Source organism: Nocardia sp. NPDC003999, from assembly GCF_053604885.1.
Genome location: NZ_JBSGIB010000034.1, coordinates 1 through 48,563 on the forward strand (window position 1 = coordinate 1; position 48,563 = coordinate 48,563).

The 48,563-nt window shown below is 67.0% G+C and carries 52 protein-coding genes; 18 read left to right on the plus strand and 34 right to left on the minus strand.

Going from position 1 to position 48,563, the window contains the following annotated elements; translation table 11 throughout:
* Positions 1-315: 315 nt before the first annotated feature.
* The 17 genes from ACWESM_RS35055 to ACWESM_RS35135 are packed head-to-tail and all read right to left on the minus strand — an operon-like array spanning position 316 to position 10,897.
* Positions 316-498, minus strand: coding sequence for a hypothetical protein (locus ACWESM_RS35055; protein WP_452495437.1), 183 nt, complete (start codon positions 496-498; stop codon positions 316-318).
* Positions 498-1,415 carry a DUF2637 domain-containing protein gene (locus ACWESM_RS35060; protein WP_452495439.1) on the minus strand — a complete coding sequence of 306 codons (918 nt, stop codon included), beginning with the start codon at positions 1,413-1,415 and terminating at the stop codon, positions 498-500. Before ACWESM_RS35060 ends, ACWESM_RS35055 begins: the two co-directional genes overlap by 1 nt.
* A gap of 3 nt (positions 1,416-1,418) precedes the next feature.
* On the minus strand, positions 1,419-1,826 hold the full coding sequence (locus ACWESM_RS35065; RefSeq protein ID WP_452495440.1) for a hypothetical protein: 408 nt from the start codon (positions 1,824-1,826) through the stop codon (positions 1,419-1,421).
* A gap of 29 nt (positions 1,827-1,855) precedes the next feature.
* A complete protein-coding gene (locus ACWESM_RS35070; protein WP_452495442.1) occupies positions 1,856-2,893 on the minus strand; it encodes a toprim domain-containing protein in 1,038 nt (345 codons plus the stop codon).
* A 2-nt stretch (positions 2,894-2,895) separates the two neighbouring features.
* Entirely contained in the window at positions 2,896-3,231 is a 336-nt protein-coding gene (locus ACWESM_RS35075) for a hypothetical protein (RefSeq protein ID WP_452495444.1), read from the minus strand.
* A gap of 3 nt (positions 3,232-3,234) precedes the next feature.
* A complete protein-coding gene (locus ACWESM_RS35080; protein WP_452495445.1) occupies positions 3,235-3,654 on the minus strand; it encodes a hypothetical protein in 420 nt (139 codons plus the stop codon).
* Between the two features lies 1 nt (position 3,655).
* On the minus strand, positions 3,656-5,158 hold the full coding sequence (locus ACWESM_RS35085) for a hypothetical protein (protein ID WP_452495447.1): 1,503 nt from the start codon (positions 5,156-5,158) through the stop codon (positions 3,656-3,658).
* A gap of 38 nt (positions 5,159-5,196) precedes the next feature.
* Positions 5,197-5,562 (minus strand): hypothetical protein, encoded by a 366-nt coding sequence (locus ACWESM_RS35090; protein WP_452495449.1) that lies wholly within the window; start codon positions 5,560-5,562, stop codon positions 5,197-5,199.
* A gap of 23 nt (positions 5,563-5,585) precedes the next feature.
* The gene (locus tag ACWESM_RS35095) at positions 5,586-6,203 is read right to left on the minus strand and encodes a hypothetical protein (RefSeq protein ID WP_452495451.1); all 618 of its coding nucleotides are present in this window, start codon (positions 6,201-6,203) and stop codon (positions 5,586-5,588) included.
* Between the two features lie 39 nt (positions 6,204-6,242).
* The gene (locus ACWESM_RS35100) at positions 6,243-8,240 is read right to left on the minus strand and encodes a hypothetical protein (protein ID WP_452495453.1); all 1,998 of its coding nucleotides are present in this window, start codon (positions 8,238-8,240) and stop codon (positions 6,243-6,245) included.
* Positions 8,237-9,298: a hypothetical protein gene (locus tag ACWESM_RS35105; RefSeq protein WP_452495455.1), complete on the minus strand. Its 1,062-nt coding sequence runs from the start codon at positions 9,296-9,298 to the stop codon at positions 8,237-8,239. The genes ACWESM_RS35100 and ACWESM_RS35105 overlap by 4 nt, the downstream gene beginning before the upstream one ends.
* The gene (locus ACWESM_RS35110) at positions 9,295-9,705 is read right to left on the minus strand and encodes an RRQRL motif-containing zinc-binding protein (RefSeq protein ID WP_452495457.1); all 411 of its coding nucleotides are present in this window, start codon (positions 9,703-9,705) and stop codon (positions 9,295-9,297) included. Before ACWESM_RS35110 ends, ACWESM_RS35105 begins: the two co-directional genes overlap by 4 nt.
* Positions 9,702-10,034, minus strand: a complete 333-nt coding sequence (locus tag ACWESM_RS35115) for a hypothetical protein (protein WP_379255244.1) — start codon at positions 10,032-10,034, stop codon at positions 9,702-9,704. The genes ACWESM_RS35110 and ACWESM_RS35115 overlap by 4 nt, the downstream gene beginning before the upstream one ends.
* Positions 10,031-10,372 (minus strand): hypothetical protein, encoded by a 342-nt coding sequence (locus ACWESM_RS35120; protein WP_379255246.1) that lies wholly within the window; start codon positions 10,370-10,372, stop codon positions 10,031-10,033. The genes ACWESM_RS35115 and ACWESM_RS35120 overlap by 4 nt, the downstream gene beginning before the upstream one ends.
* Complete coding sequence (locus ACWESM_RS35125; RefSeq protein WP_280297074.1) at positions 10,369-10,515, minus strand: hypothetical protein; 147 nt, start codon at positions 10,513-10,515, stop codon at positions 10,369-10,371. Before ACWESM_RS35125 ends, ACWESM_RS35120 begins: the two co-directional genes overlap by 4 nt.
* On the minus strand, positions 10,512-10,670 hold the full coding sequence (locus ACWESM_RS35130) for a hypothetical protein (protein ID WP_452495461.1): 159 nt from the start codon (positions 10,668-10,670) through the stop codon (positions 10,512-10,514). Before ACWESM_RS35130 ends, ACWESM_RS35125 begins: the two co-directional genes overlap by 4 nt.
* Positions 10,667-10,897 (minus strand): helix-turn-helix domain-containing protein, encoded by a 231-nt coding sequence (locus ACWESM_RS35135; RefSeq protein WP_063025242.1) that lies wholly within the window; start codon positions 10,895-10,897, stop codon positions 10,667-10,669. The genes ACWESM_RS35130 and ACWESM_RS35135 overlap by 4 nt, the downstream gene beginning before the upstream one ends.
* Before the next feature lie 159 nt (positions 10,898-11,056).
* Between ACWESM_RS35135 and ACWESM_RS35140 the strand changes: the two genes are divergently transcribed.
* A complete protein-coding gene (locus ACWESM_RS35140; protein ID WP_379255251.1) occupies positions 11,057-11,812 on the plus strand; it encodes an XRE family transcriptional regulator in 756 nt (251 codons plus the stop codon).
* Positions 11,809-12,279 carry an NUDIX hydrolase gene (locus tag ACWESM_RS35145; protein WP_452495463.1) on the plus strand — a complete coding sequence of 157 codons (471 nt, stop codon included), beginning with the start codon at positions 11,809-11,811 and terminating at the stop codon, positions 12,277-12,279. The genes ACWESM_RS35140 and ACWESM_RS35145 overlap by 4 nt, the downstream gene beginning before the upstream one ends.
* Here the strand turns inward: ACWESM_RS35145 and ACWESM_RS35150 are convergent.
* The 5 genes from ACWESM_RS35150 to ACWESM_RS35170 all read right to left on the minus strand — a co-directional run bounded on the left by ACWESM_RS35150 (position 12,272) and on the right by ACWESM_RS35170 (position 17,328).
* Positions 12,272-13,261 (minus strand): HD domain-containing protein, encoded by a 990-nt coding sequence (locus ACWESM_RS35150; RefSeq protein WP_452495465.1) that lies wholly within the window; start codon positions 13,259-13,261, stop codon positions 12,272-12,274. The genes ACWESM_RS35145 and ACWESM_RS35150 overlap by 8 nt on opposite strands.
* The gene (locus ACWESM_RS35155; RefSeq protein ID WP_452495467.1) at positions 13,176-14,102 is read right to left on the minus strand and encodes a hypothetical protein; all 927 of its coding nucleotides are present in this window, start codon (positions 14,100-14,102) and stop codon (positions 13,176-13,178) included. Before ACWESM_RS35155 ends, ACWESM_RS35150 begins: the two co-directional genes overlap by 86 nt.
* A 176-nt stretch (positions 14,103-14,278) precedes the next feature.
* Entirely contained in the window at positions 14,279-15,067 is a 789-nt protein-coding gene (locus ACWESM_RS35160) for a hypothetical protein (protein ID WP_452495469.1), read from the minus strand.
* Positions 15,068-15,684: 617 nt separating this feature from the next.
* A complete protein-coding gene (locus ACWESM_RS35165) occupies positions 15,685-16,899 on the minus strand; it encodes an HNH endonuclease (protein WP_452495471.1) in 1,215 nt (404 codons plus the stop codon).
* 66 nt (positions 16,900-16,965) lie between these two features.
* Complete coding sequence (locus tag ACWESM_RS35170) at positions 16,966-17,328, minus strand: nucleotide pyrophosphohydrolase (RefSeq protein ID WP_452495473.1); 363 nt, start codon at positions 17,326-17,328, stop codon at positions 16,966-16,968.
* A gap of 251 nt (positions 17,329-17,579) precedes the next feature.
* Between ACWESM_RS35170 and ACWESM_RS35175 the strand changes: the two genes are divergently transcribed.
* Positions 17,580-19,526: a DNA/RNA helicase domain-containing protein gene (locus tag ACWESM_RS35175; protein WP_452495501.1), complete on the plus strand. Its 1,947-nt coding sequence runs from the start codon at positions 17,580-17,582 to the stop codon at positions 19,524-19,526.
* 112 nt (positions 19,527-19,638) lie between these two features.
* On the opposite strand, the gene ACWESM_RS35180 is transcribed toward ACWESM_RS35175, so the two are convergent.
* Positions 19,639-20,196, minus strand: a complete 558-nt coding sequence (locus tag ACWESM_RS35180) for a zinc-ribbon domain-containing protein (RefSeq protein ID WP_452495503.1) — start codon at positions 20,194-20,196, stop codon at positions 19,639-19,641.
* A 509-nt stretch (positions 20,197-20,705) separates the two neighbouring features.
* On the opposite strand from ACWESM_RS35180, the gene ACWESM_RS35185 reads away from it, so the two are divergent.
* Positions 20,706-21,455 (plus strand): hypothetical protein, encoded by a 750-nt coding sequence (locus tag ACWESM_RS35185; RefSeq protein WP_452495475.1) that lies wholly within the window; start codon positions 20,706-20,708, stop codon positions 21,453-21,455.
* A gap of 225 nt (positions 21,456-21,680) precedes the next feature.
* Here the strand turns inward: ACWESM_RS35185 and ACWESM_RS35190 are convergent, their stop codons facing one another.
* From ACWESM_RS35190 to ACWESM_RS35200, 3 genes are all read right to left on the minus strand, one after another.
* Positions 21,681-22,697 (minus strand): hypothetical protein, encoded by a 1,017-nt coding sequence (locus ACWESM_RS35190; protein ID WP_452495477.1) that lies wholly within the window; start codon positions 22,695-22,697, stop codon positions 21,681-21,683.
* A 12-nt stretch (positions 22,698-22,709) separates the two neighbouring features.
* Entirely contained in the window at positions 22,710-23,804 is a 1,095-nt protein-coding gene (ychF, locus tag ACWESM_RS35195; RefSeq protein ID WP_452495478.1) for a redox-regulated ATPase YchF, read from the minus strand.
* Between the two features lie 106 nt (positions 23,805-23,910).
* On the minus strand, positions 23,911-24,834 hold the full coding sequence (locus ACWESM_RS35200) for a zinc-binding alcohol dehydrogenase family protein (RefSeq protein ID WP_397280243.1): 924 nt from the start codon (positions 24,832-24,834) through the stop codon (positions 23,911-23,913).
* Between the two features lie 143 nt (positions 24,835-24,977).
* On the opposite strand from ACWESM_RS35200, the gene ACWESM_RS35205 reads away from it, so the two are divergent.
* From ACWESM_RS35205 to ACWESM_RS35215, 3 genes are read left to right on the plus strand one after another with little or no spacing between them, the layout of a single operon-like run.
* Positions 24,978-25,241, plus strand: a complete 264-nt coding sequence (locus tag ACWESM_RS35205) for an NAD(P)H-binding protein (protein WP_452495480.1) — start codon at positions 24,978-24,980, stop codon at positions 25,239-25,241.
* Positions 25,242-25,245: 4 nt separating this feature from the next.
* Positions 25,246-26,082 carry a helix-turn-helix domain-containing protein gene (locus ACWESM_RS35210; RefSeq protein WP_452495482.1) on the plus strand — a complete coding sequence of 279 codons (837 nt, stop codon included), beginning with the start codon at positions 25,246-25,248 and terminating at the stop codon, positions 26,080-26,082.
* Positions 26,083-26,092: 10 nt separating this feature from the next.
* Complete coding sequence (locus ACWESM_RS35215) at positions 26,093-26,509, plus strand: VOC family protein (protein WP_364435275.1); 417 nt, start codon at positions 26,093-26,095, stop codon at positions 26,507-26,509.
* 86 nt (positions 26,510-26,595) lie between these two features.
* Here ACWESM_RS35215 and ACWESM_RS35220 read toward each other — a convergent pair whose 3' ends face one another.
* Genes ACWESM_RS35220 through ACWESM_RS35230 form a run of 3 tightly spaced genes read right to left on the minus strand, consistent with a single transcriptional unit; the run spans position 26,596 to position 29,737 of the window.
* Positions 26,596-27,441, minus strand: coding sequence for a carbohydrate ABC transporter permease (locus ACWESM_RS35220; RefSeq protein WP_364435332.1), 846 nt, complete (start codon positions 27,439-27,441; stop codon positions 26,596-26,598).
* Positions 27,442-27,500: 59 nt separating this feature from the next.
* Positions 27,501-28,376 carry a carbohydrate ABC transporter permease gene (locus tag ACWESM_RS35225; RefSeq protein WP_397280363.1) on the minus strand — a complete coding sequence of 292 codons (876 nt, stop codon included), beginning with the start codon at positions 28,374-28,376 and terminating at the stop codon, positions 27,501-27,503.
* Between the two features lie 50 nt (positions 28,377-28,426).
* Positions 28,427-29,737, minus strand: a complete 1,311-nt coding sequence (locus tag ACWESM_RS35230; protein ID WP_452495484.1) for an ABC transporter substrate-binding protein — start codon at positions 29,735-29,737, stop codon at positions 28,427-28,429.
* 203 nt (positions 29,738-29,940) lie between these two features.
* Here ACWESM_RS35230 and ACWESM_RS35235 point away from each other — a divergent pair, with 203 nt between their 5' ends.
* The 4 genes from ACWESM_RS35235 to ACWESM_RS35250 all read left to right on the plus strand — a co-directional run bounded on the left by ACWESM_RS35235 (position 29,941) and on the right by ACWESM_RS35250 (position 34,790).
* Positions 29,941-32,199 carry a carbon starvation CstA family protein gene (locus ACWESM_RS35235; RefSeq protein ID WP_452495486.1) on the plus strand — a complete coding sequence of 753 codons (2,259 nt, stop codon included), beginning with the start codon at positions 29,941-29,943 and terminating at the stop codon, positions 32,197-32,199.
* Positions 32,200-32,285: 86 nt separating this feature from the next.
* Positions 32,286-32,456, plus strand: coding sequence for a YbdD/YjiX family protein (locus ACWESM_RS35240; protein ID WP_355078664.1), 171 nt, complete (start codon positions 32,286-32,288; stop codon positions 32,454-32,456).
* A gap of 163 nt (positions 32,457-32,619) precedes the next feature.
* Positions 32,620-34,251 (plus strand): DNA-3-methyladenine glycosylase 2 family protein, encoded by a 1,632-nt coding sequence (locus tag ACWESM_RS35245; protein WP_452495488.1) that lies wholly within the window; start codon positions 32,620-32,622, stop codon positions 34,249-34,251.
* Positions 34,248-34,790, plus strand: a complete 543-nt coding sequence (locus ACWESM_RS35250; RefSeq protein WP_452495490.1) for a methylated-DNA--[protein]-cysteine S-methyltransferase — start codon at positions 34,248-34,250, stop codon at positions 34,788-34,790. Before ACWESM_RS35245 ends, ACWESM_RS35250 begins: the two co-directional genes overlap by 4 nt.
* 531 nt (positions 34,791-35,321) lie before the next feature.
* On the opposite strand, the gene ACWESM_RS35255 is transcribed toward ACWESM_RS35250, so the two are convergent.
* Together ACWESM_RS35255 and ACWESM_RS35260 are read right to left on the minus strand one after the other, a co-directional pair.
* A complete protein-coding gene (locus tag ACWESM_RS35255; RefSeq protein ID WP_452495492.1) occupies positions 35,322-38,522 on the minus strand; it encodes an AAA family ATPase in 3,201 nt (1,066 codons plus the stop codon).
* 34 nt (positions 38,523-38,556) lie between these two features.
* The gene (locus ACWESM_RS35260) at positions 38,557-39,732 is read right to left on the minus strand and encodes an exonuclease SbcCD subunit D (RefSeq protein ID WP_379255267.1); all 1,176 of its coding nucleotides are present in this window, start codon (positions 39,730-39,732) and stop codon (positions 38,557-38,559) included.
* Positions 39,733-40,039: 307 nt separating this feature from the next.
* Between ACWESM_RS35260 and ACWESM_RS35265 the strand changes: the two genes are divergently transcribed.
* Together ACWESM_RS35265 and ACWESM_RS35270 are read left to right on the plus strand one after the other, a co-directional pair.
* Positions 40,040-41,185 (plus strand): DNA recombination protein RmuC, encoded by a 1,146-nt coding sequence (locus ACWESM_RS35265; protein ID WP_452495494.1) that lies wholly within the window; start codon positions 40,040-40,042, stop codon positions 41,183-41,185.
* Between the two features lie 58 nt (positions 41,186-41,243).
* Positions 41,244-42,104 carry a DUF6542 domain-containing protein gene (locus tag ACWESM_RS35270; protein ID WP_356966737.1) on the plus strand — a complete coding sequence of 287 codons (861 nt, stop codon included), beginning with the start codon at positions 41,244-41,246 and terminating at the stop codon, positions 42,102-42,104.
* 57 nt (positions 42,105-42,161) lie between these two features.
* Here the strand turns inward: ACWESM_RS35270 and ACWESM_RS35275 are convergent, their stop codons facing one another.
* Complete coding sequence (locus ACWESM_RS35275) at positions 42,162-43,172, minus strand: 4-hydroxy-3-methylbut-2-enyl diphosphate reductase (protein ID WP_364435301.1); 1,011 nt, start codon at positions 43,170-43,172, stop codon at positions 42,162-42,164.
* A 252-nt stretch (positions 43,173-43,424) separates the two neighbouring features.
* On the opposite strand from ACWESM_RS35275, the gene ACWESM_RS35280 reads away from it, so the two are divergent.
* Genes ACWESM_RS35280 through ACWESM_RS35295 form a run of 4 tightly spaced genes read left to right on the plus strand, consistent with a single transcriptional unit; the run spans position 43,425 to position 46,015 of the window.
* On the plus strand, positions 43,425-44,078 hold the full coding sequence (locus ACWESM_RS35280; protein WP_364435304.1) for a lipid droplet-associated protein: 654 nt from the start codon (positions 43,425-43,427) through the stop codon (positions 44,076-44,078).
* Positions 44,075-45,397 (plus strand): exodeoxyribonuclease VII large subunit, encoded by a 1,323-nt coding sequence (xseA, locus tag ACWESM_RS35285; protein ID WP_452495496.1) that lies wholly within the window; start codon positions 44,075-44,077, stop codon positions 45,395-45,397. Before ACWESM_RS35280 ends, xseA begins: the two co-directional genes overlap by 4 nt.
* 1 nt (position 45,398) lies before the next feature.
* Complete coding sequence (locus tag ACWESM_RS35290) at positions 45,399-45,674, plus strand: exodeoxyribonuclease VII small subunit (RefSeq protein ID WP_379255277.1); 276 nt, start codon at positions 45,399-45,401, stop codon at positions 45,672-45,674.
* Complete coding sequence (locus ACWESM_RS35295; RefSeq protein ID WP_452495498.1) at positions 45,671-46,015, plus strand: VOC family protein; 345 nt, start codon at positions 45,671-45,673, stop codon at positions 46,013-46,015. The genes ACWESM_RS35290 and ACWESM_RS35295 overlap by 4 nt, the downstream gene beginning before the upstream one ends.
* A gap of 18 nt (positions 46,016-46,033) precedes the next feature.
* Here the strand turns inward: ACWESM_RS35295 and ACWESM_RS35300 are convergent, their stop codons facing one another.
* Positions 46,034-46,531: a GNAT family N-acetyltransferase gene (locus ACWESM_RS35300; RefSeq protein ID WP_452495500.1), complete on the minus strand. Its 498-nt coding sequence runs from the start codon at positions 46,529-46,531 to the stop codon at positions 46,034-46,036.
* Positions 46,532-46,719: 188 nt separating this feature from the next.
* On the minus strand, positions 46,720-47,286 hold the full coding sequence (locus ACWESM_RS35305; RefSeq protein WP_355078611.1) for a DUF4245 domain-containing protein: 567 nt from the start codon (positions 47,284-47,286) through the stop codon (positions 46,720-46,722).
* Between the two features lie 128 nt (positions 47,287-47,414).
* Between ACWESM_RS35305 and glpX the strand changes: the two genes are divergently transcribed.
* Positions 47,415-48,458 (plus strand): class II fructose-bisphosphatase, encoded by a 1,044-nt coding sequence (gene glpX, locus ACWESM_RS35310; protein WP_355078610.1) that lies wholly within the window; start codon positions 47,415-47,417, stop codon positions 48,456-48,458.
* Positions 48,459-48,563 lie beyond the last annotated feature (105 nt).

A 48,563-nucleotide genomic window follows, 5' to 3' on the forward strand; every position in this document is an offset into this window, starting at 1 on the left:
TCACCCATCACCTGGTGCAGGCGACCTTGGACATGGCCCGCGGCCTGGGGTTGGCCGACGTCCTCACCGACGACTCGGCCCGCCGCAAGCGCATACGACGCCAAACACCCCAGCTCAGCGCATGTTTTGACGTTCTCTGATCCGACTTTGATCGGACGCGGAGTCGTATCAAAATCGGATCAGGTCCGGATCAGGTCCGGATCAGGTCCGAATCAGATCCGGATCGGTTTCCCGCCCTGAGACCACGAGTAGGCCCCGCTGGCGACGCCAGCGGGGCCTACTCGTATGCGGTTGTCAGTGCTGCTTCTCGGCCGGTTACGTGCGGCCGTTGCTGATGCTGATGGCGATTTCGCCGTAGGCGCGGACGCCGAATCCGCTGCGGTTGGGGTAGGTACGTTCACCGAGCCGGAAGTCGAATCCTGCGGCGATGAGCATCGCGGTCACTGCGGCGACGGCATCGGCGTCGCCGGACAGTCGGAGGTTGACCACGCTGGTCACTAGTGGGCTCCTTCCTGGATGTGTTCCTGGGCCGCAGTGAGAGTGCGGGTCACCGAGGACGAGCTGAGGCTGACGTGCTCGGCGATGCGCGCGTGCGACCAGTTCTGTTCGTGACGTAGGCGCAGGATCTCGGTCACCTTCTCCGGGTCACGCCGCCCGGACGGGTCAGCGCTGCACAGCACTTCGGCGACCCGCGCCCACCGGTCGACCTCCGCACCGGGCACCGCTGCGTGCTGCGTAGGGGCTTCGATCGCGGACTGGTCGGCGGTGCGCAGCTCCGGGGACGGCTGATGCGCGGTGAGTTCGGTCGATGTCGACCGGGTCTCGGTGTGAACCTCACGCACCGACACGGTGCGTACCGGCTCGGCCCGCTGCGCTGGTTCCGGCTCGGTGCGCACCGCCGGTTCGGCGCTGGTGTGGTCGGTGCGTGCGAGCACCAGCAGGGCGACGGTGGCCTGTCCGATGGCGCCGTCGATGATGAGGGGGAACAGCCATGCCAGGTGTCCGCTCATCCCGACCTGAATCGACAGCTCGCGCAGGGCGTCGAACGACAGCCGGAACGCGCCGACCGCGATGGCGGCGGTAAGTGCGACAACAGCCCAGTACGCGAGGTGTGCCTTGTTCTGGGCGCGCACGAGCAGCCCGACGCCGTGGGTTGCTGCCAGCAACGCGATCGGCGGGAAACTGGCGACGAACGCCGCGACCGGCTGCTTGCCGTCCGGTGCGTTCATCCATGCGTGAACGAGGTTGCCCGCGATCGACATCGCCGCGACCAACAGCAATTCACCCCAGAAGAACCGGATCGCCGACACCTGCTCGCGGGTCCGTGCACCGGCCTGTGCACTGTCTGGTGCGCTGCGGTGCGCAGCAGGATCGCTGCTGCGCACCACGTCCGCACCGGAGTCGAGTCCGGTCACGGCTCACGCACCCTTGCTCGCGGCGGCCGGGGTGTAGACAGCGGTGAACAGCCGCGCCCGCGAGTACTCCGGGTCGGGTCCGGTGTAGGTGACCGACAGGGTCGCACCGATCTCGAAGTCCTCACTGCCAGCGTTCTCCAGCGCCAGCCCGATGGCCTGCTCCATGCGCCACGACACATACAGGTTGCGCGGTCCGGCGCCGGTGTCGAGCGTGACGACGGTCTGCATCACCGGCTGGCCGTCCTCGTCGAGTTCGACCTCACCAGGCGCCCCGCCGAACTTCAGCTTGGGTTCCTCGACGGCGGCGACGATGCGGCCGTAGACGGTGGTGCCAGGCTTGCTGGTCTTGGTGAACGCCGACGCGGGGCGCGCGGCACGGCGGAAACGCTGTCCGAAAGTGTTGCTGCTCATGATGGATGGGGTCCTTCCTGTTGTGGTGTTCAGCGGCTGCGGGTCCGGTCGGGCCGGCCGCGGCTGCTCGATGTGGGGTGCAGGTCGTGGACGCTGCGCGGGGATCGGGGCCGGTCGAGGTAGCAGACCGGTTCCAGTTCGTCGAGGTCGTGCCCGGCGTCGAGGTGGTCACAGAGGTCCTTGCCGTCGCGGGCCTGCAACACCCGGACCTCGCCGACGCGGTCGGCGAGGGATTCGGCGACCTGGGCGGCGTGGCGGTAGCCGGGCCGGTCACGATCGGCGACCACAATCACCCGGCCAGCGCCACGCAGCCAGCGCGCGTGGTCGTCGGTCCACTTCCCCGCGCCCATCGCGTTGCACGTCGCGAGCTGCCCGGCCTGGCGGGCTCGCTGCACGTCCTTCTCGCCCTCGCACACGTACAACTCACGCCCGGCGTCGAGCGCTTCGCGCACGTCGCCCAGCTGCCACGGCAGCGGAGCGAAACCGGTATTGACCCACTCCGTTCCGGTCCAGCGCCGCTGGTAGAAGCTCTTGGCGTGCCCGTGCTCGTGCGGGGTATGCAGCCGCACCACCGCGCCCTCGACACGGCCGCCCGGCCACCGATAGACGTAGGTGTCCACCGGCTCCGGCTCCCCGATCTGAGCACCCAGATCCCGCTTGGCGGGCAGCGGAAACCGAGCCGCGAGAATGGCTTTCTCGACCGGCGAGGCGACGCTGACCGGGCGGGCGGGCCGCCCGCCGCCCGCGTGCGGCCGACGAGCAGAACCCTGCTGGTTGGTGCGCTCGGGCAGCCGGTCCCACAGGTCACGCACCCGCAACCCGATGCGGTCGAGCACGTCCTGGTCGTCGCAGCGGGCCCAGCAGCGCACCATCGTCTTGCCCTGCCGCGGGTCATACCGCACACCCAGGCTGGGGTTGTGGTGGTGGCCGTCGCCCTCATGGACCGGGCACAGGTAGTTCGTCCACTGCTGCGGCTCCCGCGGCCACCTGGCCGGACCTACCCGGCGAATCAACGCCGCGGTAACGACCTCGTAGGAACGGCCCTGCTGCGGGGCGGATTCGGGCATCGTCACCGCCCCCGCTCGATCTCGGGCCGCTGAGCGGCGGTGAGGATGCGGGCCTGCTCGATACTGCGCCGCTGCACCCCGTTCAACGCATCTGCGCCCGGCAACGACAACATCCGCCGCACGGCACTGGGCGAGCGCGACCACAAGTCGTGGACGTCCTTCAGGTACTTCCACTCCCCCGGATGCGGCCCATTGCGCCACCCGTGGTCGATAGCTTCTTGCTGGGCGTAGAGGCTGTGGATCTCCGACTCGCTGGCGCCGGGCCGGTCCCGCAACCGCGACAACCGGTCGACCTCGGCGAACGCTTCGCGCATCGCTTCCTCGTGCTCGATGTGCATGACTCACCGCCCCCGCTGCACACCGCGCCCACGCACGGGCTGCGGCTGCTGCTGTTCGATGTCGGGGTTGGTGTGGCGGTGGAAGGCGTCGCGGACGGTTTGGCTGTCGCGGATCGCCAGATGCAACGAGTGCTGCAAGCTGCGGTATTGCAGCTCTGTCGCTCCAGCACCGTCGTTGTAGACGATGTTGTCCACCAGCCGGAACATCGGCTCCGGCGAGCGCCGCCAATCCTCGTAGGCGTCCTCGAGGTAGCCCCAGTGCTCAGCGTGCGGGCCGTCGACCCACCGCTGACCGATCTCGCGCCGCTGAGCGATGATGCGGTCGCGGTCGGCCTCGGTCGCGGTCGGCTGCTGCATATCTTCGCCGAGCTGGGTGTAGCGGGCGAACTCGATACGCATCGCTTCCTCGTGCTCGCGTTCCATATCAACGGCTCCTCTCGACACCGTTGCGGCCGTCGCCGTTCCGCTCCGGACGCGGCCACGACTCGGTGTCCGGACCGGCCTGCTCACGACCGGTCCCGGTGAGGTCGCGCAAATAGCTGGCACGCTTGCCCACCGGACCGGTGTCGCCGGACTGCCGCCCCGCCTCCGCGGTCGGCTCCGGCGCCGCACCGTTGCCGTTGCCGTGCTGGCGGTTGCCGTAGCGTTCGCGCTCGGGCGTGGACTGCACGAGCTTGCGCACCGCTTCGTCGCGTTCCTGCTTGAGCTGGTCACGCTCGGCGGTCAACTGCTCGACACCTGGCCGGTCCCGCACTTCGCCGATCTCGGCCGCGAGGCGCAGGTTGCGGTTCTTCAGCGCCTCGATGTGCCCTTCGGCGGTGTCGAGTTTGCGGCGGATCTCGTCGCGGTCGGCGGTGACCGAATCCAGGCCGCGTTGCAGCATCCCCACCCGGCTTTCGAGCCGGTCCCGGTCGGCGGCCATGTCGTTCAACTGGCGCTCCACCTGCTCCAGCCGGTCAACACCGGCGGTGTCGGGTGGGCGTTCGCGGTCGGCGTTCCCACGCTGCCGCGGGGCCTGCTCGCGGTGAACCTGCCCGGACAATGTTCGCTCCCGCAACACCGACTCGCGGTCGGCGAGCTGGTCGGCGACGGTCTCGGGGCGGCCATAGTCGACGTATTGCTTCGCGGCGTTGCTGGTGTCGCGGGTCTCGACCGCCAGGGTGGTGCCGTCCGACCACGACGTGCCGCTGATGTTGCGCTGCAACCAGCTGGTGGCGCTGTGCTCGGTGGCGAACGAGCGGGATTCGGTCAGCTTCCCGCCGTCCGGGTCGGTCCACGTCATTTCCGCGGTGTAGCGGTGGCGGTGGGCTTGGGCGGCGTCGATACGCGCCAGCAGCGACTCCTCTGCGTTGGCGCGGTGCGCGGCGTCCAGGCTTTGCTGCCAGCCCTGCTCACGCTCCGCCTCGGCCCGCTGGCGGGCGTTGACCGTCTCACGAGCGACGTGGGCGCGGTAGCGCAGCGCGTCGATACCGCGGACCTTGTGCGCTTGGGCGAAGAGGTTGCCGACCTTGAAATGCGGGAAGATCGTCGCCGAGTCCAACCCGTCGAGGGCTATGCCCTGCTCGGTGCGGGTCAGGTGCTCGTTGCCGATGAAGCCGCGGGCCAGGCGGTTGCGGTGCTCGGCCAGCGCGTGAGCGTCGCGGGCGCGCCGGTCATGGTCCACGCTGGGGTCGTTCGCGCGGGTGGCGACCGCTTGGACGTGTACGCGGTAGCGGTCGATAGCCTGGCTGGTCCAGGTCAGCTGGTGCTTGCGCATCACCTCGGCCTCGCGGCGCTGTTCGCGTAGCGTCCGGCTGATCTCCTTGCGAATCTTGCGGCGCTCCAAGAAGTTGCGGGCCTGGGCGTGCAGGCGGGTCAGTTCCGGCAGTGATCGCGCGAACTTGCGGGCCTCGGCGATCATCTCGTCCTCAGTGCTACGGTCGGTCATTGCGTTGAATTCCTGTCTCTGGTGCGTGTTTTCGGTGTTCATCGGGTGCGCTCGACGCGGTTGCGTCGGCGGTCGAGTTCGTCGGCGGCGGCGTCGGTGAGCTTGAGGCGGGTCGCGTACCGGCTGCGGGCGCGGGTCAGCAAGAGGTCGGCGGCGTCCAACTTCTCGTCGGCCATCGCCAGCGCGGTTTCCGCGCCGAGCGCGGCGTCGGCGGGGTCGAGCGGGTCGCCGAGGTTGTCGACGGCCAACGCGTCGGGGTGGCGGCGCAGGGCGGCGTACTCGCGGCGGATCTCGCTGATCTCGCGGCGCAGCTGGAACAGCTGGTCGTCGACGTTGTGCAGGCGCTCGTACAGATCAACCGGCGCGGTGCGGATGGGGTCGTCGGGGGTTCGGTTGGTGCTCAACGGTTTTCCTTTCTTATGGTTGGTTACTGGGCCGGGGTGGTGCGGTTGGTCTCGTGCTGGGTGCGGGCACGGTCGAGGCGTTCGACCAGGGCTCGCAGCAGCCCGACGATGGCGGTCGCGACGGCGGCGACGGCGTGGCTGATACCTGCGGTGACGGTGCCGATGGCCTGCGGCAGGGGCGGGCGGTAGGCGGCGTTCCACCACAGGTAGGCCACCCACGCGCCGCCGTAGACGGCCAGCGGACCGACCACCAGCGGCCCCTCACCCCATCCGGCGGTCACGGCTGCGCCAACCACAACGGCGGAAGCTGCCGCGGTGCGCCGCGCGGTCTGCGCCCGTGACCGCGCCGGGACCGGCGCCACTACGGGGGTGGCCTGCTCGGTGGGTTCATCGTCGAGGTCGGGCACGACGGTCAGCGCGGCCCGGCGCACCGGCTTGGTGTCGGCGGTGGGTCGTTCGGTCTGTGCGGGTGCGGTGGTCGGGGTGGTGTCGAGGTCGGCGATACCGGCCAGCCAGTCCTCGACTTCGTCGGCGAACAGCTCGCCCGCAATCGCGGGATCGGTCGGTGTCGCGGCGGGGTCGGGCCGCCGCTGGCCCTCGTTGTCGTCGTTGTCGTCGTCGTGGGGTCGGATGATGCGCATGGGTTTGCCTTTCAATGGGTTTCGGATAAATCGGGGGATTCAGGCGATCGCGTCGGCGGTGACGGTCTCGGCCTGGGGATCGGCGCTGGTGGTGCCGGGCAGGGGGCGCACGGTGGCGGGGTCGACGGGCACGACGTGCCCGAACTGGACGCGTCCGGCCTTGGCGTAGACGAACTGGCCGGTGTCGAACTGGCGGACGCGGTCGGGGTCGACCAGCCACTTCTCACCGACCGACACCTGACCTTCGTCGCCGGTGCGCTGACCCTTGATCAGGTGCCGCGACGGCAGCATGTGCCGGACCGACCCGAAGTGCTTGCACAGCTCTCCGGCGTTCTCGACGTAGCCGAGCAGCACCCCACCCGCACAGGACTTCAAGATCCGGTCGAGCGCCCACTGATCCCCGGCGACACCCTCGGGACTCTGGGCGGCGAACAGCACGCTCACGCCCTGGGAGCGGCCCCGCTCGCACACCTCTTCCAGCCCGATCGAGCCCTGACCGGTGGTGAGCGCGCTCAGCTCGTCGATGATCAAGGTGACGCTGCGACGCTGGTCCTTGGCGGTGCGGGCCGCGCGCTGCATCAGCATCCGCAGGATGGCGGCGACCTGGGCGCGGGCGGCGTCCTTGTCCAGGCCGGGCACGGTCACATACAGCACGTCGAGGTCGTCTAGGTCGACGCCGCCGTCGAACACCATCCGCCCGTCCTCACCCTGGAGGCTGTCGAACAGGTTGGATGCCTTGATCAGCATGTCGGCGAGCTGGTCGACCTTCTCCGACTGGAGGGCTTCGACCATCCGCTTCACATCCGGGGCGTTGCCCCACAGATCCAGCAACGTCTCGGGATTCAAGCGCTGCAAGAACTCCCGGCTCGACCGAGGCGGCCCGGCCGGGGCATCGACCACGAGGGAGACGATGCGGCGGCGCAGCTCGTCGAAATGCTGGCCCTCCGACGTCGACGCCTGTCCGGCGTTGAGCATGTCGCCGAGCACCGCGCGCTGGTCGCGGGCACGCATCGCCCACACATCCAGGCGAGCGTCGTGGGGAACCTCGGCGATACGGTCGGCGGCGATCCCGCGGCGCTGGGCGATCTCACGCAACTCGTGGCCGAGAACCTTGTCGTCGTTGCCGCCCTTGCAGGACACGACCACCAGCAGCGGGCGCGGGTGCTTGCCCCGCATGCCCGGCACGTCCTTCCACCGCTGCCAGGCGTTCCACTCGTATTCGAGCATCCCGACCGCATACCGCTTGATCAGCTCCGTCTTACCCGAACCAGTCGTGCCGAACGCGGCCATCTGGCGACGCGCTTCCTTGTGGGGCACCACCATCCACGCCTGATGCCGCGCGGTCAGCTCCGACCACAAACCCAAAGGGTTCGCCGAACGCCGGTCCGCCAGCGGCCCCAGCACAATCCCGTCCGTTGTCGTGAACGGAGCACCCACCGACCGCGCCGCCCGAGCGGCCCCCGCGAACTGCCGCGCGGCCAGCGCCGCCTGCACCCGCTCAGTACGGCCCAGGTTCTTCAACCCGACCGTGTTGGTCTTGTGCACGAACGACGCCCACCAGTACGTCGCCGCCAACGCGGCCACCGGGGCACCGAGCACAACCATCGTGCGCAGCCCACCCAGGTCACCCTCGGCGCCCCGCGCCGCACCCGACCACAACAGGGAAGCAGGCGTCATCCACGATCCACCGGCCATCGCCGACGCCGCGGGCAGCAGCAGCGACCCGATCGCGAAGTTGCGCAACCGGTGCGGCGCCAACGGCCACCGCGCCGCGACCGCGACGATCATGACCAGCATCGCGACGATCACGACACCGCACACCGTCGCTGTCGAAGCCGCGTCACCGACCGCGGAGAAGTCCAGCGTCGGCAGATCCCAGCCTTCGACGTGGCGGATCGGCGGGGCTTCCGGCACCAGTGGGCCGCTATCGGCGCTCGGCTGCACTGGCGGCATGTCCGGCTGGCCAGTGGTGGGGACTTGCGGGCTGCCGTTGGGGTGGCAGTCCTGGGGAGTGATGATCGGCTGGCAGTTGCTCATGACGCTTCCTGAGTGAGAAGAAGGTTCGGGCGCCGGGTCTTGCGGGCGGCGCGGCCCTGGTTTCGGCGGGTGAGGAACTGGCTCCACTCCTCGTCGAAGTCGCCGATCGCGAACAGCAGCTCGACGGCGGCGAGTTCGCGGGGAAGCCGCTGGTAGGCCGCATTCACGGTGTTGATGACGCGCTGGGAACGGCACAGGTAGAGCAGGCCCATCACCGCCTCGTCCTCGCTGTCGCGAGCGGCGCGGATCGCGCCCGCGAGCGCGGTGTCCATGTGGACGCGATCTTTGGCGCTCAGTTCGATCTCCAGCGCCCACCAGCCGTGCTGACCGCCGACCTCGCCGAGGAACCGCCCGTCATGCACGTGCGGGCGTCCCTTGCGCGGGGTCCGGCTGTCGCTGAACACCACGTGCCCGGACTTCGACTCGGCGGCAGCGACTTCGGCGCGGCGGCGCAGCACGCGCTCGGACACCCACAGTTGCGGGTCGGAACCGACCAGCATCACCCGTGCCTGAGCGACGGCGCGGTAGTGGTTGGCATACATCAGCGGCGGCTTCCAGTCCTTGGGCCGCCATCCCAGATACCGCTCGGCCACCTCGCGCCTCGGGTACACCCACGCCCGGCCGCGCTGCACCGACAGCAGCGGATGCACCATCCGCCGCTTCAACAGAGCGTCGGCGAGGTCGTAGGCGCTGCTGAGGCTGCTGAAGCTCATGAACTCGGCCAGCACATCGACCTGCATCCCGTGCATGTCGATCAGCGCGGCCAGCGCAGCATCCTGCTGAGCCGACAGACCCTTACTGCCCTGCACAGCTAGCACCCGGCCCAACGATCCGTAGGGGATGCCGATCTCGTCGGCGATCTCTTGCTTCGTCAGCCCCTGCGCACGCAGCCGCGTAGCCTCACCCAGGCACGACTCGATCTGAGGCAGCGAAATACCCAGCTGCTCGCCGATCCGCCGGTAGGACATGCCCTGATCACGCAGCCCCCCGACGATCTGGGCACGGTGGCGCCGCTCCAACGCGGTGTAGCGGTCGCCCCCCTTCCTCTTGTGGTTCATCGGGTTCGCTCCCTTCCCTGCCGCGAGCTGCGGCTGTGACCAGCCGCGCGGCGGCGCTCGGCGATGTCGGTGCGGGCCTGCGCGATGAACTCGCGCATCTCCGTCGCATCCACCCCTCGCCGCTCCGCGGCCATCGCCGAGCACGTCCACCGCGCCAGCTGCAATGCCTCCAGCTGCGCCTCGCTCGAAACTCGCTTCGGCACCGCTGATTCCGCGTCGTACAGGTGCGCCTTCAGCGGCCCCCGCGAACCACCCCGCGCCCGCAGCACCTGCGCCTCGTACTCACCACCAGGGCTCATGCCCTCACGCGCGAGCTGGCGCCGTGTCCGCAGATGCTGCGGCGCCAAACCCCACGGCCACGTCGGGATACCGAACCGCTTGCCATCCGGATCGTGAAAACGGCTCATCGCGAACGCTCGATCCCACGCGAACGCTCCCCCCGCAAACGGTCCCGCTCAGCCGCGACCTGGGCGCGGATCTTCACCGCCAACGCCGGACCATGGCGGTAGTCGAGCAACCGGTCCCACACCACAGTTCGCTCGGCGTGAACCTGCGCCTGATGCTCACCGACGTGCCGCGCCCTCGACATCTCGAAGTCGTTGTCGCGGTATCCCTTCGCCTCCGACACGTCGCCAGCGGTGAACACCATGTCGGCCAACACACCGTGGACGAGATCCAAGCGGGCCTTCTCGGCCTCCAGCTCCGCCTGCTCCCGGCGGTGATCCTGCGCGCTCACCGCGCCACCCCCTCAGGCAGCTGCGACCGCGGCACACACGACCCCGCCGGTTCAGGCGGAACCCCGGCATCCACCGGACGGCAGATGTTCGGCGACGGCACGTAGTCCTGCTGATCGATCCACGCAGCGGTGCAGCCACCCATGCCGATGAGCAGCAGCACACCGAACGCGGCCAGCCGCACCATCGGCGGCAACAACCCCAGCGGGGCGAACACCGCGCTCGTGCCGGTGAACTCCGGCCCGGCCATCGAATGCAACGGGTTGTGTCCGCCACGGCGGTCGAAATGCGTGACCGTGTACCCCTGAATAGGTGGGTCCTGCCTCCACTGAGTGCTCATCGCCGCACCCCCCACCGACGCTGCGCCCGCCAGAACCAGACCGCACCGGACACCATCAGGACGAAGCCCACAACCCCCGGCGCCGTCAGCACCGTGTAGCCCACTGCCACCGCAGCGAGGGCCAAGCCGAAGGAGCGCATCACGCTGCCCTCCGATCGGTACTGCGGCCCAAGACGGCCGCGAGACGCGCACGCGCATCGGACGAGATAGGCGGCGCCGTGGCGACAATCTCGGCGACGTACTCCGCCAAGCGCTCGGCCTCGTTCTGCTGCTGGTCCGCAGCCTTCGCGGTGCTCATGCCACGTCCTCAGGTACGGGCGCGAGCACCGGCTGAACCAGCGCCAGCAGTTCGGCGTGGTTGACCCGCAGCAAGTGGCCGTTGATCCGGAAGCCACGGAGGTGTCCTGCGGCGATCCAATTGCGGATCGTCTTCGCATCGACGTCGACCAAGTTGGCCGCTGTCTTGAGGCTGATCAGTCGGCGGGCGTCGGACCCGCTGACATCACCGAACGTCTTGTGCGACATGGTCGATCACTCCTTCGAGAAGTAAGGGAAATGCGTTGCAATTCCTCACTTTTCGGGAAATCGACAGACGTAATCAGTAGCTGGCGACCTCAGGGGTGGACGTCGATAGAACGTCTCCTGTACAGTGAAGACGTCCCTAGTCGTCCCAAGGGGGTTGCGATGCCGAACGACAGGCTCCGAGAAGCACTGCTACGCAATGGCTTGGATTTCGCCGATGTCGCGGAAGCGACCGGCGTCGACGAGAAGACCGTCGAACGATGGATTACGAAGGGCCGCACACCCTATCCCCGCCACCGCCATAAGGTCGCGTCGATGGTGCGCGAAACGGAGAACTACCTATGGCCGGAAGCGCTGCCCGCGGAGCGCCGGATCGAGATGGCGCAGTCAGAACTGCTCCAGGTGTATCCGCACCGGAACTCGATCCCCCTCGACGTGTGGACACGCCTGCTCTCGCAAGCGACAGAACGAGTCGACGTACTCGTTCTGGCGGGCCTGTTCCTCGCGGAAGAACCATCCTTCGCTAGGACGATCAGGCAGAAGACCCGCGACGGTCTGAAAGTACGCATGCTGTTCGGTGATCCCGATGAGGACGAAGCGACCAAGCGAAGCGCCGAAGAACGGCTGGCCGCCGGAACCGTGCCAGCGAGAATCCGCAATGCCTTGGCCCTCATCGAACCGCTGTCGGAGATCGACGGTGTCGAAATCCGCTACCACCGGACCACGCTCTACAACTCGATTTTCCGGTTCGACGACGAGATGATCGTAAACATGCACGTGTACGGGCAGCCGGGCGCATACGCCCCGGCGATGCACCTGAAGCTGTTGCCAGCCGCCGACCTTTTCGAAACGTACACAACCAGTTTCGAACAGGTCTGGACCGAGAGTTACGAAGCCAACTTCGGGAGTCACGCATGAGCCGGACCGACTATTTTCATGATCCGACCGCCCCACCCGCGAACAGCATCAAGGTGGCAGTGAGCGCGCTGGTCCAGGACGACGAAGGGCGGATACTGCTCATTCGTCGCACCGACAACGGCAAGTACTCGATCCCCGGCGGTGGCCTCGAAGCGGGCGAAACAGTGGCACGAGCAGTCGTGCGGGAGGTATATGAGGAGACAGGTATTGACGTCAAGGTCACTGAGCTAATCGGTATATTCTCAGACCCTGATCATGTCATCGCCTACAATGACGGCGAGGTCCGCCAGGAGTTCTCCATTTGCTTCCGCGCTCAACCGATCAGCGGCACGCCAAGGCCGAGCGAGGAATCGACCGAGGTCGAATGGGTTGCCCCGGAGAAGCTTTACGAACGGGATATCCATCCGTCCATCCTGCTCAGAATCCGTACGGGCCTCGAAGGTACAGCAGTTCCGTACTTCACGTGAACGGTAGGCGAGCCTTCAGCCGACTTTCCGTCCGGTCGGCCGCCTCTATGAGATACGGCGCAGCCTCTGTAACCGACCGTGAGACGACGTGATCGTGGCCGTACCGTTCCTGCACTTCGGAAATCCGTTCACGAACCCCAGTCACCTCTCCGGTTGGCGTTGTGGTCATGTCCGCCCACCACAGCGCATCTCGCAATGCAGACTCTTCGTCAGGCCATCCGATGGACACTCCGCGGCGACGAGCTTCAACACACGCGCACGAGTGGTGCGCGACCAGACCGCACAATCGATCGCCGAACCCTCGTTCGCGTAGAAAGTCCGCGCCATCGACTGGGTGGAACCCGATTCGCTTCAAGTCCGGGGCGTAGCCGATGTCGTGGAGCCACGCTGCTGCTACTAGCAACGACGGATCATCCGCCACGACGGCGGCCCGCGCCGCCTGCCTCGCCACCCCTTCCACGTGCGCTAGTCGCTGCGGCAAAGGTGCAAGGTGCCTGCGGGCCAACTGCTCAGCCCATGCAACTGCCTCCGCACTGGTCATGCTACGACCGTAGCGGGCCTGCGCGAGCCGTAAGGAGGGAGCCCTTATCGAGTTGGAACAAGCGGAACAGACGAAGTGCCGCATCGTCGCCTGACCTACACCTAGACACGGGCTGAAGGACCGGCAGCTATGGGCCTTCAGCGTCAGCACTACTCCACCGCCCGACCACACTCGTCGCACACGCCCGGTATACACCTCGCGCAACACCCCGGGAGTCGTGGAGCAGGCCCATACGTTGTGGGCATCTGTTGAGTGAGCGGCCACGGGAATGCGCAGTAAGAAACCGTTGGATAAAACCCTGCTCCGGACAAATCGACATCTCGTAGTCGCTGAATCCAACCGATGATGCTGCAGCTCAGCTGAAATCAAAAAGTTCCATTCGGCCGTCTTCCGCAAACAATGGATACCGCGCAAAATGATTTTGAGTATAACCAATCGCATTGGTTCCGTATGAGTATGGCGTATAAATTCCCTGAAATTCCACCACCAAGGTATGCAGGTCCAAATCCAGGCACTCCGCGAGAGATACGTGATTGGGATCCGGAAAATTGTCCTTGAAAATCTGGTTATACTTGGGCTGAAAATATCTGATGAGACCAGCTTCCGCCAGCGCTACACCCTCTCTGCCATAAAATCTGGGATTGTTCACCCTCTCGTGAACCTTTCGCGCATGCGCTAGATCCTCGCCTCCCCTCACGACGCCATGATCGCTAGGGTGCGAGGTATAAAGAATCGCCACATCGGTGATTGCGCATAGAGACAACCAAACCTCCTTATCCGGCCTCCGTTCTGCGTATATTCGCTGCAAAGTCGAGTGGCTGCGCAAACGATCGAAGGCTTGACGTTCACCTGCCCGCCCAAATGCTTGCCCTACATATAGTACATTATGCTCACACCATTCGTCCGCTACCTCGCTTCCATGTGCGATAGTCTCGTGAGCATTGGCCGAGAGAATGGTAGAATTCGACGAAATATCAATGATTGAATAATCCTCATAGGGGTACTCCGAGTTCCATTGCAACTGGCTGCCATCAATATACTTAAAACGAAACTCACAGGATTCAAAAGAGTCTTCTACCTGCCTGCGTGCTTCGCCCGCAATTAGGCTCCCTTGCGCCATAACAGTTGAAGGCGGAATTAATACTCTAGGCGTTTCGGTTACCACATATAAATGGCATGATGGCTCTCTTGGGATATTCATGCGTTCCAAATCGCGCTGACGGCCTACGATTTGCGGCACAACAACAAGCGATACACCAATCTCGGTTTCGTACTTCCTCACGAACGATTCCAATCTGAGCGAAGCTGCGGTATACATCTGTCATTATTCTGCTGCGAGACTAAGGCTGTAAACTGCTGGCCGTTGTCAGCCAGTTGTCGCGGCCTCGTTGCTGCTCCCGATCGTTTAGGGGGATGACCTCTTCGCGATGCGCGATGATCGCCTCCTCGAAAAGATTTCTAACGCTGAAATCTCTCCAAGTTCACAACACCCGGCGATGGGCTGGGTGGCGAGTAGCAATCTTCACCCCGCGCAACTTGGCTGACGATGTTGATCGGTGCATGACCAGCCTCGGACCAACACAGTGCAGCCATCTTCCAGTTTTTATACCCGCGTCGCTGGTAGGTAAGTGCTCCTGGCCGAAAAACAACCTGCGCGGCTGGGCGCTCGAAGGCGATCAAGTACTCCAGCCCAGCAATCGTCACCCCGCCGCCAAGTATCTCGGGGCCAGCACTAACGAAGCGAACTTGCGTTGACAACATCCGCGTAGAGCCATCCACCGCAGCCGTCGGTACGTAGAATCCCCAGTGCTGCGGCCACTCATGCCCTCGCCACAAGATCTCCGCGAGCTGCGCAGACGTGACGCCAAGACGAAACCGGTACGCGGCTCCGCCCGAAACACGAACCGACTCGGTTGCGACTGCGCCCCACAGCACTTTCAACAACCACAGTTCGAGCATGTGGCCATTGATCATCGTGAATGCGCACGGGAACTCGCCTTCTGGTCCGTACGACATTAGACTGACTGCGTCCAGCCGCATCGCCTCGAAATAACGCCCCGCTACCTCGTCAAGTGGGCTCAAGGCGTGATTGTGTCGCGCGCAAAGCATCCATCCGGTGAGCGAGTTAATACCGACCGCCCGTGACTCGCCAGCAGGAATCCAGGTGGTTCCACCAACCTCGATCGTCCCGCTGGTGGCGCGAATCTGCTCGAGCACGTGGGCGCTGATGAAGTGCTCACGGGTCATCGACTCAGAACAATCGTTCGCTGCGCGGCCATAACACTTGGGGTTGGCGTACCCCGTGCGCTCACCCGTGATGAGCGGCGCGGGACGCAGTGCGACCCACGAGTGATCGGGCGCACGGTGACAGCTTCGCGCCTTCCGCCGAGAACCACATGGACAGTAGTCATCAGGCTCAGGCCCGAAGTACCACGGATTGCGGTTGATCGTTGTGTCCCGAGCTACCGTCTCGAAGGGTCGTAGCTGCGTGAAGCGCGTCATACATTGATTTTGAACCGCATCCCCGACAGATTTCGCGCACTTGGTCGCTCTAGGAAGGGGCAGCGAAGTTCCCACTCCGTATTCTCCGAGACCTACCGGCTAACGCGCTGGAATGCCGCATGGGCGGATCCCTGACCGTTCGGCTTCTCCGTTCGGCTGGGCCTGCGTTGGCTCGCCCGGCCCGGCGCCAACGATACGACATCAGCCGCCGCCGGACCCCAAAGTGAGCTCAGCAGAGTCTCTACCGGCAGCGATACCACCCGCTCGCAGTATCTGGGGCAACCTCACCGCGTCAGCCTAACCTGCGTGGATCCACTGGTTGCACGGGTGCGCGACACCTTCGCATCCCAACGCCGAACAACCTAACCCGCATCCAGCTCTACAGTTCCGGTCCAGGCCTCGTGGCGGTCTCTTGCCGCGGCAAGGAGCCGCTCGCGTAGTTGGTGGCGCGACCGCCCTCGCGTCTTGACCGCATGGCAGTCCGGGCACAGCGCAATCATTTGCACTGGATGATCCCGCCCGCCTGTAGCGATGTCGGAAACATGATCGACCTCGAGGACTGGGTGCCCTCGGTCGGTGTGATCTGGTGCCGGCTTGCCGCATGCGGGGTTCTCGCACAACCCTCCGCTGCGGAGGATGACAGCTCGCCGGGCAGCGGCCAGCCGGATCGGATCATGGGCGATTACTGGGCGACGCTTCCCGCGGGTGCTCGGCTCATGTACCTTGACCAGCTCGATCAAGTCCTGGTATTCACGCTTGGGGTCATCGTCGCCTGGGGCATCGTCAGACAGCGCGGGATCGTCGTGGGCGATCGAGTCACCGTCGAGGCCTACTGCATTCATCACGGCGGCGCAGTCGAACTCACCAAAGAACTTGTCGATGATTGCGGTGACGATCTGCATTCGAGCTAGACCAGACAAGCGCAGGAGTTCGTAGACCGACTCGGGAAGCCCTCCTGCGGGCTGCTGTTCCTCGAACCACCTGCGCAACGTCGCATCACCGTGAGCGGCAGGGATAGAACTCGAGGCATCGAGTGTCCAGAGGCCAGCACGACACAGCGCAGCAATCGGGTAGTCGGGGCGTCCTTCGGGACGCTCACCGGGTCTGTGGTGGGCGGTCAGCAGAGGCACGAGTTCAGCGTGGGTGTGCTTCCACGGCAGTACACGGTTCTCTCCCCGTTGCGCTCTACCGATCGCCCAAAACAGAACCACTGCCTGTTTCAGCATCGGGCCATCCGCCACGGTGGCGGGGCGAAGTTTGTCGATCACGCGGACCAGGTCGTGGACCGTCGATGTAGGAACGCGTTCGGCCACGTCGAATCCCAAACGCTGCAGGACGCCAGCCGCATGGCGCCAGCCGCCGGATAATTCTGTGGCCTTCAACGGTGGCTGCCCGCTGAGGTAGCCGTGAGCGGCACCCGCGAGGGCCTTCGAATCGTATGACCTGCCTTGGTGCACGACGAACAATCGCCGAGACTCGGCGAACCCGTACTTGGCAAGGAACTGCTCACGCCCGACCGCGTCGAACTCGTTGATCGCCGCGATGACCGTGTCCCGCGTCAAGTCCCTGAGCGCCACGTTGACACGATAGGCGACCACACTGACACGAGATAGGGCACCTGGGGAACCCATTGAGTCAGTTGCTCATCTGCCGCCGTCCAACTCCGAGTACTTCACGGCCCGGCCGCGGACGAGGTTGACCGGATATCTCTCAGCATTCTTCCGCAGCTTCGCCTCAACTGCAGCAACAAGATCGACGTCCAGCACGTCGGCGAGGCGCAGCAGGTATATGAACACGTCCGCAGCTTCCTCCTCGACACGCACTCGCAGGGCTGGGTCCGCAGTGATCGTCGCGCTCTCCTCGTCATTGAGCCACTGAAATAGTTCGGACAGCTCACCCACTTCCCCAGTTAGCGCCATTACAAGGTTCTTCGGTGTATGAAAACGTTGCCACTCTCGTTGCGCTGCGAACTGCGCGATCATGGTTTGGAGCCGCTCGATGGCCATCGACTCGTTGTAGCAGACACTCAGAGTCGCGCACGAACCCGCCGAGGAAGCTAGCAGAGGGCCAACGTTCCACAGCACCGATGTGGCCGCAATCGGCAGTCAAACACGCAAGATCGACAGACACCGCCGGTCTAAGTAGGTGACCCTCGAGCAACGCGCTAACATCCATTCATCGCGCATGGCCGGAGAGTGGCCATCGCGCGAATAGTGTTCCGTTGCAACTTGTTTCACGCACACACTTGGGGTTGACTGTGACACTTGGTCCGTATCGATCGACTGCGGAGGCAGTGTCGGCTTTTCCGGTCGAGGAAGCCGCATTGAAGAGGATTCCGGGGGGTCGGCGGCTGTCGGCGCTCATCGCCAAGCACCAGGGTGCGGGGTCGAAGGAGAAGAACTCTTGGGATCGGAGTCTGCCGGAACTTGCGCAGGTGTTGGTCGACGCCGGACTTGCTGAGATCGAGATGCTGATCGAGTACAAGCTGCCCGGATCCGGCGCTCGAGCTGATGTGGTTCTCGCGGGGTTGCATCCAGACACCGGCGAGGACAACTACGTCGTCGTGGAACTGAAGCAGTGGAGCCAAGTAGGGCTTGCGTGGAGTAGCGATCACATCGTGCAGGGTCCGGGGACGTACGGAGTGAGACCGCACCCTATCGACCAGGTGCGCGGGTACTGCCATTACCTGCTGCAGTTCGTTGAGATGTTGCACGAGCGCCCGACGGCAGTGCACGGGGTCGCCTATCTGCACAACGCCGACGAAGCCTCGGTGAGAGAACTCCGAGCGCGGAGCCAGGACGACATGGGGCGCATGTTCACCGGCGAGCAACGCGACGAACTCATAGAGTACTTGCGTCGTCAGTTCGCCCCGAAACCCGGTGTTGCCGCAGGGGATAGATTGCTTGCCAGCGAGATTCGCGAGAAAACCGACCTCATCCAGTTTGCAACTGACGGGTTGCGCACCGGCACTGAGTACTCGCTGATCGACAACCAGATCGTTGCGTACGAAGACGTTATGACCCAGGTCAAGCATGCATCCGAGGAGGATGGCAAGACCGTGATCATCGTGACCGGCGGCCCCGGCAGCGGGAAAAGCATGATAGCGGTATCTCTGCTCTTCGACCTGCATAACGACGATGAGGATGACTATCGAGTGCTATATGCCACTGGCTCGGTCGCCATCACAGAAACGATGCGCCGGTACCCGGGTAAGGGGTCACGAGAGTTTAAGGACCTGTTCGTTTACTACAGGGACTTGTCACTAGCTAAGCCGAACCGCCTCGATGTACTGATCTGCGACGAGGCTCATCGGGTCCGGAAAACATCTACGTTTCGTCGGCAAAAGAAGGAACTCAGAACTGGCCGTCCGCAACTGGACGAATTGATGACGGCTGCTCGAGTGCCAGTGTTCCTCCTTGACGAGCACCAGGTCGTCCGCCCTGACGAGGTCGGAACAGTTGAGGAGATCGTGCGGCATGCAGGTAGGAAAGGATACCGGATCCATCACATCGAACTCGATGGTCAGTTTCGTTGTGGTGGTAGCGCAGCCTACGACGAGTGGGTCCTACAACTGCTCGGCTTGCGGACAACGAAACCGACGCCGTGGACAGGCGGGGACTTCGATGTTCGTGTAGCGAACTCACCGCAGGAAATGGAGGATTTTCTCCGTGCGAAGCACCTCAGCGGTGAGAAGGCACGAATAACTGCTGGGTACTGCTGGCCATGGAGCAAACCGCGGGCCGACGGGACATTGGTGCCCGACGTTAAGATCGGCGACTGGTCGAAGCCGTGGAATAAGAAGGACAGCGCTGTGTCTGGCGTGGCACCCCCGGCCTCGTTCTGGGCAACCGATCGTCGCGGTTTCGAGCAAGTCGGATGCATCTACACCGCCCAGGGGTTCGAGTACGACTGGGCCGGGGTCATCCTTGGCCCGGACATCGTTTATAACGGTGAGTATCTGGTGGTACGGAGAAAGTCGAAGGATGCAGCTCTGAATGGCACGAAAAGCGCTCCCACACCAGACGCAATTTTCGACCGCATGGTACGCAACACCTACAAGGTCCTGCTGACGAGAGGACTGAAGGGGGTCGTTATCTACTCGGTAGATCCAGCCACCCAAGAATTTATTTCAGGTCTGATCGGCTCACGCGGAAAGATCGAAGCCCTCCTGGAGCCTGACCTTGGATTCACTGGCGAGGGTTAAGGAAGACTGCTCCGATAGCTGGATCCTTTGGTGTCCGGCCGAGAGTCACGGTCGCGACCGTCGTCCATCTGGATCTTGACAGCCGGATGCAGTGTGTGCCGTCACCTCCTCGCTACCGCACGGAACGGCACGGCACGCAATCATTCCCACGCATGCGGCTTTCAACCGACGTCTGCCACTCGCCGCCACACTGAACACACCGCCACCACACTTTTAAGCGCGAGGTGATCCGCACGTCGGACGAAGTGATAGCCCCGTTCTTCGTGGGATGCCATTGATCGACTAACTCTGGACATACTGAAGCCAAATCTGCCCGCATCCCATGACGCGCACTACGAGCTGTTCTATTTGAGCGGGTGAAGTGACTACCGAATCGATCGATAACATGTGGCGTTTCGCTATAGCGGCTATTCAGTACAGTCAAGTTCGCTTTGTACTGCAGCATAGACAGACGGTCGATCTCCCCACGGTCATACCGGACATGACAGGTTGGACATAGTGCAATAAGGTTATCGAAGGCATGTTCGCGGATTTCGGCCCACGGCACTATGTGTGCGATCTCGACAGGCCACGTGTGGCAAGTCGGGATCGCACACCGATGACCAGCCTCGACTAACACCCGTCGCTGAAGCGGACGAGGAATACTTGGGCGACCTTCCGGCACAGCCACGAGTGTATCGCGCCACCACCAGCCGTCAGGCCAGGCGATCAAACGCCCTCCTGATGGCCTACTTCTTCCCAGACGCTAATCCGCTGCGGAACTCGACCCTCTTGACATCTAATATCTGCACGTCAAATACCCTGCACAGAGCATGACTCGCATTCCGAACTCGAATAACCTTACACCCCCCGGATCCGGCGGGCCACCGTCAGGGCCTCGCCTCGCAACCCCTGAAGGCATGCCGACCGCGCCACAGCAGAACCACATTCGATCTCGCCGAACAGCCTCACCCCCCATGCGGTCCACAGCGGCCTCAAGGTGCTGGAAACCGGTAGCTCAGCGGACCTTTGTAGTGAACCCTGGGTATGCACCGGAATCGGTTCCGGAGCGTGAGAGCACACGGCCGCGGAACGCTGGCCGCACAAAGGGGCATACCAGTGACTAGTGACAGGGATCCGGTACAGGTTCGGCGGGCACAGCAATACGCGGTGTGCACGTTCGCGTTGACCGGTGATCGGGTGACCGACGGGGCGGAAGGCACGTTCGATCAGGCATTGACCAACGGGCTGGCCGCGATCGTCGCACACACCTGGCCGGGCGAGGAGATGAAGACGGTCAAGGGCAAGCAGGTTGTGCGTTCGGCCAGTGAGCTGCTGAAGCAGGTCATCAGCGAGCGCACCAACGGCACTGGCCGCGTCCCACACGCTCCGGACGCGCCGGTCACCGGCGACGGCACCGTCCAGGGCCCATTCGATTCACGCCCCTACACCGAGGTCGATATCGAGGGTCTGGGCGCCGCCGTGGCCGCCACCCAGGTTATCCGTCATGCCCGCGATACCGGCACCGACACCGACACGGTGTTGAACGAAGAGCATCTGGTGGCGTTGGCGGCGTTGGACTCTCATCCGGCGCTGGGGAGCCTTCATTGGGTGCAGGTCGATCGTGAGTGGGACCGTGCCGAGATCAGCGGCGACGCGGAGATCGAGCGGGCACACCGCTACTACAACGCGCTGGACGAGGGGGAGATCGAGCGCCGCGTGGCCCTGGACTATTCGTCGGAGGCGTTCATCGCCCCGGACGAACCGGTACATGTGGAGCAATGCCCGGTGTGTGGCGCCGACGCGCTCGTCGCTCGTGGCCTCGACAGCATGGCAGCCATGGTAGGTGTCGGGCATTGCTGGGTGTGTTCCTATGAGCGCAGCATGCGAGTCGCCGACCAGATGACGGTCAATGCACTGATCGAACGCACCATGGACCGCGACAACTGACGAGCGATGTGTTCGGCTGGTGGCGTTCGCACGCGGACACGTGTGCATAGTGCACGGTCCGAAACGGCCCCACCCTCGGGCAGGAAAAGCCCCGCCCGGATCACCGGGCGGGCCTCAATCAGCCTGTATGCACAGAGGTTTCGTGCGGGCTATTTGTTCTTCGACGGTGACGCTAATCCGCTTCGGACTTCGACGACGACGCTGTTTGACACGTTCGTATCCGAGTCAGTCGAGCCTCTCGAACGACGGCCGGGGAGCGATAACGGGGGTGCGTTTCTCGTTGATGTGTAGCCACGCGGGGGCTTCGACCGATATCAACTTGCGGTCCACTTCGATCAAATTTTGCTGTGCAGCTTCGTTCAACGCGTCGAGGATGTCAACGACCTTGACTTTGCCGTATTTCTCCAACTGAAGCTGGATCTTCTGCGCCTTCGCGCTCGGCTTGTAGTAGTAGGGCGCACGATCATGCTTGCCAACCGTCAAAACAGCTTCGGCCACCGCCTCGTACGCGTCATTGAACAGACCCATAAACCCGTCCGGATCCGGGAGTGTCACGAGATGTAGGCTCTTCCACCGGCTATAGCCCGGAGCAAGGTCTACCGCCTGAGGCACGATCGCTACTCGAAGTCCATTACCGTCTTCCAGCTGGTGCCAATTGCTCTTGATTGTCGCGGCGGCGAACCGCGACTTTTGGGGGCTGCTTAGGAATAAGTCGGTCTTCCACACCTTCTTTATTCGGTCCTTGAGATCCGGCTCAGCAGCGACACCGCGAGCGGCGATGGGAACCCACGCCCCGAAGGCAAACGGTCGACCAGAGCCGTCGGGCAGCAGCACCGCATCACCCGTCGCGTTGCTTACTACCGCCTCAGTGAAACCCAGATGACGCGCACGCTCGTGCCCAAACATCAATGAGGTCGGAGAGTCAAGATCCGCGAACGCCTTCGGGCTCACCTTCTTGAGCGCTTCAACGACCAACTCCGTAACCCGCGGCTCACCGCCGACGATTGCCTCATGCACCGCCCATTCGAAGCCATCGCCACGCGATCCCTTATCCCGATGCAGACGAGCGAGCTTCGCGAGTTGACGAAACGTCACATCGACCCTGTCGCAGTTCAGATCTTCGAGGTCAGCCTGTGACAGTTCATCGAAGTGAGCCCTCAGGATCGAGCGAGACACGGCATAGAGAGCACGGCCGTACTCATCGACCGGCTCGTTCTGACTCAGGAAGGTGACATCAGCCATTTCGGGAGCCCGTTACTTCTTCGCAGACGCTAATCCGCTACGGAACTCGACCACGTCGCCGTCGGTCATGACGTAGTCCTTGCCTTCCATGCGGACCTTGCCCGCGGCTTTGGCGGCGGCCATGGAGCCGGCATCGATGAGGTCGGCGTAGGCGACGACTTCGGCCTTGATGAAGCCGCGTTCGAAGTCGGTGTGGATGACGCCGGCGGCCTTCGGGGCGGTGTCGCCCTGGTGGATGGTCCAGGCGCGGGCTTCTTTCGGGCCCGCGGTGAGGTAGGTCTGCAGGCCGAGGGTGTGGAAGCCGGCGCGGGCCAAGGCGTGCAGGCCGGGTTCGGTCTGGCCGATGGATTCGAGGAGCTCGATGGCGGATTCCTCGTCGAGTTCGAGGAGCTCGGCCTCGACCTTGGCGTCGAGGAAGACCGAATCGGCCGGGGCGACGGAAGCTTTCAGCTCGGCGACCTTCGCCTCGTCGGTGAGCACCGACTCGTCGGCGTTGAAGACGTAGAGGAAGGGCTTGGTGGTGAGCAGCGAGAGCTCTTTCAGCAGCTCGGTGTCCACCCTGTCGGCCGCGGCGAACAGGGTGGTGCCGTTGTTGAGGATCTCCTGCGCGGCCTTCGCGGCGTCGGCGACCGGCTTGCGGTCCTTCTTGACCTTCGCTTCCTTCTCCAACCGCACGACCGCCTTCTCCAGGGTCTGCAGGTCGGCCAGGATGAGTTCGGTCTCGATCACCTCGATGTCGGCGCCCGGGTCGACGCGGCCGTCGACGTGCACCACGTCGTCATCGGCGAACACCCGTACCACCTGGCAGATGGCGTCGGCCTCGCGGATGTTGGCGAGGAATTTGTTTCCCAGGCCCGCCCCCTCGGACGCGCCCTTCACGATGCCGGCGATGTCGACGAACGACACGGTGGCGGGCACGATCCGCTCGGAGGAGAAGATCTCGGCCAGCTTGTTCAGCCTCGGATCGGGCAGGGGCACCACGCCGACGTTCGGCTCGATGGTCGCGAACGGGTAGTTCGCGGCGAGCACGTCGTTCTTGGTCAACGCATTGAACAGCGTCGACTTGCCGACGTTGGGCAGACCGACAATTCCGAGGGTGAGACTCACGAGGAACAGAGTCTACGCGGCGCGCCGACCCGGCTCTCCCGCGAGTGGCACATGGCGGAGGGGTCTCTCGGACTTCGCCGCAGCCATGTGCCACTCGCGGCCCGTTTCAGGGGATGAGGACGACTTTGCCGAGGTTGGCGTGGGCTTCGATGGCGGCGTGGGCTGCGGCGGCTTGGTCGAGGGGGTATTCGGCGTGGACGGCGGGGCGTAGTTGGCCGGAGGCGAAGTATTGCCAGAGTTCTTGGCGCCAGTGTTCGTAGACGTCGGGCTGGGTTTTCGCGATGCGGGCCATCTGGAAGCCGATGACGGATTTCGCGCCGACGAGCAGGTCGTAGGCCTGAATGGCGCCGCCGCCGGAACTGTAGGCGACCAACCGGCCACCGGGAGCCAGCGCCGCGATCGCGGGTGAGAGCAGATCACCGCCGACGGCGTCCAGCACGTAGTCGGCGGGAGCGCCCCAGGACTCCTGGCCGTACTCGACCACGTCGTCGGCTCCGAGTTCCCGCACGAACTCCGACTTCGCGAGATCCGACACCGCGCCGACCACCCGCGCCGCGCCACGGACCCGCGCCAACTGGACCGCGAGGTGGCCGACGCCGCTCGCGGCGGCGGTGATCAGGGCGGACTCCCCTTCCCTTGGCGATGCGGCGCTGAGCGCACCGAGCGCCACCAGGCCGCTGCGCACCAGCGCGACCGCGTCCACCGCCGACGCACCGTCCGGAATCGGCGACGCCATGGCAGCCGAGAGCAGGGCGTAGTCGGCGTAGCCGTGTCCGAACACGAGACCGGTCACGCGGTAGCCGGGCCCGTATCGGTCGACGCCCTCGCCCACCGCGACCACCTCGCCCGCGATCTCGCCGCCCAACGCGATCGGTTCGCGCTGCTCACGCACCTTCCGCACCACCGGCAGGGTCACCCCGACCGCCTCGACACGGACCAGAAGCTCACCCGGCCCTGGTGTCGGGACTTCGACCGAGACGAGCTCGAGCACCTCGGGACCACCGCTGCGCTCGTACTGCACCCGCCGCATCACACCTCCAGAAATCGTCAGGAGGCGCAACGGTAACCGGATCGCGGGTGGTGATCACAGTCCACTACACGCTGTAGTGGTACATCTCACCGCTGGTCGAGACCGGCGGAGAGCAGCCGGAGCATTGGGTCCGCGGCGATGCCGTGCGGTCCATCATCGAGGCGATGGCTATGGCGGACCTCGCGCGGATGGTCATCGTCAGCAACAGCGCCGGAGTCGCCGCACCCGGCGACGATCGGTTCCCCCGCTTCGTGGTGAAGCCGCTGATCCTGTGCCCGCTGTTGCGGCACAGCCTGGCCGGCATGTCCGCGGCGGAGCACGTCGTCCGTGATTCGGCGCTGGACTGGACGATCGTCCGCGCGCCTCAACTCTCGAGGCACTCCTGTCGGTCCCCCGGCGTAGCGTGACCGCATGGAGCCGACCTCCGAGGTGGTGACGGCGCGTCCGGCACCCACGCTCGCCTCGTTCATCGACCGGTACGTCGGTTATCGCATGTCCGGGTTCGCGGCGGGGATGCATCGTGGGTTGCCGTCGCGGCACATGACTTTCATCGTCGCGATCGGGCCCACGATCGACGTCGTCGAGCAGACGGATCCACGGCAGTCGCCCCAGAACTATCGGTGTGTGCTGAGCGGCCTGCAAGCGAGCACGGCGCTGATCGCGCACGACGGTCGTCAGGAAGGTGTGGCCGTGTCACTCACGCCGCTGGGTTGCCGCACCTTGTTCGGCATGCCCGCGGCGGCGCTGTGGGACACGTCGGTCGAATTCGCCGACGTCGTCGGACCTGTCGGATCGGAGCTGTGGGAGCGATTGCAGTACGCGCCGAGCTGGCCGGAGCGTTTCGGTGTCTGTGATCGGGTGCTCTCGGCGCTGGCCGATCCGGTCCGTGTGGTCGGTCCCGAACTCACCTGGGCGTGGCGTGCGGTGGTCGGTTCCGGCGGCGGAATCGCGGTCGGCTCGCTCGCCGCGGAGGTCGGGTGGACCAGACAGCATCTGACGCGCCGGTTCAAGCGCGAGTTCGGCCTGAGCCCGAAACTCGCGGCCCGGATCACGCGCTTCGAACAGGCGCGCCGGATGCTGGCGCACACGCCCTCCTACGTCACCATCGCCCAGGTGGCCGTCACGTGTGGGTATTACGACCAGGCTCATCTGGATCGGGACTTCGCCGACCTCGCCGGAGCCAGCCCGACCGCGTGGCTGGCCGAGGAGATTCCATCCGTCCAAGCCCCGGACGAGTCCGCCGGATGACGATGAAGGCATGACGAATCCGACAGAAGTCAGCACCCGCACCGCCGTCTGGCCCACGCTCGTTTTCCGCGATGCCCGCGCGATGGCCACCTTCCTGATCGAGGCGTTCGGCTTCCGGGAGGCCGCGCTCTACGCCCGCGAGGACGACCCATCGATCGTCGAGCACGCGGAACTGCGCTGGCCGCTGGGCGGCGGTGTCATGTTCGGCTCGGCAGGTAAGGACGACAGCCCGTTCAGCACCCGCCCGACCGGCACCAACTCGGTCTATCTCGTCTGCGAGGAGCCCGACGCGCTGTTCGCCCGCGCCACCGCCGCGGGCGCCGAAGTGGTCCGTGGCCTGCGCGACGAGGACTACGGCTCACGCGGCTTCACGGTCCGCGACCCGGAAGGCAATCTCTGGAGCTTCGGCACCTACTGGGGCGCTTGATCGGCCTGAGGACGAAGCGCGGGGCGTCACCGAAGAGCACCTGCAACCGGAAAGGCACGCGAATCACGCGAACCGAGCACACCCGCTCAGCGCCCGCCGAAGCCCGACATCGCGATGCCGCGGATGAACGCGCGCTGGGCTATCGCGTAGATGAGCAGCAGTGGGAGCAAGATGACGACCGCGGCGGCCATGAGGATGGGCCACTGGGTGTAGTACTGGCCTTGCAGCCGGACCAGTCCCAGTGTCGCGGTGGCGACGTCGTCGCGCTGGATCATGACCAGCGGCCAGAGGAAGTCGTTCCACACGGTGATCCAGGTGAGCACGGCGAGCACCATCAGGGCCGGACGGGTGTGCGGCAGCAGCACCCGCCAGTACACCTGCCAGGTGGAACAGCCGTCGAGGATGGCGGCCTCCTCGAGTTCCTCGGGCAGCGTGCGGAAGAACTGCCGCATCAGATACGTGCCGAACGCACTGCCGAACAGGCCGGGCACGATCATCGCCCACGGGGTGTCCACCCAGCCGAACGCCCGCATCAGCAGGAACTGCGGAATCACCGTCACGGTCAACGGCACCATCAGCGTCGCGAGGTAGGCCAGGAACAGCATGTCGCGCCCACGAAAACGCAGACGCGCGAAGGCATAACCGGCCAACGAGCAGAAGAAGACCTGCCCCGCCGTGACGCACAGCGCGTAGATGGTGGTGTTGAGCAGCATCCGCCCCATCGGCAGCAGATCGAAGACCTTCTCGTAGTTCGACCACTGCGGCCGCTGCGGAAGGAACGCCGCATCGGCGATCTCGCCGTCCCGTTTCAGCGAGCCCGACACCGCCCACAGGATCGGCAGCAGCGCACACCACGCGATGCCGACCAGCACCGCGTATATCGCGGTTCCGCGCACCACTCGCCGCACGATAGCCCGGTCGACGCGGCCGATCGCGACGAACGCGCGGTCGCGTCGAACCGGCAGCGCGCGCCGCACCGCCTCGTAGGTGTTCACTGTTCCACCTCCGACCGCCGGGCCATCCGCAGTTGCACCAGTGTCAACAGGAACAGGATCGCGAAGATCACCCAGGCGAGCGCGGAGGCGTACCCGACCTCGTAGAAGCCGAACGCATTCTGGAACAGCATGATCCCCAGCAGGTACGTACCCGTCTCCGGCCCCCCGTTGCCGCCGGTCAGCGCGTATGCCTGGTCGAACGCCTGCACGGAATTGATGATCGTGATGATGAAGACGAACGACAGCGGCCCCCGGATCAGCGGCACGGTGATCGCGAAGAATCGCCGCAGCGCCCCGGCTCCGTCGATCTCGGCGGCCTCGTAGAGCGTCTCCGGTACGCCTTGCATGGCGGCGAGCAGGATGACCGTCGCGAACGGCACGCTCTTCCACACGGTGACGATGCTGAGCGAGACCAGCGCCCAGTCGGGGTCGGTCAGCCAGGGCACCGCGTCGATGCCGATCCAGCCGAGCGCGACGTTGAGCAGCCCGTCGTCGGTGAACAGGAACCGCCACACCACGGCCATGGCGACCGCCGAGGCGACCAACGGCAGAAAAGCGATGGTGCGAAATAGGCCTATGCCGGCCGATTTTCGATTCAGCGCGGCGGCGACGGCGAGTCCGATCAGCACCGTGGGCACCAAGGTCAGCAGCGTGAAAACGGCCGTGTTGCGTAATGCGATGAGAAACAACGGGTCCGAGGCGAACAGCCGCCGATAGTTGTCCACACCGACAAATCGCATGGGGCTGAACAGGTCCCACGAATGAAAACTCAGATAGAGCGAAAAACCCAACGGGAACAACAAGAAAACCGCGACGGCCGCCACGTTGGGCGCGACGAATGCCCAACCGGCCCGCTCGCGCCGCCGCGCCAATCGGGAGGCGACCCCCGCTTTGCCCGATGTTTGCGATCGCCGCGCTGCCATCATGGCGTCTCCAGCAGCGCGTCGACGTCGGAGGCGAAACGGCCGTCCAACGAGGCGGCGGTGGCGGCGCCGCGCAGCACTCGGTTGGAGCCGCGTTCGAGCAGGGCGGACACCTTCCCCCAAGCGGGGGTGATCGGCAGCGGGCGGGAATTGGCCGGACCGGCGGTGAACACCTCGAGATTGCGGATCTCCCGGTGCGCGGCGGCGAACCCCGGTGAGTTCATCGCCGACTGGAGCACGGGGACGAACAGCCCGGACGCGGCGATGATCTCCTGACCCACCGGTCCGGTAGCGAATTTGACGAATTCCCAGGCCTGTTCGACACGCGGGCTGCCCGCGGCGATGGCCAGGCCCGTGCTGCCGACGTCGGTGATCGCGCCGGGACCGCCGTGCGGGCCCACCGGCAGCACCGTGATGTCGATCGGGAGATCGTCGTGCCCGGCGAATTCGGAATACAGCCAATGCCCGCCCAGCGCCATCGCGGCCCGGCCCCGCCGGAACAGGTCTGGGGCCGAGACGGAAAGCGTGTCGGCGGCTTTCGGCGCCACGCGGTGGCGTACGGCGAGGTCGGCGTAGAACTGGAATCCTTCGGCGAACCGCGGATCGCCGAGGTTGGTCCTGGTCGGACGCACCGAGGGCGAGAACCATTCGGCGCCGTTGTTCATGCCGAAGCAGGCCGCCGAGAAGTACGGCACCCAGGCGTCGGCGAACCCCCACCGGGTGCGAGAAGAGTCATGCCTGGTCAACGCCTCGGCAGCGGCCAGGAACTCGTCGAAAGGCCAGGCGTCGCGCCAGCGCGCGGGCGGAGTGATCCCGGTTCCGTCGAACAGCTCCCGGTTGTAGTACAGGAAGACGCCGGACCACTGTTCGGGCAGGGCGTACTGCCCGCCCGCGTAGGTGAAGGTGTCGTACAGCGCCGGATAGCAGTCGGCGCGCAGCTGGGCGGCGTACCGCGGATCGCGGTCGAGCAGGGTGTTCAGATCCAGCAGTACCCCGCGCTCGGCCAGCCCCGCGTAGGTCAGCTCCCACGCCATCAGCACGTCCGGGCATTTCCCGCCCGCGCAGTAGGTGAGCATCTGCTGGAGCGGGTCCGGACCCGACATGATGGTGCGAATCCTGATGTCGGGATGCAGCTTCCGGAACTCGTCGATGATCGTCAGCCGGACCCTGGCCTCTTCCGGCCTGGCCTGGAAGAAGAAGGTCAACGCGTCGTCGTCGGAGCCGCAGCCGCCGCTCGCCAGTAGTGGCGCGGCCAGCGCCGACCCGAGCAGCGTCCGGCGACGGACCCTGGCGACGGGATTCGCACGCAACACAGCCCTCCTCCAGGGCGAATGTGGAGCTTCTCGAACGGCATGGCAGCATACGTTCGGCAATCACATGGTGACGGCCGACACATGAACAATATTTCACGGTGCGCGTCCGACGTCCGGAATCGGCACGACGGCGATCATCGATCGGTTACGTTGTCACGTGTTTGAGCAAGATCCTGCGCGTTTTACAGGAGAGTAGGCAGATGGCGACAATCGAATATCTGCGGACCGATCCCGATCTGCCGCCCGTCGGCGTGGTCGACAAGTCCCCGATCACACCGGCCAAGAAATTGATCTTCGCGGGGATCGCCGCACTCGGCGCCATAGCGTGGGCGGTGCTCGCCATCTCACGCGGCGAATCGGTGAACGCGGTGTGGATCGTGATCGCGGCGGTGTGCACTTACATCATCGCGTACCGGTTCTACGCCAGGTTCATCGAACGCAAGATCGTCAATCCACGCGACGACCTGGCCACACCCGCCGAAATCCTGGAGAACGGCAAGGACTACATGCCGATGGACCGGCGGGTGCTCTACGGGCACCACTTCGCCGCCATCGCGGGCGCGGGGCCGCTGGTCGGTCCGGTGCTGGCCGCGCAGATGGGCTACCTGCCGGGGACCATCTGGATCGTGGTCGGCGTGGTGCTGGCCGGCGCGGTGCAGGACTACCTGGTGCTGTGGGTCTCGATGAAGCGGCGCGGGCGCAGCCTGGGGCAGATGGCGCGCGACGAGCTGGGCGTGATCGGCGGCTGGTCGGCCATCGTGGGCGTGCTGGTGATCATGATGATCCTGCTGGCGGTGCTCGCGCTGGTGGTGGTCAACGCGCTCGCGCACAGCCCGTGGGGCGTGTTCTCGATCGGCATGACCATTCCGATCGCACTGTTCATGGGTGTGTACCTGCGGTTCCTCCGGCCGGGCAAGGTCGGCGAGGTCTCCGTGATCGGGTTCGCCATGTTGCTGCTGGCCATCGTCGGCGGCGGTTGGGTGTCGGAAACCGACTGGGGCGCGGACTGGTTCACGCTCTCTCCGGTGACCATCTCCTGGCTGCTGATCGCCTACGGTTTCGTCGCCTCGGTGCTCCCGGTGTGGCTGCTGCTCGCCCCGCGCGACTACCTGTCGACGTTCATGAAGGTGGGCACCATCGTGTTGCTCGCGGTCGGCATCCTGGTCACGTTGCCGGTGCTGCACGCGCCCGCCGTCTCGTCGTTCGCGTCCAGCGGTACCGGACCGGCGTTCGCGGGTTCGCTGTTCCCGTTCCTGTTCATCACCATCGCCTGCGGCGCGCTGAGCGGCTTCCACGCGCTCGTTTCCTCCGGCACCACGCCGAAACTGCTGGAGAAGGAATCGCACGCGCGGATGATCGGCTACGGCGGCATGCTGATGGAGTCGTTCGTCGCGGTCATGGCGATCATCACCGCCTCGATCATCGATCAGCACTTGTACTTCGCGATGAACGCGCCGCTCGGTCTCACCGGTGGCACCGCGGAGAAGGCCGCGGCCTACACCAATAGCCTCGGGCTCAGCGGTCCGGCGATCACTCCGGCCGAGCTGAGCCAGGCCGCGAGCGATGTCGGCGAATCATCGATCATCTCCCGCACGGGCGGCGCGCCGACGCTGGCGGTCGGCATCTCCGAGGTGTTCCACCAATTCCTGGGCGGCGCGAGCATGAAGTCGTTCTGGTACCACTTCGCGATCATGTTCGAGGCGCTGTTCATCCTGACCACGATCGACGCGGGCACCCGGGTGGCCCGGTTCATGCTCTCCGACGCGCTGGGCAACTTCGGCGGTGCGGCGAAGAAGTTCCGTGATCCGTCCTGGCGGGTGGGCGCGTGGCTGTGCTCGGCCGTCGTGGTCGGCGCGTGGGGCTCGATCCTGCTGATGGGTGTGACCGATCCGCTCGGCGGCATCAACACGCTGTTCCCGCTGTTCGGCATCGCCAATCAGTTGCTGGCCGCCATCGCGTTGACCGTCGTGCTGGTGATCGTGGTGAAGAAGGGCCTCACGAAATGGGCCTGGATTCCGGCGATTCCACTGGTCTGGGACCTCTTGGTGACGATGACGGCGTCGTGGCAGAAGATCTTCTCCGCCGATCCGAAGCTCGGTTACTGGAAGCAGCACAGCATCTGCCGAGCGGCGCAGGACGCCGGGAAGCTGTGCCTGACGGCGAAGACCCAGGACGACATGAACGCGATCGTGCGCAACACCTTCATCCAGGGCACTTTGTCGATCATCTTCGCTGTGCTGGTACTGATCGTGGCGGTGGTGGGCGCGCTGGTGGCCTTCCGCGCCTGGCGCTCCGGGGAGACGACGACCACCGAGACGCCCGAACAGCCGTCGAAGATCTTCGCGCCCAGCGGATTCCTCGCCACCGCGGCGGAGAAGGAAGTCCAGAAGGAGTGGGACGAGTTGATCGCGACCGGGAAGGCGCGCGCCTCCGGCGCGGCACACGTACACGCGCAATGAGCGACTCCGCGAAGCAGGGCGCCGATCGGTCCGCGCGACCGGTCGGCGCCCGGCTGCGCGCCGCGGCCCGCGCCTGCGGCGACGGCATCCGAGCGGGCGTCTGGTGGTTCGACTCGATCCTGGGTGGGCAGGACTACCAGCGTTACGTGGAGCACCTGCGGCGCAGCCATCCCGGCTGCGCCATCCCGACCGAGCGGGAGTACTGGCGGCAGCGGCATGCCGAGGCCGATCGCAATCCGGCCAACCGGTGCTGCTGACCGAAAAGATTTTCGGCGCGCGTCACCACATGCCGATTCGGTAGTTGCCACAACTGTTGACCCGGCAACGGCTGTGCGATCTCATGGTCGTCGTGCGAGGTCGCGGCTACCCCCAGCGATGGTGGCCGATTCCCGCTAGCACGGGTTCGCCGCAGCTGCCATTGTGGTGTGCGTGACGATCACGGCATTGGATTTCGAACGTTGCTACCGGGCGGTGTCGACCCGGGATTCGCGATTCGACGGGCAATTCTTCACCGCGGTGCGAACCACCGGAATCTATTGCCGTCCTTCGTGTCCCGCGATCACGCCGAAGCGGGCCAACGTGTCGTTCCTGCCGACCGCCGCCGCGGCGCAGCAGGCGGGTTACCGTGCCTGCCGCCGCTGCCTGCCGGACGCGGCGCCCGGCTCGCCGCTGTGGAACACCAGGGCGGATCTGGCCGCGCGGGCGATGCGGCTGATCGGAGACGGCGTGGTCGAGCGGGCCGGGGTGCCGGGGCTGGCCGCCACGCTCGGCTATTCCCAGCGGCAGCTCACCCGGGTACTGACCACCGAACTGGGCGCGGGGCCGCTGGCGCTGGCCAGGGCGCACCGGGCGCACACGGCGCGGCTGCTGATCCAGACCACCGCGATGCCCATGTCCGACATCGCGTTCGCGGCGGGTTTCGCCTCGATCCGCCAGTTCAACGACACGGTGCGCGAGGTGTTCGCGGTCAGCCCCACCACCATGCGGCTCGAAGCGCAGCGCGCGAGAACCGGAACCCCCGCGCGTCCCGCGCCGTCCGGCAGCGGCTCGCTCACGCTGCGGCTGCCCTACCGGGAACCGCTCGACCGGGCCTGGCTGGAATGGTTCCTGTCCGCGCACGTGGTGCCGGGCATGGAATTGTGGGAGGACCGCGCCTACACCAGGAACCTGCGCACGCCACACGGGCACGCCACCGCGCGGCTGAGCTTCCAGCGCGACCATGTGCGCGCGGATTTGTCCCTGCACGACATGCGCGATCTCGCGCCGACGGTGACCAGGCTGCGGCACCTGCTCGACCTGGACGCCGACCCGGTCGGCATCGATGAAGCACTCGGTGTCGGGCCCACGGCGCACGGCGGCTCCCCGAAACGGCCGCCTGAGCAGGCCGCCGAATATCTGCCGGACGCGGGGGCGGGGTCACCGCCGGAGAGCGAAGCGCTGACCGAGATCGACCCGGTCGACGTCGGTCGCCCGTCGTTCACCCCCGGTATCCGTGTGCCCGGGTGCGTCGACGGCGCAGAACTATTGCTGCGCACCATGATCGGGCAGCAGATCTCGGTGGCCGCCGCCGCCACGCACACCGCCCGACTGGTCGAGGCACTCGGGGAACGGGTGGACGGGCCGATCCCGCTGCTGTTCCCGACGCCGGAGGTGATCGCCGAACGCGGCGCCGATATTTTGACCGGACCGGCGCGGCGCATCCGATCCATCACCGCGGCCGCCGAGGCGCTCGCCTCCGGGGAGCTGGCGCTGCACCAAGGGCGCACCGCCGCCGACCTGCGCCGCGACCTGCTCGCGCTGGACGGTGTCGGGCCGTGGACGGCCGATTACGTGACCATGCGCCTGCTCGCCGATCCGGACGTCCTGCTCGGCACCGACTTGGTCGTCCGCCGCGGCGCGAGCCTGCTCGGCATCGATCTGACGGATACCGCACGCTGGGTGCCGTGGCGATCGTACTTGTCCATGCACCTGTGGAAAACGGCACTGACCAGCCGCGCCACACCTTCCGTCGTCCCCACGCTCGCCACTACGAAAGGCAGTGTCGAATCATGAACGCCAGCTTCGCCGTCCGCACCGACGTCGGTAGCACCCGCACCGTCACAGCGGATTTCGCCGTCACGGAGACACCGCTCGGCCCGTTCACCACGCTCGTCGACCCCGACGGCGCGGTGCTGGCCTCCGGTTGGACCTCCGACGCGGAAAACCTGCGCGGCCTGATCCATCCCGCCTTGCGGCCCGGCCGACTGCGGCAGCGGGATTCGCTGGGCGAGGTGACCGGTGCCGTCACCGCGTATCACGAAGGCGATCTCACCGCGATCGACCCGATTCCCGTTCGCCAGCAGTCCGGGGAATTCCTCGTGCACGCCTGGGAAGTGCTCCGCGCCGTCCCGGCGGGGAGCCCACTCACCTACACCGAATTCGCCGCCCGCGCCGGCCGCCCTGACGCCACGCGCGCCGCGGCCAACGCCTGCGCCCGCAACGCCGCCGCCCTCTTCGTGCCCTGTCATCGGATCCTCCGCATCGGCGGCGCACTCGGCGGCTTCCGCTGGGGATTGCCGGTGAAACGGTGGCTGCTCGACCACGAGGGCTGAGGTCTCGCGACTCGCCGCGCAGGGCATCGGCCACGAGCAGGAGGACCTACAGCAACGGCGTGCGTCACGTCGGCGTGCTGGCCCGAGACGGCAACAGCCTGTCGTTCGGCGAGGCCGTAACGTGCTGATCGCCGACCGTCAGTCCTCGACGCTCAGTCAAGGGTGCGCCCGGGCAGCTCAGCGTGCCCCCGCGCGGCCTGCACGGTGCCGCTCATCCGGGTAGGTCGCGCGGACGCCTACGGTCGCCGTGGCCCATTCGCGCGGCTGATTTCCAGCCGGAAGCGTGCACGTCGTTTGGGCGGTTGCGAGGCGAACACGCCCACGCTCCGCTGCCTACGGGCCGCCTCTCGCGGGTAAGGACGTGGTGCGCTGCGTCCGGACAGGCCGCTCGGCAGTGCAGCCGATATGTTCACGTCCGGTACGCAGCGGCCGGTAAACCGTCGGCAGCGTGTCGCCACGGCCGGGTGCACCCACCGCCTGCAGGGCTCAACCGCCGAGCAGCCGGAACCGCCGAGCAGCCGGAGTCCGCGCTCAGGCGATCGTCGCCTGGAGGTGGGAGCCGTCGCGGCCGCGTACGACGTGCAGGCGGCTGGGGATACGCTGGCGCATCTCGTCCACGTGGCTGACCACGCCGACCACGCGTCCGCCCGCGCGGAGTTCGTCCAGCACGCCCATCACGGCGTCCAGGGTGTCGGCGTCCAGGCCGCCGAATCCCTCATCGATGAACAGAGTGTCCAGCACGAGGCCACCGGATTCGGCGGCGACGGTGTCGGCCAGGCCGAGCGCCAGCGAGAGCGAGGCCATGAAGGTTTCGCCACCGGACAGCGTCTTGGCCGGGCGGATGGCTCCGGTGTAGTCGTCACGGATGTCCAGGCCGAGGCCGCCTCGGCGACCACGCGGTCCTGCCTTGTCCGAGTGGACGAATTCGTAACGGCCGCCGGACATTCTGCGTAGCCGCAGCGAGCCCGCCTGCGCGACTTCCTCCAAGCGTGCGGCCAGGACGTAGGAGTGCAGGGACATGCGGCGGTTGTTCGCACCGCGCCCGGCGACCAGGTCGGCGAGACCGTCGAGTTCCTCGAACGCTCGTTGTGCCGGGGCGATCCGATCCACAGCGGCCCAGAGTTGGCCGCCGAGCTCCTCGAGCTGACTCGCTCGCCTGCTCGCCTCGGCATGGGCGGCCACAGCGGCGTTGAGCGCGGTCTGCGCGGCCGTCACCAGCGCGTCGAGTTCGGCGGGATCGCCGGGCTCCTGCTCCGACGCCGCTCGGATCTCCGGTTCCGCCAGAACCGCTTCCGCCGCGGCACGGGCACGGTCGGCGGCCACGAGTTCCGCTTCGATCTCGGCCTGCCGCCGAGAGTCACGCGATGCGGCGTTGACGACTTTCGCGTAGGCGGTCAAGCGCGCGACATCGTCTCCCAACGTGTCGCGAGTTCGAGTGCCGACAAGCGCCGGTTCCTCGGCGCCGACGGAGTCCGAAGCGGCCATCTCGGCGGATTCCGGGAGCTGAGCCGGACCGCCGGACAGAGCCGAGCCTTCAGTAGTGACCGACGCGGAGCCCGGAGCCGACGACGAACCGCCATACTCGCCTTCCGGCACGAAACCCGCGACGCCGGCGAGATTTTCCACCCGATCGGCGATCCGGGACACCTGCGCACGCGCCGCCACCGCTTCGGCGCGGGTTTCGCGCAGGGCGGTCGCCTCGGCGACGAGAGCGGCGAGCCGGGCACGGCGGCGGTCGATGGTCAGGTCGGCGCCCGCCGCGCTCCGCAGCCGGTCGGTGAGCTCGCCGAGGCGCCTTTCGGCGGAGGCGACGGTGGCGGCGACCGCGCTGCGGCGCGCCTCGGATGCGCGCAGCTCGTCGTGCAGGCGCGCCTCGTCGCCGCGCAGGCGCGTGAGTTCGGCTTCCAGCCCGTCGGCGTTGGCGGCCAGTTCCGAAGTGTCCTCGTAGCGGTCGGTCGCGGCGCGCAGGGCCGCGGCGAGTTCGACGCGGTCGGTATCGCCGCCGCGAGCGACCAGCGCTTCGATCTCGCGTTCCAGGCCGGTGATGCGAGCCAGCGCGCGATCGCGGACGTCCTCCGCGGCACGCTCGGCCGCCACCGCGGCTTCCTCCTCGTCCTTGGACACCGCGGTGTCGGTCGGCTGGGCGGGTGCGGGATGCTGCGCGGAACCGCAGACCGCGCAGGGGCTTCCGTCGACCAGCTCGCCGGCCAGTTCGGCGGCCATTCCGCTCAGCCTGCGCTCACGCAGATCCAGCACGAGTTCTTTGGCGTCGAGGTGCGCGGCGCGGGCGGCGTCGAACTCGATGCGGGCGTGATCGAGCGCGGTGCGCCGGGCGGCCAGCTCGACCGCGGCCGTGGCGGCCGCCTGCAACCGTTCGGTCTCCGCGGTGATGCCAGGCAGGGCGGCGACCGCTTCGGCGGCCTCGCGCAGCCTGGCCTCGGCCGCGGTGAGCACGGCGGGCAGCTCCTCGCGCCGTGCGGCGAGTTCGGTGACGCGCCGGGCCAGCGTCGCGTCCTCGGTGCGCAGGGCGTCGAGTTCACCGCCGAGCCGGGTGGCGGTGGCGGCGTCGGTGCGCACTTCGTCCAGCGCACCGATCTGCGCGCTCCAGCGCTGGACCGCCGCGTCGATGTCGGCGTCATCGCGTACCCGGTCGCCGTCGACCAGTTCGGCGCCGCCGAGTTCGGCGCTCTCCGGTTCCAGCAGGCGGGCTGCGAGCCGCTCTGCCGCCGTGCGCTTTTCGCCCTCGCGCCTGCGCTGGGTTTGCACCGCCGTACGCGCTTCGTCGATGGCGGCGACGACCGGCGCGGCCCGGCGAGCGAGGTCGAGTTCGGCTTGCAGTGCGGCGCGCCGATCCGCGCCCGCCACGTAGTCGTCCAGTTGCGCGCGTGCCGAGCTCATGCGGCGACGCAATTCGCGCAGCCGACGCTGCTGTTCGGCCTGCTCCCGGACGCGCGCCGATTCCGCCTGGCAGCGTTCGACTTCTGCCGCGGCCGTGGCCAGGTCGACGCGCGCGGTGGACAAAAGATCCTGCGACCACCCGACGCATTCGCCCGTACCGACCGAATCCGCTACCCCCGCGGCCATGCCCACCTGCGTGATCAGCCGCTTGATGCCGTCGGTACGAGCATCCAGATCCGCTTCGGCGGCGCGGCGCTTGTCGGCGAGCCACTGCTCGGCGGTGCCGAAACGCTTCGTGTCGAACAGTTTTTCGAGCAGCTTCTCGCGATCTTCGTTGTCCGCGCGTAGGAAGCGGGCGAAGTCGCCCTGGGGCAGCAGCACCACCTGGAAGAACTGGTCGGCGCTCATGCCGAGCAGGCGCAGCACCTCCTCGCCGATATCCGGTATCCGGGAGAGGTTCTCGCCTCGGCCGTCCAGCCAGGCCAGCGTCGCCTTCGGATTGATCGTGCGCATGCCCGTGCCGTCCCGCTTGGGACGCTGGAACTCGGGGCTTCTGGTCAGACGCAGTCGCCGCCCGCCCAACGTCGCCTCCAGCACCACCTCCGGTGGTGTCTGCTCCGGTGCGTGATCGGAATGCAGGCGCTTGCTCTCCCCGCGCGCACCGGGCACCCGGCCGTAGAGCGCGAACGCGATGGCGTCCAGCACCGTGGTCTTGCCCGCTCCGGTCTGGCCGTGCAGCAGGAACAGCCCGTCGGCGCCGAGCGCGTCGAAGTCGACGACCGTGGTGGCGGCGAACGGGCCGAAGGCGGTCATCTCCAGCTTGTGCAGCCTCATGCCGCCGCGCCTGCGCCCGGCCTGGGCAGGGCGCTCATGCGGTCAGTTCCTCGGCGGCGGCCACGGTGGCCACCTGCTCCGGTTCGGCGACGGCGGCGGACAGCGCCCGCTCCAGCCAGGTCATCTCGCTCGAGCTGGGTGCGCCGCGGACGTCGGTGAGGAAGCTGTGGGCTACTTCGATGTCGCGGCGGCCGTGCACTCGCTCACGGTAGCGCAGGTCCGGGCTGCCCTCGGGCCGCACCCATTCGACGTGCACCGCGTAGGGGAACCGTTCGCGCAGCTTGCGCATGGCGTCGACCGGGCGGGCGACGTCGGTGAGCACCGCGGACACGTAGTGCTGTTCGGCCGTGCCGTACTCCGCGCCGCTCAGCAGTTCGTCCAGGGTGCCGGTCAGCTTGCTCAGGCCCCGCACCGTCGGTAGGTCCCGGCGGCGCACCGCTCGCAGGCCGGACGCATCCAAGTCGACGATCCAAACCGCTTTGCGATGCGCGTTCTCGCCGAACGAATACGGCAGCGGCGAGCCGGAGTAGCGCACCGCCTCCGCGAGCGTCTGCGGTGAATGCAAATGGCCGAGGGCCACGTAGTCGATGCCGTCGAAAGCGGCCAGCGGAACCGTCTCCACGCCGCCGACCGAGATGGAGCGCTCCGATCCGGTGGCTTCCCCGCCGACCACGAAGGCGTGCGCCAGCACGACCGTCCGCACCCCGGGCCGCCGCGCGATGTCGGCACGTACGCGAGCCATGGCCGCGTCCAGGATCTCCGCGTGCGAGCGCGCTTGCGGCACTTCGAGTTCCGCGCGGGTGATCTCCGGTTCCAAGTACGGGATGCCGTAGAACGCCACCGGCCCGTGCTCGTCTTCCAGCAGCACGGGCCGATCGGCGTCGGCCACGGTGGTGCGCAAATGCAGCCCGCCCGCGGCGGCGAAGCTCGCGCCGGCGCCCAGCCGAGCGGGCGAATCGTGGTTCCCCGAAGTGGCTACGATCCGCGCCCCCGCACTGCGGATCGCCTCGAATCCCCGGTTGCACACCGCGATCGCGTCGGCGCTGGGAATCGACCGGTCGTACACGTCACCCGGCAGCACCACCACATCGACCGATTCCTCGGCTACCAGCTCCGCGATGGCGGTCAGTGAACGAGCCTGGTCGGCAAGCAGATCGACCCCGTGGAACGTGCGCCCGATGTGCCAGTCCGAGGTGTGCAGCATCCGCATGCCGCGAAACCGTAGGGCAAGGCACCGACAGACTTCAATCGCCCCGCCCGCCGTGTCGGGTTCGCCCAGCCGGAACCCGGCGTGTCCAGCAGACGTGTCCGAGTCGGCGGATCCCGTTCGGCGACGAGCCGAAACCTCACGCACCTCTTGGCCTCCCGAATCCCACGACGTGGGCGATTCCGGATGCCAGAATCCGAACAGCTATGTGAACTATGCGGCAACGCACTGGCCGAGCCGGTTTCCGACGCGATGCCGGGCAGTTGCCAGATGCTCGTTCCTGTCGGTGACGTACGGCACTATCTCCGCTATGACCGCACCGATGCTCGTCGCCCTCGTGCTGGTGTTCGCCGCCGGTCTCGGCCTCGGCTGGCTGGGTCGCGCCGCGCGGGACGGGCATCGCGCGGCGGCGGCCCAGGCGCGGCTCACCGCGACGGCGGACAACGAACGGCTGCTGCGGCAGTCGCTCACCGCGGCCAACGAGGATGCCGCGCGAAGGCATTCGCACGCCGTCGGCGCGCTGGTGGAACCGCTGCGGGCGGCGGTCGGAGCGCTGAACGAGCACATCCAGCAGGTCGAGCGACAGCGGCTCACCGCGTATTCGAGCCTGCGCGAACAGGTCGCGAGCATGCAGCGCACGTCGCATCAACTCACCGGGGAGACCGGCCGGCTGGTCGCGGCGCTGCGCGCGCCGCAAGTACGGGGACGATGGGGCGAGATCCAACTGGAGCGGGTGGTCGAGCTGGCCGGGATGACCAGGCATTGCGATTTCCGGACCCAGGTGAGCCGCACCGGTCACGGCGAGGACGACCGCACGGTGCGACCCGATCTGGTGGTGCGCCTGGCGGGCGGCAGGCACATCGTGGTGGACGCCAAGGTGCCGTTCGCCGCCTACCTGGACGCCTGCGGCTCCGACGACCCCGACGTGCGCGCCGAGCTGCTCACCAGGCACGCCAAACATCTGCGCGCGCATGTCGACCAGCTGTCGGACAAGGCGTACTGGGCCGCCTTCGACCCCGCACCCGAATTCGTGGTGCTGTTCGTGCCCGGCGATCCGTTCCTGGACGCCGCCCTGACCACCGACTCCGAGCTGTTGGAGTACGCGTTCGGCCGCAATGTGATCCTCGCTACACCGACCACCCTGATCGCGTTGCTGCGCACTATCGCCTTCGGCTGGCGGCAGGAGGCGCTCTCCAAGGACATGGCCACCGTGCAGCGGCTCGGCCGTGAGCTGTACCAGCGGCTCGGTATGACGGGGAAACATCTGGACCGGCTGGGGGCGCAACTCGGCAGAGCTGTCGAGGCTTTCAATTACACGGTGGCCTCGGTGGAGTCACGAGTGATGGTTACCGCGCGCAAACTGCACGAGCTCGAGATGGCCGAGCAGGAAGTGCACGAGATCGGGCGTGTGGATTCCCGGCCTCGCGCGGTGAGCTTCGCCGACGCGGGCGAGTAACCGGGACTATGGCCGTGCCGCCACGCCGCCGAGAGCGGCGGCAACTAATGTGCATATCGTGGCTGCTTCCGAACGTGTGCGATCCCGGGTGCCCGCGCCGCAACGCTCGATCCTGCCGTCGGTGCCGGGGATCCCGGTCGGCGCGGCGATCCTGATCGCGGTTGCCTGCACGTTTCTGGGATTCCTGATCGATGCCAGCGGCGGCAGTGCCGAGCTGACCGGCACGTTCGCCGCGCTGTACATCGTGGGCTGTGTGGCGGCCGTCGCCGCCGTTCGCTACCGGGGCTTGTTCAGCACGATGGTGCTGCCGCCACTGCTGCTCTTCGTCGCCGTCCCGCTGGCCTATCAGCAGCTCACCGGTCGTGGCTCGACCTCGATGAAGGACATCCTGCTGAACCTGGCGATCCCGCTGGTGAACCGGTTCCCGACCATGATGCTGGCCACGGTGGTGGTCCTGCTGATCGGTGGCGCCCGGATCTACCTGCACCGCCGGGAAGAGGGGGGCGACAAAGCGCCACGCCGTGGCGGCAGCTGGGGCAAGTCACCAGCGAAGAAGACCAAGCCCGGCCGGTCCTCCCGTGGCCTGCCGGACGCCGCGCGCCGCAGAACCCGCCGCCCGAAGGACGAGCCCGCCGAGCCGGAGTCGGCCGATGCCGAACAGCCTGCTCCCCGACCGGCCCGCCGACCCGCGGCGCAGGTCGCGGATACGCCGCCGCGCGTCGCCCCCTCCCGTCCGCGCGAAGGGCGGGCTCCCGCCCGGGGCCCTGCCCGCCCGACCGGGGCCATGCCGCGGGCCGAAGCCGAACCACCGCGCGGCGCGGGCCGCCGCCGAGAGATGCCGCCGCACCCGCAGCCCAATGTGCGCTATCGCGAACGCGATTCGAACCGCCCGGAACGGCGCAGGCCAGAGAATCTGTAGGCGAGGTCGCTCGGTGCGGTCGGAGCTGGATACCGCACGCTCGGTGCGGGCCCGGCGTCAGCGCCGGGCGTCGCGCAGTTCGCGGGGAAGGGCGAAGACGAGGGTTTCGTTGGCCGTGGTGACCGGCTGGACGTCGCCGTAGCCGTGCTCGGCCAGGCTGTCCAGCACACCGCGGACCAGGATCTCGGGCACCGACGCGCCGGAGGTGATGCCGATCGTGCGGACGCCGACGAGCCAGGCCGGGTCGATCTCGCGGGCGAAGTCCACCAGATACGCGGCCTTGGCGCCCGCACCGAGCGCCACCTCCACCAAGCGCACCGAGTTCGACGAGTTGCGCGAGCCGACCACGATCACCAGATCGCATTCCGGAGCCATCGCCTTCACCGCGACCTGGCGGTTCTGCGTGGCGTAGCAGATGTCGTCGCTCGGCGGGTCCTGCAGGGCGGGGAAGCGCTCGCGCAGCCGCTGCACCGTCTCCATCGTCTCGTCCACGCTCAACGTGGTCTGCGAGAGCCAGATCACCTTCGACTCGTCGCGCACGCTGACCTGGTCCACCGCGCCGGGCCCGTCGACCAGCTGGACGTGTTCGGGCGCCTCGCCCGCGGTGCCCTCGACCTCCTCGTGGCCCTCGTGACCGATCAGCAGGATGTCGTAGTCGTCGCGGGCGAACCGCTTCGCCTCCTGGTGCACCTTGGTCACCAGCGGGCAGGTGGCATCGATGGTGTGCAGATTGCGCTCGGCGGCCGACGTGTGCACCGCGGGGGACACGCCGTGCGCGGAGAACACGACGACCGCGCCCTCGGGGACCTGGTCGGTCTCGTCGACGAAGATCACACCGCGGTCGCGCAGCGTCTCCACGACGTGCCGGTTGTGCACGATCTCCTTGCGCACGTAGATGGGCGCGCCGTGCTTCTCCAGCGCCTTCTCGACGGTTTCGACCGCCCGGTCCACGCCGGCGCAGTACCCGCGCGGCTCCGCGAGCAGCACGCGTTTTCCGCCGTCGGCGACGGCGCTTCCGGCACCTGCCGAGCGAGCGATTCCGACGTTCAAGGGAATGGCCGAAGACATGCCCACAGGATACGTGCGGCCCGGGATCCCGCCACGTCCGGGAGTTGCCCGTCACATTCCCGCCGCAACCCGCGGATCGGAATCGTGAGCCGGGTCTACGACCGGGTGCGCCGATTGTTTCGGACGGCCCGCCGGGTTCCCGCGCGTATTTCCGCGATATGAGTGTGGTCCCGCCGATCTGCCCCGACCCGCGAATACCCGAACCGCGCGCCCCTCCTTTGCATAACACACCATTTCCGGCAGGCTAGGACCATGTTTCGACCACCCTTTCTGGCCCGGGTCGCCGCAGGCGCGGCCGTATACGCCCTCGAGGAATCCCGTCGGCTACCCACGGCGGCAATGAATTTCCCGATCACGGCCATCAGTCAGGTGCTGCAGACGACGATGCACGTCCAGCAGTTCGTCACCAGTCTGGCCCTGAAGGGCGACGCGGTTTTCGACCGTTTGTCCAACCGCCCGGTCGAGCAGCCGGAGTGGGCCACCTTCGACGAGGACCTCGCCGACGACCCGAGCCCCAGCACGCTGCGCGCCAGCCGATTCGACCTCTACACCGCCGATGATCCCGACGCGTCCCCCGCGCCCGAATCCTTCGCCACGGACGACAGCCGCGCAGGCGCGACCAACGGCCATGTCGCCTCCGTGACGCCGATCGGCGAGCCACCGGTCGAAGAGCCGGACCCGGATACCGATCCCGAACCCGTCGCGGAAGCGCCCGTCATCGCCGAACCGGAAGTCGCCACCCGCTACGACTACGCCAACATGACCCTGGCCCAGTTGCGCGCCCGCCTGCGCCTGCTGACGATCGATGACCTCACCGCGCTGCTGGAGTACGAGCAGCACACCCGCGCCAGGGCGCCGTTCGTGACCATGCTCACGAACCGGATCGCCACTGTGCAGGCCCAGTGACCGAACCCCGGACACCCTCGTCGCCGACGGCTGGCCGGGAGACCTCCGGCCAACCCGCCGCCGCTCCGGCCAACTCCGCCGAGCATCCGTGGCCGGTGCGTTCGGTCTCCATCAAGGTCGCCCAGTGGATCGACCGGCTCGGCAGCATCTGGGTGGAGGGCCAGATCACCCAGATCAATCTCCGGCCCGGCACCCGCACCGCGTTCCTGGTGCTGCGCGACCCGTCCGCCGACATGTCGCTGTCGGTGACCTGCGATCCCGACCTGATCCGCAAATCCCCCATTCCCCTGCAAGAGGGCAGCCGGGTGGTCGTCTACGGCAAGCTCTCCTTCTTCACCGGGCGCGGCACGATCTCGCTGCGCGTGCTGGAAATCCGCCCCGTCGGCATCGGCGAACTACTGGCCCGCATCGAACGGCTGAAGGCGCTGCTGGACGCCGAGGGCCTGTTCGATCCCCGGCTCAAGCGTCCGATCCCGTTCCTTCCCGGAACCGTCGGCCTCATCACCGGACGCGCCAGCGCCGCGGAGCGCGATGTGCTGAGCGTCGCTCGCAATCGCTGGCCCGCGGTGCGTTTCGAGATTCGCAACACCGCCGTGCAAGGGCCGACCGCGGTATCGCAGATGCTGACGGCGCTGGCGGAGCTCGATCGGCATCCGGACGTCGAGGTGATCGTGCTCGCGCGCGGCGGCGGCAGCGTCGAAGACCTGCTGCCGTTCTCCGACGAGGCGCTGTGCCGCGCCATCGTGGCCGCGACCACGCCGATCGTCAGCGCGATCGGCCACGAACCGGACAACCCGCTCAGTGACTTCGTCGCCGACCTGCGCGCGGCCACGCCGACCGACGCCGCCAAACGGATCGTCCCGGACGCCGCCGCCGAACTGGCCTGCATTCGTGAACTGCGCGAACGCACCGCCGCGGCGTTGCGGGGTTGGGTCGACCGGGAGACCGAGGCGCTCGCCCAGCTGCGTTCGCGACCCGTGCTGGCCGATCCGCTGCGCGAGATCGATCGCCGCCAGGAAGAGATCGAACGCCTGCGCACGGCCACGCACCGCTGCGCCGAGCACTTCGTCCGCACCGAAGCCACGGCCGCCAGGCATCTGCGCGAGAAACTCACCGCCGTCGGCCCCGCCGCCACACTCGCCCGTGGCTACGCTGTCGTGCAGCGGGTCACCGGCCGGGAACGCGAGGTGGTGCGTTCGATCGAGGACGCGCCCGCAGGCAGCCAGCTGCGCATCCGGGTCGCCGACGGGGCCGTCACGGCCGCCGCGCTCGGCACCCAGGCCCTCGGCGCCAAGAACACCGACACAGGGAGGAACTGACTTGGCCCAGTCCGGCAAGTCCACCGAAGCCGACGGGACGGGCGCCGACCCGGCCGACGATGCCGCCGAGATCGCCGGTTTCGGCTACGAACGCGCGCGCGACGAACTCGTCAACGTCGTCAAGATCCTCGAACAGGGCGGCCTCGACCTCGATGAATCCCTCGCCCTGTGGGAGCGCGGCGAGGCGCTGGCCAACCGCTGTGAGGAACATCTGGCGGGCGCGCGCAAGCGCGTCGAGGACGCGCTGCACCGCACCGACCTGGAGCGGCAAGAGTGACCATCCGCCGCGCCACGCCCGACATCCGCACCACCGACCTGGCCGCGAGCCGCGACTTCTACCGGCTGCTCGGCTTCCACGAGGCGATGGACCTGGGCTGGGTCGTGACGATGGCCTCGCCGTCCAACCCGACCGCGCAGGTCCTGCTCGTCGGCCCGGACGCCGAACAGCTCCAGCCGGACATGAGCGTGGAGGTGGAAAACGTCGACGCCGTGCACGCGGCGGTGACCGCCGCGGGCGCCGAGGTCGTCTACTCCCTGCGCGACGAGCCGTGGGGCGTGCGCCGCTTCTTCGTCCGCGATCCGAGCGGGACCATCGTCAACGTGGTGAGTCACCGCTGACGACGGCCCCCGGCCTCGTCAGCGCGATGCGGCCACGGCGCGGAACCGGGCGACGCCGTCCGCGCTGCTCACCCGCTCGAATCCGGCCTTTTCCAGCACCCGCGCCGACGGCGGATTCGACAGCTCCACCTCGGCGTGCACCGCACGAACGCCGGGTGCGGTGAGCGCGTGCGCCGTGAGGGCGACGGTGGCCTCGGTGGCGTACCCGCGACCGCGCCGCGAGGCGACGATGCCGTACCCGAGCTCCAGGGCACCGTCGGCGGGCGGCCAGAACAGCCCGATCGATCCGACGACGAGCCCGGTCGAGCGCTCGACGACGAGCCTGTGCCCGAACGGCCCGAGCCAGTCCGGGTGCGCCGCGAGCGAGCCCGCGATGACGCGATCGCCGTCGGCAGGGAAATCCGCCGCCCACTCGGCGTGACGGCGGCCATCGAGCACGGCGGCCGCCGCAGCGGCGGTCCACGACCGCAGGATCAGCCGTTCGGTGCGCAGGTCGGGGGAAAGGGAAACAGACACGTGACACTCCTGGTCGTCGAAGAGAGACCGGTCCGCGTCCGCGGAAAATCAGTGGCGCGCGAACCGGCGAAAGGCATGCGAAAGACGGCTGAGGACAGCCATATTCATCGACCTCCGAAAACCGGTTCGGCACGTGTCTCGTGCCGCGGCAAAATTAACGAACGCGCGCCGCCGAAGACAAGCGGATTTCAGGGCTTCAGCGGTTGCGCCGCGGTAATCGCCTGGGCGAGCGTGCTGAACGCCGCCTGGTTGCCCGCGCCGGTGATCAGCACGCGGGACTGGCCGAGGTCGGCGATCCACGCGGTCTCCGAGCCCTGCTCGGCGTAGACGATCCATTTCTGCGCGCCGACCTGCTCGGTGCCACTGGCGTAGCGCGACCCGAGCACGAACCTGGCCAGCGCCTCCTCGGTCGCGTTGCTCTGACTGAACCGCATGTAGGTGCCCTGCGGCGTGATGTAGCCGACCGTGCTGACCGGCCCGCCCCCGTTGCCGCCGATGGACTCGCGACTGCCGGAGTTCGGCGTCCAGTCCGCGGGCAGGGCCGGGTTGCGGATGGGGAACGGCAGGGAACGAGCGTCGGCGGTGAGCGCGGCGCGCGCGTCGAAATGCGGGATCTGACCCTGCGTCGGACCGTTCGCGGCGAAACTGCATTGGCTGGCCAGCCCGGCGAACACCAGCGCGATCAGGACCAACGGGATCAACGACCAGAACAGATCCCGGTAGTCGTTCAAGATGCGCGGCTTTTGGTACGACACGCTCCCAGTATCCACTCGCGCGGCGACGCCGCCCCCCCGCACCCCGGCACCACGAGCAGGGGTGTACGGCCGTGCCACATCGAATGAGACAATTGACCGGTACGTACCGACGCACAGGAGGCCCCGCAATGACGGCAACTTCCCCCACACCTAGCCGCCGCGAGGCGCCCGACCGCAACCTCGCACTCGAGCTGGTCCGCGTGACCGAGGCAGGGGCGATGGCCGCGGGCCGGTGGGTCGGACGCGGCGACAAGGAGGGGGGCGACGGCGCGGCCGTCGACGCCATGCGGCAGCTGGTCAGCTCGGTGTCCATGCGCGGCATCGTCGTCATCGGCGAGGGCGAGAAGGACGAGGCGCCCATGCTGTACAACGGCGAGGCCGTCGGCGACGGCACCGGCCCGGAAGTGGACTTCGCGGTCGACCCGATCGACGGCACCACGCTGATGTCCAAGGGCGTGCCCGGCGCGATCTCGGTGCTCGCGGTCGCCGAACGCGGCGCCATGTTCGACCCGTCCGCGGTGTTCTACATGCACAAGATCGCCGTAGGCCCCGACGCTGCCCACGTGATCGATATCTCGGCCCCGATCGCGGAGAACATCAGCCGGGTCGCCAAGGCCAAGAATTCCGCGAAGTCCGACCTGACCGTCTGCATCCTGGATCGCCCCCGGCACGCCGAGCTCATCCAGCAGGTGCGTGACGCGGGCGCCCGCATCCGCCTGATCTCCGACGGCGACGTCGCGGGCGCGATCGCCGCCGCCCGCCCCGACTCCGGCACCGACATCCTGGTCGGCATCGGCGGCACCCCGGAGGGCATCATCGCCGCCGCCGCGATGCGCTGTATGGGCGGCGAGCTGCAAGGCATGCTCGCGCCCAAGGACGACGAGGAACGGCAGAAGGCCATCGACGCGGGCCACGACCTCGACCGCGTACTGACCACCGAGGACCTCGTCTCCGGTGACAACGTGTTCTTCTGCGCCACCGGCGTGACCGACGGCGACCTGCTGCGCGGCGTGCGCTACTACGGCGGCGGCGCGTCCACCCAGTCGATCGTGATGCGCTCGAAGTCCGGCACGGTACGCATGATCGACGCCTACCACCGCCTGACCAAGCTGCGCGAATACTCCTCTGTCGATTTCATCGGCGACGAACACGCGGTCCCGCCGCTGCCGTAATTTTGCAGCGCCTCCGGCGCTGGTGTTCGCGGCCCCCTTGTGGCTCGCGTTTGCGCGACCACAGCCTCCAAGTACCCGACGTGGTGGCACGGCTCGCCGGCGTCG

What these genes read in the sequence shown, in the direction of transcription:
- ACWESM_RS35065 (WP_452495440.1), bottom strand. Translation starts at nt 1,826, where the DNA reads ATGAGCAGCAACACTTTCGGACAGCGTTTCCGCCGTGCCGCGCGCCCC.
- ACWESM_RS35070 (WP_452495442.1), bottom strand. Translation starts at nt 2,893, where the DNA reads ATGCCCGAATCCGCCCCGCAGCAGGGCCGTTCCTACGAGGTCGTTACC.
- ACWESM_RS35075 (WP_452495444.1), bottom strand. Translation starts at nt 3,231, where the DNA reads ATGCACATCGAGCACGAGGAAGCGATGCGCGAAGCGTTCGCCGAGGTC.
- ACWESM_RS35080 (WP_452495445.1), bottom strand. Translation starts at nt 3,654, where the DNA reads ATGGAACGCGAGCACGAGGAAGCGATGCGTATCGAGTTCGCCCGCTAC.
- ACWESM_RS35085 (WP_452495447.1), bottom strand. Translation starts at nt 5,158, where the DNA reads ATGACCGACCGTAGCACTGAGGACGAGATGATCGCCGAGGCCCGCAAG.
- ACWESM_RS35095 (WP_452495451.1), bottom strand. Translation starts at nt 6,203, where the DNA reads ATGCGCATCATCCGACCCCACGACGACGACAACGACGACAACGAGGGC.
- ACWESM_RS35100 (WP_452495453.1), bottom strand. Translation starts at nt 8,240, where the DNA reads ATGAGCAACTGCCAGCCGATCATCACTCCCCAGGACTGCCACCCCAAC.
- ACWESM_RS35105 (WP_452495455.1), bottom strand. Translation starts at nt 9,298, where the DNA reads ATGAACCACAAGAGGAAGGGGGGCGACCGCTACACCGCGTTGGAGCGG.
- ACWESM_RS35110 (WP_452495457.1), bottom strand. Translation starts at nt 9,705, where the DNA reads ATGAGCCGTTTTCACGATCCGGATGGCAAGCGGTTCGGTATCCCGACG.
- ACWESM_RS35120 (WP_379255246.1), bottom strand. Translation starts at nt 10,372, where the DNA reads ATGAGCACTCAGTGGAGGCAGGACCCACCTATTCAGGGGTACACGGTC.
- ACWESM_RS35130 (WP_452495461.1), bottom strand. Translation starts at nt 10,670, where the DNA reads ATGAGCACCGCGAAGGCTGCGGACCAGCAGCAGAACGAGGCCGAGCGC.
- ACWESM_RS35135 (WP_063025242.1), bottom strand. Translation starts at nt 10,897, where the DNA reads ATGTCGCACAAGACGTTCGGTGATGTCAGCGGGTCCGACGCCCGCCGA.
- ACWESM_RS35140 (WP_379255251.1), top strand. Translation starts at nt 11,057, where the DNA reads ATGCCGAACGACAGGCTCCGAGAAGCACTGCTACGCAATGGCTTGGAT.
- ACWESM_RS35145 (WP_452495463.1), top strand. Translation starts at nt 11,809, where the DNA reads ATGAGCCGGACCGACTATTTTCATGATCCGACCGCCCCACCCGCGAAC.
- ACWESM_RS35150 (WP_452495465.1), bottom strand. Translation starts at nt 13,261, where the DNA reads ATGCGATTGGTTATACTCAAAATCATTTTGCGCGGTATCCATTGTTTG.
- ACWESM_RS35160 (WP_452495469.1), bottom strand. Translation starts at nt 15,067, where the DNA reads ATGACCCGTGAGCACTTCATCAGCGCCCACGTGCTCGAGCAGATTCGC.
- ACWESM_RS35170 (WP_452495473.1), bottom strand. Translation starts at nt 17,328, where the DNA reads ATGGCCATCGAGCGGCTCCAAACCATGATCGCGCAGTTCGCAGCGCAA.
- ACWESM_RS35190 (WP_452495477.1), bottom strand. Translation starts at nt 22,697, where the DNA reads ATGGCTGATGTCACCTTCCTGAGTCAGAACGAGCCGGTCGATGAGTAC.
- ACWESM_RS35200 (WP_397280243.1), bottom strand. Translation starts at nt 24,834, where the DNA reads ATGCGGCGGGTGCAGTACGAGCGCAGCGGTGGTCCCGAGGTGCTCGAG.
- ACWESM_RS35210 (WP_452495482.1), top strand. Translation starts at nt 25,246, where the DNA reads ATGGAGCCGACCTCCGAGGTGGTGACGGCGCGTCCGGCACCCACGCTC.
- ACWESM_RS35215 (WP_364435275.1), top strand. Translation starts at nt 26,093, where the DNA reads ATGACGAATCCGACAGAAGTCAGCACCCGCACCGCCGTCTGGCCCACG.
- ACWESM_RS35235 (WP_452495486.1), top strand. Translation starts at nt 29,941, where the DNA reads ATGGCGACAATCGAATATCTGCGGACCGATCCCGATCTGCCGCCCGTC.
- ACWESM_RS35250 (WP_452495490.1), top strand. Translation starts at nt 34,248, where the DNA reads ATGAACGCCAGCTTCGCCGTCCGCACCGACGTCGGTAGCACCCGCACC.
- ACWESM_RS35255 (WP_452495492.1), bottom strand. Translation starts at nt 38,522, where the DNA reads ATGAGGCTGCACAAGCTGGAGATGACCGCCTTCGGCCCGTTCGCCGCC.
- ACWESM_RS35260 (WP_379255267.1), bottom strand. Translation starts at nt 39,732, where the DNA reads ATGCGGATGCTGCACACCTCGGACTGGCACATCGGGCGCACGTTCCAC.
- ACWESM_RS35265 (WP_452495494.1), top strand. Translation starts at nt 40,040, where the DNA reads ATGACCGCACCGATGCTCGTCGCCCTCGTGCTGGTGTTCGCCGCCGGT.
- ACWESM_RS35275 (WP_364435301.1), bottom strand. Translation starts at nt 43,172, where the DNA reads ATGTCTTCGGCCATTCCCTTGAACGTCGGAATCGCTCGCTCGGCAGGT.
- ACWESM_RS35280 (WP_364435304.1), top strand. Translation starts at nt 43,425, where the DNA reads ATGTTTCGACCACCCTTTCTGGCCCGGGTCGCCGCAGGCGCGGCCGTA.
- glpX (WP_355078610.1), top strand. Translation starts at nt 47,415, where the DNA reads ATGACGGCAACTTCCCCCACACCTAGCCGCCGCGAGGCGCCCGACCGC.